The organism is Rhizobium sp. PEPV16 (assembly GCF_008919455.1).
Taxonomy (GTDB): Bacteria; Pseudomonadota; Alphaproteobacteria; order Rhizobiales; family Rhizobiaceae; genus Rhizobium; species Rhizobium leguminosarum_Q.
The window spans coordinates 280,501-335,865 of record NZ_VSZV01000356.1 but is presented as its reverse complement, the minus strand read 5'-3'; the positions used below and the strand labels follow the sequence as shown (position 1 = coordinate 335,865).

The window sequence follows — 55,365 nt, the reverse complement described above, 5'->3', positions numbered from 1 at the left end:
TGCCGCGCGTATCCGTCAGCAGCTCCGACTGGTAGCCGATCAGGCCACGGGTCGGTGCGTAGAAACGCAGGCGAAGGCGGTTGCCGCCCGACGGACGCAGCTCGACCATTTCGGCCTTGCGCTCGGACATCTTCTGCACGACGACACCGGAATGTTCTTCGTCGACGTCGATGACGACTTCTTCGACCGGCTCAAGAAGCTGGCCGCTTTCATCCTTGTGCATCACGACGCGCGGACGCGACACGGCAAGCTCGAAGCCTTCGCGACGCATGGTTTCGATGAGAACGGCGAGCTGAAGTTCGCCGCGGCCGGACACGTAGAACGAATCCTTGCCTTCGGCTTCTTCGATCTTCAGGGCGACGTTGCCTTCTGCTTCCTTGAAGAGACGGTCGCGGATGACGCGTGAGGTCACCTTGTCGCCTTCGGTGCCGGCCAGCGGGCTATCGTTGACGATGAAGGACATGGTGACGGTCGGCGGATCGATCGGCTGCGCCGGCAACGGTATTGTGATCGAAGGATCGCAGAAGGTATCGGCGACCGTGCCCTTGGAAAGGCCGGCAATCGCGATAATATCGCCCTGATGCGCTTCGTCGATCGCCGTGCGCTCGATGCCGCGGAAAGCGAGAATTTTCGAAATACGGCCGGTTTCGATCGTCTTGCCGTCGGCGTGGAGAACCTTCACCGCCTGGTTCGGCTTGATGGAACCGGAATTGATACGACCGGTGATGATGCGGCCGAGGAAGGGGTTGGCTTCGAGGATCGTGCCGATCATCGTGAACGGACCTTCGTGGACGGTCGGCTCCGGAACATGCTTGAGCACCAGGTCGAGAAGCGGCGTAAGACCCTGATCCTTCGGACCTTCCGGATTGACGTTCATCCAGCCGTCGCGGCCGGAACCGTAGAGGATCGGGAAGTCGAGCTGCTCGTCGGTCGCGTCGAGATTGGCGAAAAGATCGAAGACTTCGTTGATGACTTCTTCGTGGCGGCCATCAGGACGGTCGATCTTGTTGATCGCGACGATCGGACGAAGACCGACCTTCAACGCCTTGGAGACAACGAACTTGGTCTGCGGCATCGGGCCTTCAGAGGAGTCGACGAGAACGATCGCGCCATCCACCATCGAGAGAATGCGCTCGACTTCACCGCCAAAGTCGGCGTGGCCGGGGGTGTCGACGATGTTGATGCGGACACCCTTCCATTCCACCGAGGTCGCCTTGGCGAGAATGGTGATGCCGCGTTCTTTTTCGAGATCGTTCGAGTCCATCACGCGTTCAGCGACACGCTGATTTTCGCGGAACGAGCCGGACTGCTTGAGAAGCTCATCCACCAGGGTCGTTTTGCCATGGTCAACGTGCGCGATGATCGCGATATTGCGAAGTGACATATGTGAAATCTCTGAGGCTGGGGCGCACGCTCTAGAGGGCGCGCCTATTAGTTTGGGGCGTCCATACAGTTTTTTTTGCGTTTGCGAAAGGGGGGAACGCGCAAAAGCTGCGGCAAGGCTGTCGCCCCGCCGCATCATAGCGTGTCATCAAATTGTCTTAGGCGTCGCTGCCTGTCAATTCCTCGAAGGTCGAAAGTCCCTTTTTGACGAGCATCGCATCCGGGCTCGGCAGCTTGCCGCGGAAGGCCTTGTAAGCGTCTTCCGGATCGACCGAACCGCCGACGGAATAGATATTCTCCTTGAGCTTGCGGGCCATTTCGCCGTTGAAGGCGTCTCCCGTCTCCTCGAAGGCGGCAAAGGCGTCGGCGTCGAGCACCTCCGACCACATGTAGGAGTAATAGCCGGCCGAATAGCCGCCGGAGAAGATGTGCTGGAAGTGCGGCGTCGCATGGCGCATGACGATCGACTTCGGCATGCCGATCTCGGCCAGCACCTCGCCCTGCACCGCCATCGGGTCCTCGACGGCCTTTCTCGTGTGAAACGCCATATCGACCAGCGCCGACGAGGTGAACTCGACGGTATTGAAGCCGGCATTGAAGGTGCGGGCGGCAAGCACCTTATCGAGCAGGGCCTGCGGCATCGGATCGCCGGTTTCGACATGCAGGGCATAGCGCTTCAGAATATCGGGCACCGTCAGCCAGTGCTCATAGAGCTGCGAGGGCAGCTCGACGAAATCGCGCGAGACGCCGGTGCCCGCAACCGAGGGATAGGTGACGTTCGAAAGCATGCCGTGCAGCGCATGGCCGAATTCGTGGAACAGCGTGCGGGCATCGTCGAGCGACAGCAGCGCCGGCTTGTCTTCCGCCGGCTTGGCGAAGTTGCAGACATTATAGATGATCGGCAATTCGCCGTGGCGGCCGTTCTTCAGCTGCAGCTTGTGCTGCGATTGCAACGAGCTCATCCAGGCGCCTGATCGTTTCGAACTGCGGGCGAAATAATCGCCGAGGAAGAGGGCGACGAGCTTGTCCTCGCGGTCCCTGATTTCGAACACCCTGACGTCAGGGTGATAGGCGGCCACGCCCTTCTTCTCGACGGCCCGGATGTCGAACAGCCGGCCGGCCACGTCGAAGCAGGCTTCGATGATCTTCTCGAGCTGTAGATAAGGCTTGAGCTCGGCTTCGGAGAAATCGAACTTCCGTGCGCGGATCTTTTCGGCATAGTGGCGCCAGTCCCAGGGCATCACCTCGTGGTTCCGGCCTTCCTCGGCGATCAGTGCCGCGATATCGATCTCCTCCTCGCCGGCGCGTTTCACCGCCCGCGCCCAGACAGCCCTCAGCAGGCCGTTCACCGCATCCGCCGTCTTCGCCATCGTGTTGTCGAGCTTCAGCTCGGCGAAATTGTCGTAGCCAAGCAGCGTCGCCACCTGATGGCGCAGCGCCAGCGTTTCCTTGATGACGGCGCGGTTATCCGTCTCTCCGGCATTTTCGCCGCGCGCCACCCACGCCTTGAAAGCCTGCTCGCGCAGATCGCGGCGCTCCGAAAAGGTGAGGAACGGCTCGATGATCGAGCGTGACAGCGTCACGGCATACTTGCCCTCCTCGCCGCGTTCGCGCGCTGCTGCCGCCATCGCGTCGCGAAGGAATTCCGGCAGGCCCTCCAGCTCGGGTCCATCAGAAAGCACCAGAGCCCAGGCCTTCTCGTCGGCCAGCACGTTCTGGCCGAATTGCGTCCCGAGGCCGGCAAGCTTTTCATTGATCGCGGCGAGTTTTTCCTGCTCGGCCTTTTCGAGCTTGGCGCCCGATTTGACGAAGCCTTTCCAGTGGCGCTCCAGCACGCGTGTCTGTTCGAGCGTCAGACCAAGCGTCTCGCGGCTCTCCCAGAGCGCGTCGATGCGGGCAAAAAGCGCTGCATTCATCCCGATCTTCGAATAGTGGCGCGACATCTTCGGCGAGATCTCCCGCTCCAGCGCCTGGATCACATCATTAGTATGGGCGCCCGCCTTGTTCCAGAACAGCGACGAAACGCGCGACAGCGCGTCGCCGGCAATCTCCAGCGCCACGACCGTATTGTCGAATGTCGGCGCATCGCCGTTTCCGGCGATCTCGTCGATCTCCTTTTCATGCGCGGCAAGCGCGGCTTCGAAGGCGGCGGCAAAATCACCGTCATCAACAGCATCGAAACGCGGCAGACCGTGAAGACCGTCCCAGGTCACCAGCGCCGGATTGAAATCATGTGGAGAAGGCATCGGAGAATTCCTTTTGGCATGCAGATGGATCGTCAATATAGGAGAGCCGTCATAGAATTGGTATGTTGCCGGGAAGGACCTTTTGCCTCGCCTGGCAAATCTGGCGGGGGCCTGCCAAATCCGGTGGACAACAATTGATACGTGAAAATTAACCAATCGTTAACGATTGACGCGAATCACGCGCAAGCGCTAGTTTTCCGATGTTCTTCTTGTAAGGGGACATGCGCCATGGAAATTTTTTCTGTGCGGTCTTCTCAGAGTTTGCTTTTTAAAAACAATCCTAATAACGCAAAAAGTTCGAAGACCTCTGATATTCAAATCGAGACCAGAGCTCCGGCCTTGGCCTCGTTCCAGATCGAAGACGAAGTTGGCGAAGGCCCGGATTTCACCGCGGTCAGCCCTGGAGAACTGCGCAACTACGCACGCCAGGGTTTCGACAGTGGCCTGATCGATCAAAACACCTACGCCGCGATCTCCGAACCGCTGCCGATGCATGCGATCGATCCGCTCGGCAACATCATCGATCTCTCCAGCGTCACCGACGGCACCAGCTTCAATTTCCTCGATTACTACCAGAACCAGCTGCAGATCGCCATGTCGATCGGCGATTCTGAAGAGGTCCAGACGCTGAAATCGATCGTCAGCTTCCTGAATGCCTGACCTCACGCATGCATAAATCAAAGACAAGCGCGTCGCATGTCTCGGGCACGACGCGCTTTAATCAGGCCTTGCGCCAGCCGAGCAGGCCGGGCGTTGCGTGCCAGAGCGCCTGAGCGGCAAATCCCATGAAAAGCACGCCGGAGCAGCGCACGATCAGCCGCTCATGGGCGCGATAGAAGCGCCGCACCGTGCCGGCGCCGATGATGCCGATCAGGATGATGTCGGCCGTCACGAAACCGACGAACGACACGACGAGCAGCACCGGCAGCGCCTCGAAATCGAGAGCGCCGGCCGAGCCTGCAACGAGTGCGGTGAAGGTGGCGAGCGCCACCGGATAACCCTTTGGATTGGTGACGCCGAAGATCAGTCCGCGGCGAAACGGCCGCTCGACCACAACAAGCGCCTGCCCTTCCGCTTTCGGCTTGGCATTGACGGCGCTCCAGCCGATCCAGGCGAGGTAGAAACCGCAGGCAAGGCCAAGCAGGTCGAAGACGAAGGTTCCGATCGTCTTTGCCCCGACGATCGCGATCAGCGCCAGCGACGACCAGATGAGATCCCCGACCAGATGCCCCATCATGAAGAAGGCGCCGGCCTTGCGGCCCTGCCCGGCACCGATACCGAGCAGCTGCAAGAAGGCGGGGCCTGGAATGAGCACGTAAAAGAGCGCCGCCAGAAAAGCGCCAAAGAGCAAAGGCTGCGTCATGGAAATGCTCCGGAGGATGATGACGGCAGACTAAGCGATCACGGCCATCCGTCAAGGGTGGTGCACTGCCACGAAGAGTGGGATCAGGTAGCAAACGCTACCGGAGGCGGACATCTGTTCGTTGTTGAAGGATGCGGCTGCTTTGCGCCCGCAATTCGGTCATCCAAGAGCCAGATCGTCTACGCCGAAAGCTGCTGCCCGCGGCGGCTCAGATTCAAACCGGCCTAAATGACCGGGGGTCAGGGAATTTGCTGCCCGGCCGTTTTGGGGTCACGGCTGTCAAGACGCGGACCGGCTTCTGCAGGAGTGCGTGCCAATTTTCCGGCTGGGGTGACGGGTCTTCGTTGCTGGGCTGTATCCGTCAGAACCACTCGCCTTCGATGGTTCAAGCCCTCATCCGGGGGGGTTTGGCAAACACACTAAGACCGAGCCATTCCTGCATGTCGCGCGCGAGGACCCTGTCCCCTTCAAGTTTCAGCGTTTCTGCATCGGTTTCCTGACGTATGGTCGTGAGGCCCATCCAAATTGCGGTCATCGAACGGAGCGACCCTTCAACGAGAGGGTCTACATCATAGCCCGGATCGAAGTTGCAGAGATCGACTTTTCCGTTTTCGACCACAAGCCACCAGCTCTTTTGCGCAGCCGAAAGTTCCGGGTACAGAAACTGTATCGTACAACGGCGGGTCGGAAGTCTTCTTGTATCGAGGCTCCGCCGCATGTCCCACATGAGCAGAGAAGGGTCGAGATTCTTCAAGGAAAGTCGCGATTCCATCCACCGTTGAGCCCAATTTCCGAGACCTATGATCAGAGGTCTCAATTCTTCGCCCGCTGCCGTGAGTTGGTAATCGGTAATGCCGCTCGCACTCCTTGTCACCGTGATGACGCCCGATTGTTCCAGTTCTTTCAGTCGTTTTGATAGGAGTGCCGGAGACATTTTTGGTAGACCGCGACGCAACTCATTAAAGCGCGTCGATCCGCAAAGGAATTCCCGGACGACCAAGGTCGTCCACCGCGAGCAGAGGATTTCCGACGCCATTGATACTGGACAGAATTGCCCGTAGCCGTCACGCTCTACCATAAGGACCTCCAACGGTCTGGATCAGGCACAATATTGCAAAACAACCGGTCCGCCAAATGCTCCTCGCCCAGCCATACGGAGGCGCAGTTCAGTACAGTTCGTGTACTAGCCACAATTGTGAAACGAGCGCAGAGTTTCATCCTCACGAGATAGGAGGCATTGATATGCTCGGGCCTGCAGAACCAAAACAGAACCTTGCCAGCGGTCGGACCATTGTCGAACTAATCAATTCGGTCCTGCCCACCATCGCGCAACGCGCCGCATCGATCGACGAGAGCGACACCTTCGTCGGCGAGAATTACGCGCTTCTAAAGGAATCTGGACTTGTGCGGGCAGGCGTTCCAATCGAATTGGGCGGGCTGGGCGCGGAAGTGCCCGAACTTTCTGAGATGCTCAAATCCATTGCTCGTGCATGTGGGTCCACTGCGCTTGCCTTTTCCATGCATACCCATCAAGTCGCCATCCCCGCCTGGCGCTGGCGGCATCAAAAGGTGGCCGCGGTGGAACCGCTCCTGAGACGTGTTGCATCGGAGCAAATCATATTGCTCTCGAGCGGCGGATCGGACTGGATCGGCGGATCGGGCAAGGCCATGAAAGTTGATGGCGGATACCGGATCACCGCGCGTAAACGCTTCACGTCCGGCGCGGCGGCAGGAAACATCCTGATGACCGGTGCCGTTTATGAAGAACAGGACGGCGCGCGCTCCGTCATTCATTTCGGCGTTCCGATGGCATCGCCAGAGGTTTCGATAGAGGATACGTGGCGAACACTTGGAATGAGGGGAACCGGGTCAAACGATATCATCATCGAAAACCTCTTCGTGCCGGATGCGAGTGTCGCATTTTCCAGAAGCGCGGGGCAATGGCATCCAGTATTTCAAGTCATCGCCATGATCGCGTTTCCTCTGATCTACGCGGTCTATCTTGGCGTCGCCGAGAGCGCCCGCGACATCGCAGTCAAGATGGTCCGTAGCAAGGCCAACAGCGATCATGTGATCGGGTTGGTCGGGCGCATGGAAACCTCTCTGAGGGCCGCACAGATCGCGCATCGCTGGATGTTAGAGGTAGTTGCTCGAAACGAACCGTCCGCGGAAACCGTCAACGAGGTTATGATCGGCCGCTCCATGGTCGCACGGCATGCTATCGAGGTGACGGAGCTTGCAATGGAGGTCGCAGGCGGCGCGGCATTCTATCGAGAGAACGGGCTGGAGCGCTGCTTCCGTGACATACAGGGCGCTCGCTATCATCCGATGCAGCCTGGAGCCCAGGCGCAATACGCGGGTTCATTCGCGCTCGGACTTCCCACCGAGAAGATTTTCTAGCGCCCGGCGCAACGACGAACTCCGCGGAATCATAGGCTAGGTGGGTAGTTTGACGTCCAGAATTCGAATCCAGAAATTTCCGGCTATCGGCGTTGGCTTGAACAGACCGGCGGTCTTAGTCCACTGTACACCGATAGGCATGGCGGCCTTGTAGCGATGCCAAAATAACAACGCTGCCACCGGTGGTGGGCCGAACTACTCATCGAGAAACATTGCGATATCGGAATGTTCGTTCAAGCTAACAATGAGCAAAGGCACACGGAGAGCCAGCGCCGCACGATAGGTCGCAAGCACGGACCGTTCCTGATGTTCAGCTAGCTCCTCTGACGATCGGAAGGGTCTCGTCCTCCGCGTATCCGACAAACGTCGCAACGCGATCTTTTCAACGTCATCGACCAAGACAACGAAGCGGGAAACACCGATAGCCGAAAAAATTGAAGGCGAAATTTCCACCAGTCCATCAGGGGTATCTATGATGGTATGACCGTCGAGAACGATCAATCCTTCTTTCGGCGCGTGTCTCATGAAACCGGATAGCAGAAGGGTCTGGTTGTCGTCGATATTTCCCTCGCGCAGAAGATCGTGGGCTACAGGCTTGCCTTGGCGCTCCTGCCTCTCCGACTTGATGAGATCACTGGCCTGCAAGTGCTCAAAAACAAGTCTTCGTCGCGCATCTTCGAGAAGTGTCGACTTCCCGATGCCTGACAGACCTGCCAAGGCAACAACCTTCCGCCTGCTCATGCTTGAAATCCGAGGTCTATCTGCGAAAGCAGGTTATCCAGACGAGGGCGCGGTATGCGAAAGATCGATTGAGGCGGATGCTCCGCAATAACCTTACTTTCTCTAAGCTGCTTCAGCCCGATAGCCGGATCAATATACGCGGCGAGCAGGTAGTTTATGACTTTGACGGGCGATTCGGCAGATGCCTGCCAACCCTCAAGGTCTTTTTCACTATATACTGACCGCCCGCCTGTCATCTGGAGCAGCTCTCTCGTGGATCGCGCAAGACGAACGTCCTCGAGTATTCCAATTGCCGACAGTGCCTGCGACGGTGATAACAACGATTTGCCCTTGTAGAAGAATAGGATTGAACCTGCCGGGCCCAAATTAGATGGTGCCCGGCACAGATACACCTTTCGGATTGTGTTTCCTGGTCGCCGCGGGCCTCCTCCTCCGAGTGCTCCGAAGAGATCCAACTGGTTCTGCTGCCTGAGATCTGGATAGAGGATATCGTGGTACCCCTCTTTGATCGGGATGCCAAACGCCGCAGTGTCCGGCATGATGGCGAAGCGCGGATAATTCACCCGATGGACATCAAAGTGATTGTCGCCATCTCCCGGCGTGGGTGCGCGCGTGCCCATGCGTTTTTCATAGATCCTCTCATCGTCCTCTTTTGTCGCAGTGTGGGTGAACCCGAAATACTCAAGAAGATCGATGAGGGAGGTCTGGCCCTCGTACGTGGTGACATAGACGAGGTCATATTTGTTCTTTTGAGCGAACCAGAAGACCTTCTTCAAAAGCAATTCACCGAGTTTAAGGCCACGCCTCTCTGGCCGAACCTTGAACGTGCAGATCTTCAGTATCTTGTTGGCTTTTTCAGTTGCGTCAGTATCCGAGCCGGTCTCATCCTTTCTGACGAGAAGGCCGGCAATTCCGTCGTCCTCGATGATCCAGCAAAGGCGCCGCTGCTTTACGCATTTTTCCGACCACCATTTATCAAAACCAGGATAGTCCTCCCGGAGACTGTCAAAGATAGTGTCCGTCAGGGGTATCGCGTGAGCGACGACCTCATCGATGAAACGTACCGGCGCTTCGATCGGCTCATAAGTCGTTCGAAGGAGCTGAACAGCGTCTGCTACATAGAGCACGCGGCGACCGAGTTCTGGAGAATGGCGCCTGGCCCGCTCGTGGAGACCTCTGTCCTGGCTTACAAGAAAGTCCACGGCGCCGATGTGAAGAGCATGCAGCAGGGTCGCATCGACTATGTCGTTGTGCTTCGGAAGAGGCCCGAATGCGTTCGAAAGCTCTGTCACGCTCAAGCCGCGGACTTTTGATAGGGATTGAAATTTACCGAGCTTACTCAGAGATATCGCTCGACGGGCTGTATCCTTGTCGCGACCAACATCGTCGCGTGCCGCCTCATGCACGAAAATATCGACCTTGTGCTTGGCGGCGAGGCTTGTAAGTGCGGAAAAGGCCGGCTCTACGGTTTTATTGTCTTCCAGATGAATAATTACATTTGTATCAATCAGATATGTTTGTGTGCTCATTCCGCAGTGCCTTTTGAAGGTCGGGCTTCGCGTAGAGGAAAGACTGCGGAGCCTTAAATCCAAATCGCTCCTTCAGTTCAGGCAAGGTCAGCGGCCTCGTAAATCGGCGCGGTGCCGACAGTTTTAGTGCAAAGCCTTCTTCCAGGCCACTAAAGTACTCGTCAAAATCGGCTTTCGTGATCGATGCAGATCGGCCGTGCTTTTTCCACAGGACAGAGAGTTCGAGACGTTCAACGGTCTCAATTTTAATAGCGCCCACCAAAGCCATTTCTGGAGAAGTAGAATAGATATAGGCCGTAGCGCCGGGAGATACGGACAAAGGGAAACGTCTTCTCAGCTCGATGGTCTTCACGCCATCGAAAATCTTGCCCGAATAGTTCGGCTTTATGCTGATAACGATGTCCCGTTTTGCAGGGCGGGCATCGTCGCGATCGCCAAAAATCGGAAGGATATACTGATCGTCGTCGGCATCGGCTCCGCCAAGCTCGGCTTGGATCCGCACTCCGAACTCCGAATGAACTGGAAATGCTGCATCGATGCGCAAGCTGGCACCGAGAGCCTCGACGTAGCGCTGCAACGAGGAGATCTGGACATCGCCTCGTTGTTCGATCTTGGAGATCGCTGCTTGCCCGACGCCCAAACGCTTGGCCATCTCGAGTTGAGTAAAGCCCGCAGCCTGCCTCAACGCCCTGAGAGATCGACCCACAACGCGTCCCGCGTCGCCATCGGCAACCCGGACGGCGTCAACAAATTCGAGTTCAACCGACATTGTTCGACACCACTGCTTTCCGAATCATATTCCCGAATATTCCTTCAAGGGAATAGCACCGCTCGGAGATCCCATGCAACTGCGGAAGTGGCGAACGGATTACCGACTAGATAGCGTCAGTCGAGGGGCCGGTTTGCAGAATAGCCACCCGTTTATTTGATGTCCGAATGCTATTGGCAGCTTCCGCGAGGAAAGCTAGGCATGGCTGCTTTTTAACGGTTTCGGTGCAAAGCTGCCGGTCATCAATCGGTCCCCTAGCGGTCGTCTATCCAAGCCGAGCCGATGTCCATTGTTGGTGCAATCCGGCCATCCAGAACGCTCCAAGAGGTTGGTGGCATTTGCTACCTCACTCCACGAAAAAGCCCGCGCGGCGATGCCGGCGGGCTGATATCCGGTTCGACGGCGAACCGTGATTATTTCACGAGGTTGCGCTTGGCGAGCGTGCGCAGGCGCAACGCATTCAGCTTGATGAAGCCGGCCGCATCCTTCTGGTCGTAGGCGCCCTGGTCATCTTCAAAGGTGACGAGCTTGTCGGAATAGAGCGACTTTTCGCTTTCGCGGCCGATGACCATGACGTTGCCCTTGTAGAGCTTCAGCGTCACTTCGCCTTCGACATGCTCCTGGCTCTTGTCGATCAGCGCCTGCAGCATCTCGCGCTCCGGCGAGAACCAGAAGCCGTAATAGATCAGCTCGGCGTAACGCGGCATGATGTCGTCCTTGAGATGGGCAGCACCGCGGTCAAGCGTGATCGATTCGATGGCGCGGTGCGCCGAAAGCAGGATGGTGCCGCCGGGGGTCTCATAGACGCCGCGCGACTTCATGCCGACAAAGCGGTTCTCGACGAGGTCGAGACGGCCGATACCGTTGTCGCGGCCATAATTGTTGAGCGCGGCCAGCAGCGTCGCCGGGCTCATGCGCACGCCGTTGATCGAAACCGCATCACCCTTTTCGAAGCCGACCTTGATGGTCGTTGCCTTGTCGGGGGCTGCCTCAGGCGAAATGGTGCGCATATGCACATATTCAGGCGCCTCCTGGGAGGGGTCTTCGAGAACCTTGCCTTCGGAAGAGGAATGCAGAAGGTTGGCATCGACAGAGAATGGCGCCTCGCCCATTTTGTCCTTGGCAACAGGGATCTGATGCTGTTCGGCAAAGGCCAGCAGATCGGTGCGGCTCTTGAACGCCCAGTCGCGCCACGGCGCGATGATCTTGATGTCGGGGTTCAGGGCATAGGCGGACAGTTCGAAACGGACCTGGTCGTTGCCCTTGCCGGTCGCGCCGTGGGCGATCGCATCCGCACCCGTCTTGCGGGCGATATCGATCAGATGTTTGGAAATCAACGGACGGGCGATCGAGGTGCCGAGCAGGTAGACGCCCTCATAGACGGCATTGGCACGGAACATCGGGAAGACGAAATCGCGCACGAATTCTTCGCGCACATCCTCAATATAGATCTCCTTGATGCCGAGCATCTCGGCCTTCTTGCGCGCCGGCTCCAGCTCTTCGCCCTGGCCGAGATCGGCGGTGAAGGTAACGACTTCGGCGCCGAGCTCCGTCTGCAGCCACTTCAGGATGATCGAGGTGTCGAGGCCGCCGGAATAGGCGAGAACGACTTTCTTCACGTCTTTGTATGATGCCATGATGATGAGGTCCGTTGCATAAAAGGCCGGCAAAACCCGGTGTCGCGGCACTTTTAGCGAGATTGGCGCGTGACGCAAGGGCAAGCCGGTCGACAGCGGCTGGCGAAAGAACAAGCGCTTTCATTGGCGGCCGCGTCGCGCTCGCTTTCCCTCGATAAAAGCATCGAATCTGATGGACACGACCTTGGCCACGCGCGGGTAACTCGCAGGTTTGACTTGCACTGCGAAACTACCATATTCGGCATCGTCCGAACAATGCTCCGAAGAGAGGCCAGTCCCGTGACGAATATTCAAGACATTTTCAAAAAATCCAATGTTGCCGTCATCACCGGCGGCGCCTCCGGCATCGGCCTTGCCGCGGCGAAATATTTCGCCGGACGCGGCATGAGCGTCGCCATCGCCGATCTCGGCGGCGATCGGCTGGCCGACGCCGCCAACGAACTCAAGGCCATTGCCGGCGAGGAAAATGTGATGGCGGTCGAGACCGACGTCGCAGTCAAGGAGTCCCTGGAGGCGCTCGAGCGCGCCGTGCTCCAGCGTTTCGGCCGTGTGCACGTGCTGATGAACAACGCCGGCATCGGCCCGGAAACCTCGATCTTCAGCCCGCAGGCGAACTGGGACCATATCTTCGCCGTCAACCTGATGGGTGTGATCAACGGCACGCGCACCTTCGGCCCGAAGATGCTGTCGCATGGCGAGCCGGGCCTGATCATCAACACCGGCTCCAAACAGGGCATCACCACGCCGCCCGGCAACCCCGCCTACAATATCTCCAAAGCTGGCGTGAAAGTCTTCACCGAAGCGCTGCAGCATGAGCTTCGCAACGTCGAAGGCGGAAAGATCTCCGCCCATCTTCTGATCCCCGGCTTCGTTTTCACCGGCCTCACCAAGGGCGACCGCGTGGAAAAACCGGCCGCGGCCTGGACGCCGGAACAGACCGTCGATTTCATGGTCGAGAGCCTCGAACGCGGCGACTTCTATATCCTCTGCCCCGACAATGACGTGGCGCGTCCGGTCGACGAGCGACGCATGCTTTGGGCAGCCGGCGATATTGTCGAGAACCGCCCGCCGCTGTCGCGCTGGCACAAGGACTACGCCGACAAGTTCAAGGCCTTCCTCGACCAGAAGTAATCGGCACCATCAGAAGGTTTGATTGGTAATTTTCTGAAAGCCGGGTAAGAGATCCCCAGATCCTTTCCGGCTTTCAGAGTGTGTCATGGATTTCCTGCCCAGCCTGCCGACCCTTCTCGCCTTTGCCGCCGCGACGCTGCTGCTCGCGGCGACCCCAGGCCCCGATATGACGCTGTCGATCAGCCGCGCGCTCGCCCAGGGCAAGAAGGCGGCGCTCTTCGTTGTCGTCGGCACCAGCCTCGGCATCGTCGTCCACACCATGCTGGTCGCTTTCGGCATTTCGGCGCTGATCACCGCCTCGCCGACCGCCTTCCTGATCCTGAAGACTGGCGGTGCCGCCTATCTGCTCTGGCTGGCGGTGCAGGCGATCCGTTTCGGCTCGAAGCTCACCGTCGCCAAGGTCGAGGAGCAGAAAGGCACCGCCCTTTCGAACATCTCGTCAGGTTTCTGGGTCAATCTTCTGAACCCCAAGGTCATCATCTTCTTCATGACCTTCCTGCCGCAATTCGTCAGCGCCGGCGATCCCGCCGTCACCCAAAAGCTGCTTTTCCTCGGCTTCTGCTTCATCCTGATCGGCATGCCGGTCAACGCCAGCATCGTCTTTGCTGCCGACTGGCTGGCCTCCTGGCTGCAGAACAACAAGAAAGTGCTGCGCGGCATGGATTACACCTTCGCCGGCGTCTTCTCGATCTTCGCCGCAAAGATCCTGCTCACCCAGGCGAGATAGGCCAAAATCAGCCGATCAACCCGCTGTCTCGGTCATCTCTACGCCTCGGATGAAATAATAATATTATGTATTCCCATATATAGGCGCGACAAATACACAGGAGATCTTCCTTTATACGCATCGTTTATGAAATTTCGCAGATTTATGTAATCATCCGGCACAATTATGCTAGCCGCCCTTTCTTGGTCACTTAAGCTGTAATCTTTCGGCGCCTTGGAAAGCTGCAGGGCAGCGATTTTGTAATTTTCAATTAATTTTGGTGCGTTTTGTTTTATGTATGAAAACGCTTCATTGATTTCATTTGGTGTGGGAAGTACAATTTTGGAGTTGCCCATATTTCCGCTCAAATTCGAAGAAGCAATTATATTGTTGCAGTTACTTCGCGATCAGATCATAACCATCTGCTTTCAGCACGACATCCTAAGCTAGGCGTCAGGACTGAATACTACTCCGCTCGTCGTTAGGCGCAACAACCACACTATATCGACATGCCTATCTAACGCCCAAAAAGATCGGAGATACTGACGTCCTTGGCCGATCAACACGCTGTCGGCCCTAACCGATCAGCAACGCATCGTCATCCAGCGTCTGGCCGCGCATCTTGCGGAACATTGCGATCAGATCCTCGACCTGCAACGTCTTGCGGCTGTCGCCGGCGACATCAAGCACGATCTCGCCGCCATGCAGCATCACCGTGCGGTGGCCATAATCGAGCGCCTGGCGCATCGAATGCGTCACCATCAGCGTCGTCAGCTTGCGCTCGGAAACGATCTTCTGGGTCAGGCCCATGATGAATTCCGCCATGCCGGGGTCAAGCGCCGCTGTATGTTCGTCGAGCAGCAACACTTCCGAGCCCGCCAGCGTCGCCATGACGAGCGAGACCGCCTGGCGCTGGCCGCCGGAAAGCAGGTCCATGCGGTCCTTCATGCGGTTCTCCAGCCCGAGATTGAGTTCGGCGATCCTCTCGCGAAAATGGTCGCGCCGTTTTGCGCCAAGCGCCGAAACAAGTCCGCGCCGTTCGCCACGCCGTGCCGCAAGCGCCAGATTCTCCTCGATCGACAAGGCACCGCAACTTCCGGTCAGCGGGTCCTGGAAAACACGGGCAACGAGCCCGGCGCGCGCCGCCGTCGTCTTGCGCGTGACGTCGGCATTGCCGATCAGCACCTGCCCCTCGCTGGCCAGCACATCGCCGGCGAGCACGCCGAGCAGCGTCGATTTGCCGGCACCGTTCGAGCCGATGACGGTAACGAAGGAGCCTTCCTCGATCGTCAGGCTGACACCCGAGAGCGCCTGCTTCTGCAGCGGCGTGCCGCGCCCGAAAACGACCTTGATGTTCTTGAGGTTGATCACGACGCGGCACCTCCGCGCAAACGGGGAAGGATGAGCGCCACGGTCACCAGCACGGCCGTGACGAAATTGAGGTCGGACGCCTGCAGACCGATGACGTCGCTCGAAAGCGCCAGCTGGATCGCGATGCGATAGAGGATCGAGCCGAGCACGCATCCAACAAGCGCGATCAGCAGACCGCGGCGCCCGAGCAGCGTCTCGCCGATGATGACGGCCGCAAGCCCCACGACGATCGTGCCGACGCCCGAGGTGACGTCGGCAAAGCCGTTCGTCTGGGCAAACAGCGCGCCGCCGAGCGCCACCAGCGCATTGGAGATAGCCATGCCGAGATAGATCTGCCGGCTGGTATCGACGCCCTGGGCCCGCGCCATCCTTGCATTGGCGCCGGTCGCCCGCATTGCCAGCCCGGCATCGCTTTCCAGGAAACGCCAGACCAGGATGAGGGCGATGACGACGAGAACACCGACGAAGAGCGGCCGCACGTAGAAATCGCGAAGGCCATGGCCGAAGAACGGGCTGATCATCGTGTCGGCATTGATGAGGGCGACATTGGGTTTGCCCATTACGCGCAGATTGACGGAAAACAGAGCAATCATCGTCAGGATCGAGGCGAGCAGATTGAGGATCTTGAAGCGCACGTTGAGCAGTGCTGTCACCATGCCCGCAGCGGCACCGGCGGCCATGGCGATCAGAGCCGCAAGCCAGGCATTGACGCCGGCAATGATCAGCACGGCCGTCACCGCCGCGCCAAGTGGAAAGGAGCCGTCGACCGTCAGGTCGGGGAAGTCGAGAACTCGAAAGGCGAGATAGACGCCGAGAGCGACGAACGAATAGACCAGACCGAGCTCGACGCCCCCCCAGAATGCGATTTGGCTCAAGGCTTTCAGCCCCTTTTTGTGTCCGTTCCGCCCGTCGCGAAACGGAGTCTTTTAATACAAACAACCGCTCCCGTGCAAACGAGAGCGGCTGAATACGATGAAGGCGTTACAGCATGTCGCGCGAAAGTGTGCAGCGGTTTTGCGCCAAAGACATGCGGAAACATCCAAAGCGCGGCAAGCGAATCTGAAAGATCGCGACGCGCTTTAGAAATACCGACCGACTATTCGACGACTTTGTTAGCGCGGGAAAGCACGCTCTGCGGCAGCGTGACCCCCATCTTCTCGGCCGCCGCCTTGTTGACGACCAGGTCGCTGCCGGCGGCCGTCTTGACCGCGATGTTGCCCGGGTTCTCGCCCTTCAGCACACGCACGACGATCTCCCCGGTCTGCTTGCCGACATCATAATAGTTGAAGCCGAGGGCGGCGATCGAGCCGCGCGAAACCGAATCCGTATCGGCGGTAAAGAGCGGCAGTTTGCTCTCCTCGGCAACCGCGACGGCGCCTTCGAGCGCGGAGATGATCGTGTTGTCGGTCGGAATGTAGATCGCATCGGCGCGGCCAACGAGCGCGCGTGCCGCACCCTGGACCTCGGCCGACTTGGTGGCGGCCGATTCGACCACCTTCAGGCCAGCCTTTTCGGCTTCAGCCTTCAAGACGGCGAGCAGCGAAACGGAATTCGCCTCGCCGGAATTGTAGAGATAGCCGATGCTTTTCACATCGGGCAGGATTTCCTTGATCAGCGCAAGGTGCTCGGCGACCGGCGACATGTCGGAGAGGCCGGTGACGTTGCCGCCGGGCTTGTCCATATCCTTGACGAGCTGGGCGCCGAGCGGATCGGACACGGCTGTGAAGACGACAGGAATGTCACGCGTCGAGGAAACGACGGCTTGGGCCGAGGGCGTCGAGATCGGCACGATGACATTGGGCTCGTCGCCGGCGAACTGGCGGGCGATCTGGGCCGCCGTCGCCGGATTACCCTGCGCCGATTCGAAGACGAATTTCAGGTTCTCGCCCTCTTTATAGCCAGCCGCCGTCAGCGCATCCAGAACACCCTTGCGCGCCGCATCCAGCGCCGGATGTTCGACGATCGCCGTCACGGCGACGGTGACGTCATCGGCCTTTGCGGGCAGGGAAAGGGCCAAAGTGGCGGCAAGAGCGAGTAAAATCGGGCGCATGGGGATCCTCCTGAATGATTTTGGGGGCACTTTTAGGAAAAGCGCCCCCTGAAATCAATCGCGGAGAATTGTAGCGAGGATCAAACTTGCTGATCAGTCGTCGGCGCCGTGATTGGCGATCATCATCGCCTCGAAGGCCAGACGCTCGGTCTTGCGCATGCGTTCGGATTCCGATTTCAGCTGGCCGCAGGCGGCAAGAATATCGCGGCCGCGCGGCGTGCGGATCGGCGAGGCATAACCTGCCGAATTGATAAAATCGGCGAACTTCTCGATCTGCTCCCAGTCGGAACACTGATAATTGGTGCCGGGCCAGGGATTGAATGGAATGAGGTTGATCTTCGCCGGCACGCCCTTCAGGAGCTTGATCAGCCCCTTGGCGTCTTCCAGGCTGTCGTTGACATCCTTCAGCATCACATATTCGAAGGTGATGCGCCGTGCGTTCGAAAGGCCCGGATAGGTCCGGCAGGCTTCGATCAGTTCCTTCAGCGGGTACTTCTTGTTGATCGGTACCAGAATGTCGCGCAGATCGTCGCGCACCGCATGCAACGAAATCGCCAGCATGACGCCGATTTCCTCGCCGGTGCGGAAGATCTCCGGCACGACGCCGGAGGTGGAAAGCGTCACACGGCGCCTGGACAGTGACAGGCCGTCACCATCCGTTGCGATCAGCAATGCCTGCTTGACGGCATCGAAGTTATAGAGCGGCTCGCCCATGCCCATCATGACGATGTTGCTGACCTTGCGGCCCTCGGCAGGCATGATCGTACCCTGCGGCGCTTCACGGTCCGGGAAATCCCCGAGGCGGTCGCGGGCAAGCAGCAGCTGCGAAAGAATTTCCTCCGCCGTCAGATTGCGCACCAGTCGCTGTGTCCCGGTATGACAGAAGGAACAGGTGAGCGTGCAGCCGACCTGGCTGGAGATACAGAGCGTGCCGCGGCCCTCTTCCGGAATGTAGACGGCCTCGATCTCGACGGGACGCCCGGCGCCGCGCGGGGGAAAGCGCAGCAGCCACTTGCGCGTGCCGTCGTTGGAGACCTGCTCCTCGATGATCTCGGGACGTTCGATGGTGAAATGCTGCTTCAGCATCTCCCGCATGTCCTTGGCGACATTCGTCATATGGTCGAAGTCGGAGACCCCGCGCACATAGATCCAGTTCCAGAGCTGCGAGACGCGCATCTTGATCTGCTTCTCGGCCACACCCTTTTCCCGCAGTGCCGCCCCCATCTCCTCGCGCGAGATGCCGATCAACGACGGCTTCTCGAGGCTGGCGGACGTGCGCGCCTGCGGCTTGGTGACAACGATCGCATCCATGACGGACATAGGCATTCATCCCGATTTCAAACATGTGGCTGCTCCTCGCAACCCCGCGGACTTCAGCGGTAAGCCGGAAGACCTGCGGGCGCATGACAGCACATCGGCAGAAGTTGAATGGCGGAACGGCGACTGAAATCGCGATCTGTCCGCTGTTGGCGCCGGCTTTAGCATCATTTTGCCCGCGCGTCACCATCAAGCATGTCGCGCAAAAGTGTGCAGCGGTTTTACGATAACGACATGCTAAAAACAAAGACCTAAAGCGCGATCAGCGTATCTGAAAGATCGCGACGCGCTTTAGATGGAAACGGCATGGGCCGGCGCAAGGCCGGCCCATGAAACTCTTCGGCCTAAAGGACCGCTTACTTGCAGGTTTCGATCTGCTTCAGCGCAGCTGAGATACCCGAGAGCGAATAGCTGTAGGAGGTGCCGGTGCCCTTGCGCGAAACGGCATTGACCGTCATCGAATGACCGGTCTTCATCGCGGCGACGAGAGCCGGCTCCTGCGCCGCGTTCTCGACCCAGCCGGCCTTGTCCTTGGTGAACATGACGAAGGTCTTGTTGTCGATGACGACGTTGATCTTCGAATTTTCCTTGACCGTGTAGCCCATCATCGCCTGCGGCTCGTAGGAGATGTTCTGGCCCGGACGCTGGGAGACGATGAAGAAATTGTCGCCGTGGTCGACGCTTGCCGGCTGCTTTGCCGTCGGAACGGACAGCACGTAGCAGACGGTGCTGTTGCCCGACTTGTAGGAGTAGGCACCCCATGCCTGGAACTGCTGGATGCGGTTGGGCGCGGCCTGCTGCGCTGTCGCAACTCCGGCCATAACAAGGGTGAGTGCGAGAGCGGATACGATACTTTTTACAAACATGGATTCCTGCCGGTTCTTGCGATTCAAGGCCCGAAGCGATCATAGCGGGCGCCGCATAATCACGATCTGCTTTATTTTGACTTAATTCAGGTTACCAAATGGTCAACAATAGCTGCGATTTGTATCTGCCTGTGTCATTTCAGCTCGAGTGTCAATTTTCGCCCCTTTGACGGTATCGACCGCGACACCGTGCCCCGATGGCACCGGCCGTCCGTTCGGCTGAATTTAAGACACAAAGATTCAGGCAAGAGTTTGACCTTTCCCAAATCCGTTGTACCTCAGTAAGACTTGGAAATCCGGGACGAAATTGTTGCCGCAGGGGGCTGGTGAGGAGATATGGATGCCGAGGAAAGACAGCGTTTCGCTGCCCTCGCGAAGGCCGTCGCGGACGATCGCGACCAGCAGGCCTTTTCCATCCTGTTCGACTATTTCGCACCCCGCCTGAAGGCCTGGCTGATGCGCCAGAGGATGACATCAGGCGAGGCCGAGGAACTGGTCCAGGAGATCATGATCGTGCTCTGGCACAAGGCAGAGCTCTACGACGCCACGCGATCTTCCCTCTCGACCTGGCTTTTCCGCATTGCCCGCAACCGCCGCATCGACATGCAGCGCCGCGCCAACACCCGTATCTTCGATGAGACTGATCCGGCCCTGCAGCCGCCGGCCGATATCGGCGCGGAAGAAATCATCGCCAATGACGATCGCGACGCCAAGATACGCGCCGCCGTCGGGACGCTGCCGGAGGAGCAGCGTGAGATGCTGCGCGCCGCCTTCTTCCTCGGTCAATCGCATTCTGAGATCGCCGAAGCGACCGGGCTGCCGCTCGGTACGGTGAAGTCGCGTATCCGGCTTGCCTTCGGCAAGCTCCGCAAGGTGCTGGAACGCGAAATCGCCTGATGCAATGTTGCCCAAAAGGACGCAGCGCTTTGGGGATGACGACACGCATGAAACAAGCTGTCGCATCCCGGTTGGATGGGACACGCGTTAAATCGTCTTCATCGCTTCTTCCGGTCGATCGGCGAGAACGCGGTCGGCTGCTTCGTAGTGGCCCGGCCGGATGTGACCGCGCACCATGGCGAAGGCCGCCGAAAGCACGGCGATGTCGTCGGAAAAGCCGATGACGGCAAAAATATCCGGGATCATGTCGACCGGCATGACGAAATAGGCGAGTGCTGCAAGCAGCACGCCGCGCACCTTCGTCGGCGTCTGCGGATCGAGCGCGCAATAGAAACCGGCGACGACATCGCGCGAGAACGGGATCTGCCGAACCGCCCGCCGGAATGTCGGCCAGAATTTCTGCCTTACGGTTTTCTCGCGCCGGCTCTGGGTGTCCTCGTCGCCCGGCAACAGGATTTCCCCGAATTTGACCTCGTCCATCCCTGCATCCCTTTCGTCCAAGCGAACATATGGTGATGGCGCCCAGTCTTTCAATCGGCCCCTTTCAATCGACCCCGCTTTCAAACAACACCACGCGCCGCCGCCTTCTCCATGGCTTTGGCGAGCTTGAAATCCAACTCCGTCAGGCCGCCGGCATCATGCGTGTTCAGCGTCACATCCACCCTGGAATAGACGTTGAACCATTCGGGATGGTGGTTGAGCTTCTCGGCCGCGAGCGCTGCCTGCGTCATGAAGCCGAAAGCCTCGACGAAATTTGCGAACTTGAACGTCTTCGATATCGAGGAGGCCGCATCATTGAGCGCCCAGCCCGAAAGCTCGGTCAGTTCAGCCTCAACCGCCGTCCGTTCCAGTCTTTCCATTTTCATGCCATGGTCCTCTTCTCTGTCGACAGGTTACCGATGAAACGCATCAGCATCCTCTTCGTTTGCATGGGCAATATATGCCGTTCTCCACTCGCGGAGGGAATTTTTGGCCATCTCGTGGCCGAGGCAGGCTTGACCCGCGATTATACGATCGATTCCGCCGGCACCGGCGGCTGGCATGAGGGCGAGCCGCCAGACCGGCGTTCGATCGCCACCGCGACAAGCCACGGCATCGACATATCGGGACAGCGCGCCCGGCGCATCAGGTCGAGTGACTTTAGGGATTTCGATCTGATCCTTGCCATGGACCGCGACAATCTGGCCGCACTCGAAGAGAGCGCACTGCCTGGGGCGAATATCCGTCTGTTTGGTGATATCGCGCTGGGAACCGGAGAGGATATCCCGATCCCTATTATGGCGTCCCTGAAGGTTTCGAGCTGGTCTACACCAGGCTCTTGACCGGCTGCTGCAGGCTGCTCGAAACGCTGGGCGCCGAGCGCACCTCGTGCAGCGGGAATACTTCCTCGGTGAGGTAAGGCCCGCCGCCGACCGATTCGCGCGACGAAAGCAGCACGAAGCGCGGTGCGGTGAAGGTTGCGGTGTGGAAGTTGCCGCGTCCCGCCAGATATTGCACGACATCGTCGAGCCGCGAAGATTTGAGCCGCGCCAGCGTCACATGCGGCATGAATTTGCGGGGATCCGGCGGCAGGCCGATGCGCTGGCAGATGCGCTCGATCTCGCCCTGCAGGGCATACATCTCAGGCGATTGCGAGACGCCGGCCCAGACCGAATGCGGTTTCTTCGAGCCGAAGGAACCGATGCCTTCCAGCCGGAACTGGAATTCCGGCCGGTCGATGCGGTCGAGGCGTTCAACGATTTCATCGGCCGTCCGGCCGTCGACATCACCGATGAAGCGCAGAGTGATGTGGTAATTCTCCACATCGATCCATCGTGCTCCGGGGAGGCCACCGCGCAGCAATGAAAGACTCATCGCCGCATTGCGCGGAATTTCGAGGGCGGTAAACAGTCTCGGCATCACGAGCACTCCCCGAATCTTTTGCAGGTGCTCACACGGAATCATGCAATCAACAACCGCGCAAGCCCCTAATTCTTCACAGAAGAAATCGCTTCGACGAAATTTGTGACAGCAGGCTCCATCTTTTCGACCATGACGTCGATACCTCTCGCATTTGGATGCATGCCGTCGTCGAGCTTCAACCCCGCCTCCAGCGCAACGCCGTCGAGGAAGAAGGCATAGAGGGGAAGCCCATGTTTTTCCGAAAGTTTCTGGTAGATCGGGTTGAATCGTGCGGCATAATCCGCCCCCATGTTCGGCGGCGCCATCATGCCGGCGAGCAGCACGGCAATGCCACGCTCCTTTAGCCGGATAATCATCTGATCGAGATTTTTCTCGCTCTCCTCCGGCGGGATACCGCGCAGCGCATCATTGGCGCCTAGCTCGAGAATGACCCCATCGGTGCCGTCAGGTACCGACCAGTCGATGCGCGCAAGGCCGCCTGTCGTCGTGTCGCCGGAGACCCCGGCATTGGCGATGGTGACATCGAGCCCCTTCGCCTTCAGGGCCGCCTGCAGCTTTTCGGGAAAGCCGTCGCCGGGCGGTAGCTGATAGCCCGCCATCAAACTATCCCCAAAACCGACGAGATTGATCGTCCGGGCATCGGCTGCGGCGGCAAAGATCAGCGAGACGGCGATGACGGTGAATTGAAGGGCGGCAACTTTAAATCTCATCCTGGTTTCCCTAGATTGGCGAGGTGCCGTTATGCGGCCTTTCGATTACCGACTTATATAGGGCGATTTCTGTTGGCAAAAACCATTATCGAGTTGAAGGGCGCCGATCTGACCCTTGGCAGCGCAGCCGCCTCCGTCCACGTTCTGAAGGGCATCGATCTCGATATCGCGGCCGGCGAATCCGTCGGCATCGTCGGCCCTTCCGGTTCCGGCAAATCCACCCTGCTGATGGTGCTTGCCGGGCTGGAGAAACTCGACAGCGGCGAGATCAACATCAACGATACGCCGCTCCACGCCCTGAGCGAGGATCAGGTCGCCGATTTCCGCGGCCGCAACATCGGCATCGTCTTCCAATCCTTCCACTTGATCGCCAACATGACGGCGCTGGAAAACGTCGCAGTGCCGCTCGAGCTCGCCAATGTCGGCAACGCCTTCGAGATCGCCCATCGCGAGCTGAAATCGGTCGGCCTCGGCGAACGGCTGAACCACTATCCCGGCCAGCTTTCCGGCGGCGAACAGCAGCGCGTGGCGATCGCCAGGGCGCTCGCCCCCTCCCCCGCCCTGCTGATCGCCGACGAGCCGACCGGCAATCTCGACACCGAGACAGGCCGCCAGATCGCCGACCTTCTGTTCTCCAAGCAGGCCGAACGCGGCACGACCCTGCTTCTCGTCACCCACGACGTCTCGCTCGCAAACCGATGCTCGCGCCAGATTCGCGTCCGCTCCGGCCGGATCGAAGGCGACAGCGCCGCCCGCCGCAGCGAAGCGGCGATCGCATGAGGATCATCACCCCACGCGTCTCGCTCGCTTTTCGCCTGGCGCTGCGCGAGCTGCGCGGCGGCATCCGCGGCTTCTACATCTTCCTTGCCTGCATCGCGCTCGGCACGGGCGCGATTGCCGCCGTCAATTCCGTTTCGCAATCGATCACCGACACGATCGCCTCGCAGGGACAGGAACTGCTGGCCGGCGACGTCCGCTTCGAACTCAACAACCGCGAAGCCACGCCTCAGGAAATCGGTTTCCTCGAAGGCCTCGGGACCGTTTCGGTGTCGACAGGCCTGCGCTCGATGGCGCGCAAGCCTGACGGTTCCGATCAGGCGCTGGTAGAGGTCAAGGCCGTCGACGACGCCTACCCGCTCTACGGCAAGTTCGTCGCCGAGCCGGACTATCCGCTTGCAGCACTGCTTTCGGGCCAAGGCGGCACCTATGGTGCGGTCGCAGCGCCCCTGCTTCTCGATCGGCTCGGGCTTGCGATCGGCGACGAATTGCTGCTCGGCAACGTCAAGCTCAGCATCACCGGCACGGTGAAAACCGAGCCGGATGCACTGTCGGAAGGTTTCGGCTTTGCGCCTCGTCTGCTCGTCAGCCGCCAGGCGCTCCAAGCCTCCGGGCTGATCCAGACCGGAAGCCTGGTCGAACACGCCTATAAGATCCGGCTGGACGACAAGGGCTCGATGTCGGGCATCCAGGCACGCGCCTCCAAGGAGTTCCCCTCCGCCGGCTGGGCGATCCGCACAAGCGACCGCGCCGCGCCCTCGCTCACCGAAAACATCACCCGCTTCTCGCAGTTCCTGACGCTGGTCGGCCTCACAGCGCTGATCGTCGGTGGCGTTGGCGTCGCCAATGCCGTGCGCGCCTTCTTGGATGCCAAACGCACGACCATCGCCACCTTCAAATGTCTCGGTGCGCCGGCACAGGTCGTCGTTCTGATCTATCTTTTCCAGATCGCCATCATCGCTCTCGGCGGTATCCTGATCGGCCTCGTCATCGGCGCCCTATCGCCGATGCTTGCCGCGCAGTTCCTGGCGCAATTCCTGCCGGTCTCGACCTCGCCCACCCTCTATCCCGGCGCCCTGCTGCTCGCGACACTCTTCGGCATCCTGACGACGCTCGCCTTCGCGATCCTGCCACTCGGCCACGCCCGCGAAGTGCCGGCGACGGCACTCTTCCGCGAGCAGGGCTTCGAGGCCCGCCGCCTGCCCTCCTGGCCCTACATCCTGCTTGCCGCCCTGTTCATGGCCGGCCTTGCCGGCCTTGCCATCCTCACCGCCTATGACCGCTTTATCGCCGTCGTCTTCGTCGGCGCGATCGTCTTTGCCTTCGTCGTGCTTCGCCTCGTCGCCGCGCTGATCGCCTGGCTTGCGCGCCGCAGCCCGCGCGTCAGTTCGCCGGCATTGCGGCTTGCGATCGGCAACATCCACCGCCCCGGCGCCCTAACCCCCTCGGTCGTCCTCTCGCTCGGCCTCGGCCTGGCATTGCTGGTGACGCTGACCCTGATCGACGGGAACCTGCGCCAGCAGCTGACCGGCCGCATGAACGAGGGTGCGCCGAACTTCTTCTTCGTCGATATCCAGAGCGCCGAGGTCGGCGCCTTCCGCGATCTCGTCCAAGGCCAGGCACCGAAGGGCAAACTCGTCGAAGTGCCGATGCTGCGCGGCCGGATCATTGCCTTCAACGGCGAGGACGTCACCAAGATGAACGTGCCGGCCGCTGGCCGCTGGGTGCTGAACGGCGATCGCGGCATCACCTATGCCGAAACCCTGCCGGAGAACGCTGCTCTCACCGAAGGCAAATGGTGGGACACGGATTACAGCGGCGAGCCGCTCGTCTCCTTCTCCTCGGAAGAGGCGCATGAACTCGGCCTCAAGATCGGCGATAAGGTGACCGTCAACGTGCTCGGCCGCAACATCACGGCGAAGATCGCCAATCTGCGCCGCGTCGAGTGGGAATCGCTGTCGATCAATTTCGTCATGGTTTTCTCGCCGAATACCTTCCGCGGCGCCCCGCATGCGTGGCTGGCGACGCTGACCGATCCCTCCTCGACACCGGCCGAAGAGGCGGCGATCCTGAAATCGGTCACCAACACCTATCCGACGATCACCAGCGTGCGCGTCAAGGACGCGATCGATATCGTCAACCAGCTGGTCGCACAGCTGGCGACCGCAATCCGCGCTGCGGCCTCGGTCGCCCTGATCGCCTCGATCCTCGTCCTTGCCGGCGCGCTTGCCGCCGGAAACCGGGCGCGCACCCACGACGCGGTGGTGCTGAAGACGCTCGGTGCCACGCGCGCCATGCTGATCCGCGCCTTCAGCTACGAATATCTGATCCTCGGCCTCGCGACTGCGATCTTCGCGCTGATCGCCGGCAGCGCCGCCGCCTGGTTCATCGTCGCCCGCATCATGCGTCTGCCCTCGGCCTTTCTGCCCGACGTGGCGGGACTGACGCTTGTGACCGCGCTCGTCCTGACCGTCGGCATCGGCCTCATCGGCACCTGGCGCATCCTTGGGCAGAAGGCAGCCCCCGTCTTGCGCGAGCTTTGACCGGGCAGCGGCACCCAAACCCTTCACCTTACGGCGATTTAACCGACCGAGCCTTTGCAAGCCTCTTGTTTGCAAAGGACGAAAGCCTCATATTATCCGCAGGCATGCTGGAGCTCCGCAGCGGCGCCCGGGTCGAAAACCCCGACACCGTATTTCCATCGGAGCTTGTAAGAGGAAACTATGGCTGATCTTCGTAACTATCAAAGCCGCGCTCAGACCGGCGAGATGATTGATCAAGGCCTGCGCGCTTATATGCTCAAGGTCTACAACCTGATGGCGCTGGGTCTGGCGATCACCGGTGTGGCCGCATATCTGTCGTTCCAATTCGCCTTCGCCAATGGTGAGCTGACCGCTTTCGGTCAGGCGATCTATGTGAGCCCGCTGAAGTGGGTGGTCATTCTGGCACCGCTGGCTCTGGTGTTCTTCCTGAGCTTCCGGATCAATACGATGACGGTGGCCGCCGCCCAGACGACCTTTGCGGTCTACGCCGCTCTCGTCGGCCTGTCGCTCTCGTCGATCTTCCTGATCTATACGGGTCAGAGCGTCGTTCAGACCTTCTTCGTCACCGCCGCCTCCTTCGGCGCGCTGTCGCTTTACGGCTACACGACGAAGCGTAACCTGTCGGCGATGGGCTCGTTCCTGATGATGGGTCTTTTCGGCCTGATCATCGCCTCGATCGTCAACATCTTCCTGGCGTCGTCTGCCGTGCAGTTCGCGATCTCGGTGCTCGGCGTGCTGATCTTCGCAGGCCTCACCGCCTACGATACGCAGCGGATCAAGGAATTGTACCTGGAAGCCGATGACGTCGCCGTGGCCGGCCGCAAGGCGATCATGGGTGCGCTGACGCTCTATCTCGACTTCATCAACCTCTTCATGTTCCTGCTGCAGTTCATGGGCAACCGTAAATAAGCAGGGCAGACTGGGATCGAAAAGGCGGCTTCGGCCGCCTTTTTTGTTGCGCAGGCTTTCACGGAATGGTTTTAGAAAGCCCTTGCCGCCCTTATGGATATGCTGCTGAAATGTCCTTCCTCCTGCGCGATGCTTCGAATGCCGATATTCCCGCCATTGCGGATATCTATCGCGAATCGGTCCTGAACGGCGTAGCGAGCTATGAGATCGTCCCGCCCTCCGAGGCCGAGATGGCACTGCGTTTTTCGGCGATCGTCGGCCAGCAATATCCCTATATCGCAGCCATCGGCGCGGACGGGACGCTTCTCGGCTACGCCTATGCCTCGGCCTTCCGCACGCGTCCCGCCTATCGCTGGCTGGTCGAGGATTCGATCTATCTGGCGCCGCAAGCCCGCGGCCGCGGCATCGGCAAGGCGCTGCTCGCCGAACTGGTCATCCGCTGCACCACCCTCGGCTTTCGTCAGATGGCGGCCGTCATCGGTGGTGCCAGTCCCGCATCGATCGCGCTCCATCGCACGGCCGGCTTCGAGGAGGTCGGACTGATGAAGGGCACCGGCTACAAGCACGGCCGCTGGCTGGATACGATGTTCATGCAGCGCGCCTTAGGCGAGGGCATGAGCACCGATCCGGACCCGTCGACCTATCCCGGCGTGCTGTTTAACGGCTGATATGGCTTATTTGTCGACGAGCTTCAGGGCCTTGTCGAAGACCTTCAGCACCTGGTTCAGCTCGTGACCGCGCTTCAGGATGGTGCCGTTTACGCTGATCACGGAATAGGCGCCTTGCTTGGCGGCAAGCTTCGGGTTTTTCTCGATGCGGAAGAGCGGCATTTCGCCGGAACGCTTGAAAACGGAAAAGACCGCCCTGTCTTTCAAGTGATCTATGGCGTAGTCGCGCCACTCACCGTCACCGACCATCCGGCCGTAGATCCAGAGGATCGCGTCCAGTTCGCGCCGGTGGAAGGTCACCGGAAGCGGGTCCTTGCTTTGCTTGTATTCTCTGAGATCGACGACGACTGAGGAACTGTGGTCGACGGAACGGCTTTCGCCGTGTCGCAAATCCGGCTGATCTGTCATCAGTCTCACAAGGCCTCCACATGTGACAGGAGGGTGACAGTTTGCCCGAGCCGCCGCAAATTGCAAGAGTGCCGGCCGTCACATTCCGCCGCACGTCTCTCGCGCAAGGACGCTTTAGCACTTCGAGTCAACGCATCATGCCTTGCGAAAGTTGGGTTCGATTTTCGGAAAGCATGATGCGCTGGACAGGTCAACGCTTTCTCCGCAGCGCCGCATTTCAGTCAAAACAGCGCCTCATTTGCAGGAGATTTATGAATTCGGGTTTGGCGCCAGCGCGCCAAAAGGCCCGGCGGAGCGTATCGACCTTAACCCCAGCCCCGAATACGCTCAGCCGGGCCGCCCGGCACTTCCTCCGAAACCGGATGGAATCTCAGATATTTTTGCCAGCCATCACCACGGTCGCGCCAAGGATCGCAGCCGGATCGCCGTCTGCGGTCGCCGATTGCAGCAGGATGGCGCAGCCCTCGAGCTGCGGCCGCTGCAGGACGCTGGCCGGAAGCGTCAGACTGGTTGCCTTGCCGTCCCACATGCCGACGGTTTCGACATTGGTGACGCTGTGCAGATAGGAGAGCTTCTGGCCGCTGTTCTCGCCTTTTTCGACGTCGATCGTCTTTTCCTTATCGAAATAGACCATCACGACATTGGCTTTGCCCTGTCCCGCGCCGATCTTGATCTCCAGCTCGTCGCCGCGCATCGCGGCGCTGATCGGAACGGTCAGCCCATTGCCTTCGCTGCTATAGGTGTCGATCTTGGTGTTGATGCCATTCAGATCGGCGCCGGCCAAATGGTCGCGTCCGTTGACGATGGCTTGCGGCGTGTAGACGTTGCTGCGGCCCATCGTCTTGGCATAGCCATACTGTCGCTCGGTATTTTCCTTGGAGCTCAACGTATCGGCCCAGCCGAGATAGTTCCAGTAATCGACATGATAGGCGAGCGCGATGACATCGCCCTGGTTCACCAGCTTGCGAAAAGCGGCATCAGCGGGAGGACAGGAGGAGCAGCCCTGCGACGTGAAGAGTTCGACGACACCTTTCGGCGTGCCGTCTTCGGCCTGCAGCGGGCCCGACAGAACAACGCCGGCGATTAGCGGAAGCAAAAAACGGGGGGACATTCACCTGCACCTCTTTTTCAGCGCCGACGGCATGTTTGAACCGGCGGCCCTGACATATGAACGTACGAATAATCCTTCCGGGTCCAAACGAAAAGTCACGAACGGGTGAGACGCAGCTCGACCGGAACTTGCGTAAAACAAATCATCGTGAGCCCGTCCAAATACTATCGTCGCACCAAAGAAAAGCCGCCGGAGATTGCTCTCCGCCGGCTATTATCAAACAAGTCTCTTAAAAATCAGGCAGCGAGATCGCGCAGAACCGTCTGCAGGATACCGCCATTGTTGAGGTAGATCACCTCGTCGAGCGTATCGACGCGCGACAGCAGCGGAACCTCCTTCATGGTGCCGTCGCCATAGGTGATCCTGGCGATCTTCTTCTCGCGCGGCTTGATCTTTTCCAGACCTTCGATGGTGACGAGTTCGTCGCCCTTGAGGCCGAGGCTCTGCCAGGTCGTGCCCTCCTCGAAGACGAAGGGGATGATGCCCATGCCGACCAGGTTCGAACGATGGATGCGCTCGAAGGACTGAGCGATCACTGCCTTGACGCCGAGCAGGTTGGTGCCCTTGGCAGCCCAGTCGCGCGAGGAGCCGTTGCCGTATTCGACACCGGCGAAGATGACGAGCGGCACGCCTTCCTGCTTGTACTGCATCGCGGCGTCGTAGATCGAGGTCTCTTCCTTCGACGGGTAATGGATGGTGTAGCCGCCTTCCTTACCGTTGGGGCCGAGCATGTGGTTGCGGATGCGGATATTGGCGAAGGTGCCGCGCATCATCACTTCATGGTTGCCGCGGCGCGTGCCGTACTGGTTGAAGTCGGCAACGGCGACGTCATGGCCGATGAGGTAGGCACCGGCCGGCGATGCCGCCTTGATCGAACCGGCCGGCGAGATGTGGTCGGTGGTGATCTTGTCGCCGAACAGGCCGAGAACGCGGGCGCCCTTGATGTCGGAGACGCCGGTGCCCTTCTTGCCCATGCCGACGAAGTAGGGCGGGTTCTGCACATAGGTCGAATTGTCGTCCCAGGCATAGGTCTGACCCGGCGGGACCTGGACGGCCTGCCAGTTGACGTCGCCCTTGAAGACATCGGCATATTTGCTTTCGTAGAGTTCGCGGGTCACGTATTTCAGGATGAATTCCTGGACTTCCTTGGAGGTCGGCCAGATGTCCTTGAGATAGACCGGATTGCCGCTCTGGTCCTCGCCGATCGGCTCCTTGGTCAGATCCATCTGCACCGTGCCGGCAAGCGCATAAGCGACGACAAGCGGCGGAGATGCGAGGTAGTTCGCCTGCACGTCGGGCGAGATGCGGCCTTCGAAGTTACGGTTGCCGGAGAGAACGCCGGAAACGATAAGGCCCTTGTCGTTGATCGTCTTCGAGATCGGCGCCGGCAGCGGGCCGGAATTGCCGATGCAGGTGGTGCAGCCGAAGCCGACGAGGTTGAAGCCAAGCTTGTCGAGATCGGCCTGCAGGCCCGACTTGGCGAGATATTCGCCGACGACTTGGCTTCCCGGTGCCAGCGAGGTCTTCACCCACGGCTTCGTCTTCAGGCCCTTGGCAACGGCGTTGCGGGCAAGAAGGCCGGCGGCGATCAGCACTGACGGGTTGGAAGTGTTGGTGCACGACGTGATGGCAGCGATCGCCACGTCGCCGTGGCCGAGATCGAAGTCGGTGCCTTCAACCGCATAGCGGTTATTCAACTGGCCGGGCTTCTTGTAGTCGGCATCCATGGAGCCGGCAAAACCGGTCGCGATGTTCTCAAGCGAAATGCGGCCTTCCGGACGCTTCGGGCCGGCCATCGACGGCACGACGTCGCTAAGATCGAGTTCCAGCGTATCGGTGAAGACGAGCTCGGAGCCGTCGCCTTCGCGCCACATCCCTTGCGCCTTCGAATAGGCTTCGACGAGGGCGATCCGGTCATGTGTGCGGCCGGACATGGTAAGGTAGTTGATGGTTTCGCCGTCGACCGGGAAGAAGCCGCAGGTGGCGCCATATTCCGGGCCCATGTTGCCGATCGTCGCGCGGTCGGCGAGCGGCATGTTGTCCATGCCCGGACCGAAAAATTCGACGAACTTCGAAACGACGCCCTTCTTGCGCAGCATCTGCACGACGGTGAGAACGAGGTCGGTCGCCGTGACGCCTTCCTTGAGCTTGCCGGTCAGCTTGAAGCCGATGACTTCGGGCAGCAGCATCGAGACCGGCTGGCCGAGCATCGCAGCTTCCGCTTCGATACCGCCCACACCCCAGCCGAGAACGCCGAGACCGTTGATCATCGTCGTGTGGCTGTCGGTGCCGACGCAGGTATCCGGATAGGCGATCGTCTCGCCGTCCTCTTCCTTAGTCCAGACGGTCTGGCCGAGATATTCGAGATTGACCTGATGACAGATACCGGTGCCGGGAGGCACGACGCGGAAATTCTTGAAGGCCTGCTGGCCCCACTTCAGGAAGCGGTAGCGCTCGCCGTTGCGCTGGTATTCGAGTTCCACATTCCTGGCGAAAGCCTGCGGCGTGCCGAATTCGTCGACGATGACGGAGTGGTCGATGACGAGATCGACGGGAACGAGCGGGTTGATCTTCTCAGGATCGCCGCCGAGCGACACCATCGCGTCGCGCATCGCGGCAAGATCGACGACGGCCGGAACGCCGGTGAAGTCCTGCATCAGCACGCGCGCCGGGCGATAGGCGATTTCGTTTTCGACCGCACCCTTGTTGTTCAGCCATTCGGCAACGGCCAGGATGTGCTCCTTGGTGACCGACTGGCCGTCTTCGAAGCGCAGCAGGTTTTCGAGCAGCACCTTCATCGAATAGGGAAGCTTCGACACGCCGGCCAGACCGTTTGCCTCAGCCTTGGGCAGGCTGTAATAGACATAGTCCTTCCCGTTGACGGAAAGCGTGGAACGACAATTGAAACTGTCAAGAGATTTAGACACGAGATACCCCGTTTCTGATAGCCAACACAGTCGTGCGAACGCCTATGCACTTAATGCACATCAGGATGCGGGTACGGCCATTTCCGCTGTCCGCACGTGGAACAGACGCTCCAAGTTCGGCGCAAGGATGAAATTCACGCCGACCGCTGGCGTGGTTGCAGGTCTTATAGATAATTTCCTAAAAACTTGCCATACCCGAGCACAGTCAAAATCGGACATTTTTTGACCCCGCCGCTAGCCGAAACCAAGAAAGAGCCGACGCATGCATCTCACCGCCGAAAATCTGGCTGCAAGGCGCGGTGAGGATCTCATTTTCGTTAACATTTCCTTTCACTTGGCAGCCGGCGCGGCGCTTGTGCTGACAGGAAAAAATGGATCGGGAAAGTCCACTTTGCTGCGTGTCGTCGCCGGTCTGCTGAGGCCGGAGAAAGGCACTGTCATATTTCACGGCGAAGAGAGTCCGGGAGGCAGGCACCCTGGGGAAGTCAGCCACTACCTCGGTCATCGAAATGCGATGAAGAATGAACTTACGGTTGCAGAAAACCTCGATTTCTGGCGCGCCTTTCTCGGCAATGCAGGCTCCGCCGCCGGCCTTTCCGTCGAGGACGCCACTGATGCCGTCGATCTCTCCGGCATCACCCACCTTCCCTTCGGTTATCTCTCCGCCGGCCAGCAGCGCCGGATAGCCTTCGCCAAGCTGCTGGTCGCCCACCGCCCCGTCTGGATCCTCGACGAACCGACCGCCGCACTCGATGCCAGCGCCGACCGGCTGTTTGCCGATTTGATTGGAGCGCATCTGGAAAAGGGCGGCATCGTGCTGGCGGCGACGCATCAGCCGCTGGGGTTGAGGAATGCGCAGGAACTGAAGATGACGGGCTTTGCCGGCGTGGATGCGGGGGTGTGGGGATGATGGTCTGCAGGAGCTTGTCAGCGCATGACGTCAAGACCCCTCCCCAACCCCTCCCCACAAGGGGGAGGGGCTATTGTGCCGCGCTGTCCCATACCAACCGCATCGTCGCAATTTGCGAAACGGTAACAGCGTGCACACCAGTTGCTTTTGGCCACCGTCGCGCACTGCAGCTTAGCCCCTCCCCCTTGTGGGGAGGGGTTGGGGAGGGGTCTTCCTCACATCCCCGCAACGGGCACTCCGCATGACCGCCCTCTTCCTCCGCGACCTGAAGCTCTCGATTCGCGCCGGCGGCGGCGCGCTGATCGGCGTGCTGTTCTTCCTGACCATCGTCGCCGTCATTCCCTTCGGCGTCGGTCCCGATCTCAAGCTGCTGTCACGCATCGGCCCCGCCATCGTCTGGATCGGCGCCCTGCTCGCCGCCCTTCTCGGCCTCGACCGGCTGTTCCAGGCCGAGCGCGACGACGGATCGCTCGACTTGATGCTGATACAGGAATCGCCGCTCGTCCTCACCGTGCTGGTCAAATGCTTCGCCCATTGGACAGCCACCAGCCTGCCGCTGGTCATCGCCTCGCCGCTGCTCGGCCTCTTCATGAACATGGACGAGACGGCGATCGGCGCGACCATGCTGACGCTGCTGGTCGGCTCGCCCGCCATCACCTTCATCGGCGCCGTGGGTGCTGCCGTTGCCGTGGCGCTGCCCCGCGGCGGCCTGCTGGTCTCGATCCTCGTGCTGCCGCTGACCATTCCGGTGCTGATCTTCGGCGTCAGCGCCACCTATGCCGCAGTCGAGAATCCTGCCCCCTTCCTGCCGCCCTTCCTGATCCTCATTGCGCTGACACTCTTCTTCGCGGTCATCGGCCCGGCAGCCGCCGCCCTGGCGCTGCGAAACACAGCGGATTGATGGGCCATTCGATTGCGGGAAAAGCCGGATCAAGGTAAGGAAGCGGACATGAGCGAAACGAGCCTTGCCATCAGCAAATTCAGTGATCTCGCCAATCCGACGCGGTTTCTGGCGCTGGCGGCGCGCGCCATTCCGTGGCTGGCCGGCATCACCGCCCTCTGTTTCGCGGTCGGCCTCTATCTGAGCTTCGCCACCGAAGGCGATTACCAGCAGGGCGAGACCGTGCGCATCATGTATGTCCATGTCCCCTCGGCCTGGCTTTCGATGATGTGCTATACGATTATGAGCCTCTCGGCGATCGGTACGCTGGTCTGGCGCCATCCGCTGGCCGATGTCTCCGCCAAGGCCGCAGCCCCGCTCGGCGCCGCCTTCACCCTGCTCGCGCTCGTCACCGGTTCGCTCTGGGGCAAGCCGATGTGGGGCACCTGGTGGGTCTGGGATGCGCGGCTGACCTCCGTCTTCGTTCTCTTCCTGATGTATCTCGGGCTGATTGCGCTCGGCCGCGCCATCGACGATCCGTCGAAGGCCGCGCGTGTCAGCGCCGTGCTCATCCTCGTCGGCTTCGTCAACATCCCGATCATCAAATTTTCTGTGGAGTGGTGGAACACGCTGCACCAGTCGGCAAGCGTGCTGCGCCTCGACGGCCCGGCGATCGATCCGGAATTCCTGCGGCCGCTCTTCGTCATGGCGATCGCCTTCACCCTGCTCTTCTTCACGCTGCACATCATGGCAATGAGGAACGAGATCTGGCGCCGCCGCATCGCCGCCCAGCGCCGTCTTGCCGCCCGCATGGCGAGCCGGGAGGATTAATCGTGACGCATGCCTTCTACGTCTACGCTTCCTATGGCTTTGCAGCCCTGGTGACGATCGCCGTCACAGCCTGGACCTGGGCCGACGGCCGCGCCCGCCGCACGGAACTCGCCGCCCTTGAGGCTGCCGGCATCCGCCGCCGTTCGGCGCGCCCCAAGGACAGTGTGGGGGATGGCGAATGAACGACACGCCGGAAAACGCCGCCGCCAAGCCGCGCGGGATTAGCCGTTACGCATTGGCGCTGCTGCCGCTCGTCGTCTTCGGCGGCATTGCGGCCACGGCGGCAAAGATGCTCTACGACCAGGATTTCCATGGCAAGAACATCGCCGAAATTCCCTCCGCCCTGATCGGCACCAAGGCACCGGCGCTCAACCTGCCGCCGCTCGACGGCGCCAACGTGCCGGCGCTGACCGATGCGGCAATCAAGGGCAGGCTGACCCTCGTCAACGTCTTCGCCTCATGGTGCCTCCCCTGCCGGGACGAACATCCGCTATTGAAAGAACTGGCAAAAGACGGACGGCTGAACATCGTCGCCATCAATTACAAGGACCAGAACGACAACGCCCTGCGTTTCCTCGGCGAGCTCGGCAACCCTTTTCGGGCGATCGGCGTCGATCCGAACGGCAAGGCAGCGATCGACTGGGGTGTCTACGGCATTCCGGAAAGCTATCTGGTCGGGCCTGACGGCACGATCCTCTACAAGCGCGTCGGGCCCTTCGACGATATCAGCCTGAAGGAAGGGCTGTTTCCTGCGATGGAAAAGGCGCTCGGGAAGCCGGCTTCCTGAGTGAGTGATCCACAAAAGATCCCTCCCCAACCCCTCCCTACAAGGAGGAGGGACTTAACGTGCGGCTCTTGCCGTGCGTCCTATCGAACGTCCAGTGTGCAGTTGGTCTGGTTTGCGAGGCGGTGCCACGAGTTAGTCCCTCCCCCTTGTGGGGAGGGGTTGGGGAGGGGTCTTGTTAGAACAAAGAAGCCCTACACCCCACCCTGCCAGACCTTGATCGCCTCCACCGGCCAGATCAGCATGATAACGTTGAGCGTCAGGTTATCGCGGATCACGTAGCCGGTGAAAATCTCGAAGAAGATGGCGATCGCCACCGTCAGCGCCACCGGCGCGCGCCGCGCGAAGAAGAAGCCGACGCACATGAAGACGGTGTCCATCGCCGAATTCAGGATGCTGTCGCCGTAATAATCGAGCGCGATCGTCGCCGTGCGGTAGCGGTCGATGATGAGAGGCGAATTCTCGAGCAGTTCCCAGCCGGATTCGATGACCAGCGCCAGCAGCAGCCTCGCCGCCAGCGGCTTGCCGCGCAGGATGAGATGCGCGAGCCCGTAGAACAGGAAGCCGTGGATGATGTGCGACGGCGTGTACCAATCCGACAGATGCTGCGAATTGCCGCTGGTATTGACCCCGCCCTCCCACAGCTTGACAGTGCCGCAGGTGCAGATCGGCACGCGGCCCATCATATATTCGGCGACGATCTGAATGATCAGCACCGCAAGGCAGGCGATAAACCATAAGTTCTGATGTCTTACGCGAGTTTCTACGTCGACAGCGCTCACTTCTCGCCTTCCGTTTCCAGGTTGACGCTATGTTTCAGCACCAGCGGCATCTGCGCCAGCGTGAAGATGATGGTGATCGGCATCGTGCCCCAGACCTTGAAGGCGACCCAGGTACTGTCTGAAAAATTGCGCCAGACGACTTCGTTCAGCACCGCGAGGAAGAGAAAGAAGATGCCCCAGCGGATGGTGAGCTTGCGCCAGCCCTCGGCATCGAGCTGGAACGCGGCGTTGAAGACATAGCCGAGCAGCGACTTGCCGAAGGCCAGCCCGCCGAGCAGCGCTACCCCGAAGAGCGCGTTGACGATGGTCGGCTTCATCTTGATGAAGGTCTCGTTCTGCAGCCAGATCGACAGCGAGCCGAAGATGACGACGACGATGCCCGATACAAAAGGCATGATCGGCAGATGGCCGAGCACGATCTTCGAAACGATCAGCGAGATGATCGTCGCCGCCATGAAGAGGCCGGTCGCGACGAACAGCGGTCCGCCCAATTCGGAAAGAGCAGGAAACGTCTCCACCAGCCACTGACCGCGCAGATTGGCGAAGAAGAAGATCATCAGCGGCCCGAGTTCCAGCGCCAGTTTCAACAGCGGGTGATGCCGGTCGGCAGCAGACGGGGTGATATCGCTCTCGGTGCTCATGCGTTCTTCAAACCTGTTTTCCTGGAAACTGTTTCCGGCCGTGCCCTGCAGGCTTTCGGCGGCATATCTGTGGCATCATTGCCCAAGTCCGGCAATGGCATGGGCAAAATCCTCGGCCTCGAACGGCTCCAGATCCTCGACGCCCTCGCCGACGCCGATGAAATAGACCGGCAGCTTATGCTTGGCGGAGATGGCGACGAGAATGCCGCCGCGGGCCGTGCCATCGAGCTTGGTCATGATCAGCCCGTTGACGCCGGCGACGTTGCGGAAGATCTCTACCTGGCTGAGCGCGTTCTGCCCCGTCGTGGCATCAAGCGTCTGCAGCACGGTATGCGGCGCATCGGGATCGAGTTTGCCGAGCACGCGGACGATCTTTTCGAGCTCGGCCATCAGCTCTGCCTTGTTCTGCAGGCGGCCGGCGGTATCGACGATCAGCACGTCGCATTTTTTCGCCTTCGCCTGTTCGAAGGCATCATAGGCAAGGCCGGCGGCATCGGCGCCGAGCTTGGTGCCGATGAATTCGGATTTCGTCCGGTCGGCCCAGATTTTCAGCTGCTCGATCGCCGCCGCCCGGAACGTATCGCCGGCAGCCAGCATCACCTTCAGCCCGGCGCCGGAAAGCTTTGCCGCAAGCTTGCCGATCGTCGTCGTCTTGCCGGTGCCGTTGACGCCGACGACGAGGATGACATGCGGCTTGTGCGAGAGGTCGAGCTGCAGCGGCTTGGCGACCGGCTTCAGCACCTTGGCGATTTCCGACGCCATGATCCGGCTGACATCCTCGCCGGTGACATCCTTGCCATAGCGCTCGGAAGCAAGCGTGTCGGTGACGCGCATGGCGGTCTCGACGCCGAGATCGGCCTGGATCAGCAGGTCCTCGAGATCCTGCAGCGTCTCGTCATCGAGCTTGCGCTTGGTGAAGAGCGCGGTGATCTGGCTGGTCAACTGCGAGGACGTGCGTGCAAGGCCGTTGCGCAGACGCTGGAACCAGCTGAGTCTCGGCTGCAGGACGACCGGCTCCGGCTCGACGACCTTCGGGCCGGTGGCAAATCCTCTGGGGAGGATCGGAGAACCGGTCTCCGGTTCTGCCGCGGGGTTACCCCCCTCTGCCCCGCCGGGCATCTCCCCCACAGGTGGGGAGATTGGCTGGGAGGGCGAATCCAGTCCTGCATCATCCCCAGTTGGAATCTCTCCCGGCTCGGTCGGAATCTCTTCCGGAAGCTTTTCGACGATCTCTTCGAGGTTAGCCGGCTGTTCTAGCGCTCCGGTCTCCAGAGGATCTCCTGCCTCGTCGGGGAAATGTTCCGGAGGGACAGAAGCGGGTATTTCCACAACGGGCTCGGCGACCGTCCGGCTTTCAGCCTCCACCTCCGCTGCCGCCTCGGCCTCCAGCAATGAAAGCGGTACGACACCCATATCGCTCAGCTGGTCGGCGGCGGGCAGCATTGAGGATTCGACATCGTCGTCAGCAACCGGCGCCTCTACCCCGCCCTCGTCAATATCGGCAGCCGGCCCGCCGGCCGTATCCATTTCCTCGGCCAGCACCGGATCGTCAGCAACCGGCAGATCTTCGTCGCGCGAACGCGGCTCCAGCTCCCTTTCCACGGCCGCAGGCACAGGTTCTTCAGCCGGCTTGCCGAAGGTGAAGACCTTTTTGATGAAACTGAGCGCCATGAGGATTCCGTGAAAGTCAGGCCGCTGCTGCGGCCGTCAATTGCATGTCGAGATGCTTGCCATTGTGGCCGGTGATCGTGACCGGCACAAGTTCGCCGGGACGAAGGCCGGGAGCTGCGACCAGCGTGAAGTTCTCCGTATGCGCCAGGCCGTTGTTTTCAACAAGCAGCCATTGCCGGGTTCCGATCATCCCATCGAGATGGGATTGATGCAGCATATGTCCAGCGGCGCGCAGTCTCGCGGCGCGGTCCTTGACCAGCGACCGGTCGAGCTGCGGCATGCGGGCGGCCGGCGTGCCGGGACGCGGACTGTAGGGGAAGACATGCAGATGGGCGATGCCAGCCTCTTCGGCCAGCCTCACGGCATTCTCGAACATCTCTTCGGTTTCGGTAGGAAAGCCGGCAATCATATCGGCGCCGAAGCTCATCTCGGGGCGGAGGCGGCGCGCATCCTCGATGAAACGCAACGCATCGGCGCGTAAATGCCGGCGCTTCATGCGCTTCAGGATCATGTCGTCGCCATGCTGCAGCGACAGATGCAGATGCGGCATGAAACGTGGCTCGTCGGCAATCAGATCCATCAGGTGGGCGTCGGCCTCGATGCTGTCGATCGAGGAAAGCCTGAGCCGGCGGATATCGGGGATCTGTTTCAGCAGCGTCTTCGCCAAAAGCCCGAGCGTCGGGGCGCCCGGCAGATCGCCGCCATAGCTGGTGGCATCGACCCCGGTCAGCACGATCTCGCGATAACCGCCGTCGACGAGATTGCGGGCCTGATCGACGACGGCTCCCATCGGCACCGAGCGGGAATTGCCGCGGCCATAGGGAATGATGCAGAAGGTGCAGCGATGGTCGCAACCATTCTGCACCTGGATGAACGCACGCACATGGCCGTCGATATGCCTGACCATCTGCGGCGCCGTCGCCTTGACGCTCATGATGTCGTTGACCCGCAGCTTCTCTTCGGCCGAAACGCCGAAATCCGGCAGGCTGCGATAGGAGGCGCTCGTCAGCTTCTCCTCATTGCCGAGCACGGCATCGACCTCCGCCATCGCGGCGAAAGTCTGCTTTTCCGTCTGCGCGGCGCAGCCGGTGACGATGATGCGGGCATGCGGATTGTCGCGCCGTGCCCGGCGGATCGCCTGGCGGGCCTGGCGCACGGCCTCGCCGGTCACGGCACAGGTGTTGACCAGGATGGCGTTGTTGAGCCCGGCCTTCTCAGCCTGCGCCTTCATCACTTCGGATTCATATGTGTTGAGGCGGCAGCCGAAGGTAATGACCTCGATGCCGCTCACTGCGCCTCCGCCTCTCGGGTATCATCGCGCGACCAGAGACCGGTCGAAGGATCGAGCCTGCCCGACCATTCCCATTCGGCCGGGCCGGTCATGATGACATGATCGTCGCGCTCGCGCCATTCGATGGAAAGCGTGGCCGGCGGCTTGGCGCTTGCCACATTGATCGTCACCTTGCGGCCGGTGCGGCCGGTGCGCGCAGCACTGACGGCAGCAGAACAGGCAGCCGAGCCGCAGGCAAGCGTCAGCCCCGCGCCGCGCTCCCAGGTGCGCGTCGTCACCGATGTCGGCGACGTCACCTGCGCCAGCGTGATATTGGCGCGCTCGGGAAACATCGGATGGTTTTCGAGCAGCGGTCCGAAGCGGGCGAGATCATAGGACATCACGTCCCTGTCCACCCAGAAGATCGCATGCGGATTGCCCATCGACATCGCCGACGGCGAATGCAGCACCGGCTTGTCGATCGGGCCGATCTGCAACTCGATGCGGCTGGTGTCGTGGAATTCTTCCGCCAGCGGGATCCTGTCCCAATCGAAGACCGGCCGGCCCATATCGACCGAGATCGTCCCGTCCTCGTGCTCGACGGCGTTGAGGATGCCGGCGACCGTCTGGAAGGTAAAGACCTTCCGGCCGGTCTCGGCGGCAAGCGCCTGCACGACGCAGCGCGTGCCGTTGCCGCAGGCCTGCGCCTTCGAGCCATCGGAATTCAGGATATCGATGAAGGCATCGGTGCCGTCGGCCTTCGGATCATGGATCGCCATGATCTGATCGAACTCAGTCTGCGGATCGGCATTGAGCGCGACCGCCGCAGCCGGCGTCACCTTGTCCGGCCGACCGCGCATGTCGACGACCAGGATCTTGTTGCCAAGCCCGTTCATCCTCGCAAATTCGACCGTTGCGCTCATGGGTATCATTCCGTCTGTCTTTCCGGTGTATATGGCGGAAATGCGAAGGAATTACCAGTGGGTGAGTGCCGGGCAGACGTTGCGGCCCGCTGACCCCTTCGAGGCAGCAGTTCGACTTTTACCGCTGTGCACCGTCAGGATCGAAAGACGCAGCATGGGCTTCGACAATGGCTGCGGTGATGACCTTTCTCAGCTCGTAGACCAGCGAGCGGGACCGCTTGCGATCCAGATCCTGTGCCGCCTTCGCCAGATTCAGGCCTTCATTCAGGACAATATGATGGGCCCGCGCCAGCGCCCAGCTCTCAATATCAGCATTTAGCATTCGATATCTCCGCCGATTCATTCGGCATCAAGGATATTCACGAATCATTTTACAGGACGCACTTAAGTAGAAAGTAGAATCATAAGCAGAATAATTTGCAACTGGCGTTGACAGCGAATTCGGCCGCCGAAGTGGCAATATTTATCGGCAAAACCTGAAACGCTGGCGGATTGCGCAAGCCAATACGTCACTTTGTTTGAGTATGTACTTTTGCTGCAACCGTTGGATGAGGCGCTATCGGCCTCGTCACACGGCTTCTAAGAAGTCGGTCATGCGGTCATTTGTCCGCATTGCCTTGACTTTCGCGCGGCTTTCCTGTTTATCGCGCCCAATCCGCGACGAGCCACATGACTCCGAGCCGCCGACCGGGACTTAGAGATCCCGGAGGTCAACACCCGACAGCGCGATGCGCCCTCGGGTGCTTTTTGGCTTTGCGTCTTGTTTTCGTCAAGGAAAAGCACGACGTTTCCGGGCATATCCCAACCTGCCCGAAACGTATCAAGGAAGAGCCGATGTTTGAAAACCTCCAGGACCGTCTTGGATCCATTCTGAATGGACTGACAGGCCGTGGCGCGCTTTCGGAAGCCGATGTTTCCGCAGCGCTGCGCGAGGTTCGCCGTGCGTTGCTCGAGGCCGACGTCGCGCTCGACGTCGTGCGTTCCTTCACCGACCGCGTGCGTGAAAAGGCCGTCGGCGCCGAGATTTTGAAGTCGATCAAGCCCGGCCAGATGGTCGTCAAGATCGTGCATGACGAACTGATCGAGATGCTGGGCGGCGAAGGCGTTGGCGTCGACCTTCATGCCGCTGCCCCTGTCGTCATCATGATGGTCGGCCTGCAGGGCTCCGGCAAGACGACGACGCGGCGAAGATCGACCATCGCCTGTCGACGCGCGAGAAGAAGAAGGTGCTGATGGCGTCACTCGACACGCGCCGTCCGGCAGCCCAGGAGCAGCTTCGCCAGCTCGGCGCGCAGGCCAATATCGACACGCTGCCTGTTATATCAGGCCAGTCGCCGACCGACATCGCCGTCCGCGCCGTGCAGGCAGCCAAGCTTGGCGGCCATGACGTCGTCATCCTCGACACCGCCGGCCGCACGCATATCGACGAGCCCTTGATGGTCGAGATGGCCGACATCAAGAAGCGGTCGAACCCGCATGAAATCCTGCTGGTCGCCGACAGCCTCACCGGCCAGGACGCCGTCAACCTCGCCCGCAGTTTCGACGAACGCGTCGGCATCACCGGTCTGGTGCTGACCCGCATGGACGGCGATGGCCGCGGCGGTGCCGCCCTTTCGATGCGCGCCGTCACCGGCAAGCCGATCAAGCTGATCGGCGTCGGCGAGAAGATGAGCGAGCTGGAGGAATTCCATCCCCGCCGCATCGCCGACCGCATCCTCGGCATGGGCGACATCGTCTCGCTCGTCGAGCGCGCGTCCGAAAACATCGACGCCGAGAAGGCGGCCGCCATGGCCGCCAAGATGGCCAAGGGCAAGTTCGACCTCGACGACCTGGCCGACCAGCTGCGCCAGATGCAGAAGATGGGCGGCATGGGCGGCATCATGGGCATGATGCCCGGCATGGCCGGCATGAAGGACAAGATGGCCGCAGCCGGCCTCGACGACAAACTTTTCGGCCGCCAGATCGCCATCATCCAGTCGATGACCAAGGCCGAGCGCACCAATCCCGATCTGCTCAAGCATTCGCGCAAGAAGCGCATCGCCGCCGGCTCCGGCTCCGATGCCGCCGCCATCAACAAGCTTCTGAAGATGCACCGCCAGATGGCGGACATGATGAAGATGATGGGCGGCAAGGGCAAAGGCGGCATGATGAAGCAGATGATGGGCGGCCTTGCCGGCAAGATGGGGCTCGGCGGCGGCATGGGTCGCGGCATGCCCGATCTTTCGAATATCGATCCCCGGCAGCTCGAGGCCTTGCAGAAGCAGGCGGAAGCGGCGGGGCTTGGAAAGCCGGGTGGGGGTATGCCCGGTCTCGGCGGTCTGCCGGGTGGTTTGTCGGGCCTCGGCGGTGCCAAGCTGCCGGGCCTTGGCGGTGGTTTCCCGGGATTGCCCGGATTGCCCAAGAAGAAGTGAAAGGATCGCTTGCCCCATGATTGATCCAGACGTCAAAACCCAGCTCGCGAGCTATCGTCAGTCGATCGACAATATCGATGCCGCTCTCGTGCACATGCTGGCCGAACGCTTCCGCTGCACCAAAGAGGTCGGCGTGCTGAAGGCCAAATACAATTTGCCGCCGGCCGACCCGGCGCGCGAGGAATACCAGATCGAACGCCTTCGCCAACTGGCGAAAGCCGCCAATCTGGACCCGGATTTCGCCGAGAAGTTCCTGAACTTCGTCATCAAGGAAGTCATCCGGCATCATGAGCAGATCGCTGCGGATCACGCTGAACAAAGCGCTGCAGCCCGATAACCGTACCGCTCAAGAAAGCGGTCAAGAAAAGCCTAAGGAGTAAAGAACATGGCACTGAAAATTCGTCTCGCCCGCGGTGGTTCCAAGAAGCGTCCTTATTACCACGTCGTTCTCGCCGATGCGCGCAGCCCGCGTGACGGCCGCTTCCTCGAAAACCTCGGTTCCTGGAACCCGATGCTTGCCAAGGACGATGAGAAGCGCGTTCAGCTGAACGCCGAGCGCATCAAGCATTGGATGGAACACGGCGCTCAGCCGACCGACCGCGTTCTGCGCTTCCTCGATGAGGCCGGCGTTGCCAAGCGCGAAGTCAAGAACAACCCGGTCAAGGCAAAGCCTGGCAAGCGCGCCCAGGAACGCGCCGCCGAAAGGGCTCAGAAGGTCGCCGACGCTGCGGCTGCTGCCGCCGACGCCGCGGAATAATCGGGACATTCCCTTCGAGCGGGCGGCATGGCGACATGCCGCCCGTTTTCGTTTCCAATCGCCCGCACTTCGTTTATGAGAAACCTGTCTTTCGGCTTCACATGAAGGAACCCATGACCAAGCTTGAAAACCCCGTTCTGATGGCGACGATCGGTGGCGCGCAGGGCCTCCGGGGCGAGGTGCGCGCCAAGGCCTATACGGCCGATCCCGGCGCGCTTGGCGACTACGGCCATCTGCACAGCATGGACGGCCGCAGCTTCGAAGTCCTCGAAATCCGCGAGATGAAGAATGTCGTCGTCGTCCGTTTCCGCGGCGTCAACGACCGCAATGCCGCCGAGGCCCTGAACGGGCTTGAGCTCTATATCGAGCGGGACAACCTGCCGGACGAGGAGCTGGACGAAGACGAGTTCTACTATGCCGATCTCGAAGGGCTCGAGGCGCGCGACGACAAGGGTGTCAGCTATGGCACCGTCACCGGCGTCTTCGATTTCGGCGCCGGCGACCTGCTGGAACTCAAAGGTCCGGGCAAGCGCCCGGTGCTGATCCCCTTCTCCGAAGCCTCGGTGCTGGAGATCGACCTCGAGGCCGGCACGCTGCTGATCGATCCGCTGGCGGCGGGTCTGGTCGACGATTCGGAAGAGCTGTCGAAATTCACTCCCGACAAGCCGAAAAAGAAGAAGTAATGGCTTTCCGGGCGAGCGTGCTGACACTTTATCCGGAAATGTTTCCGGGGCATCTGGGCTTCTCGCTCGCCGGCAAGGCGATGGAGCGGGGGCAATGGTCGCTGGACACGGTGCAGATCCGCGACTTCGCCACCGACAGACACCGCACCGTCGACGACACCCCGGCCGGCGGCGGCGCCGGGATGGTGCTGAAGGCCGACGTTCTCGCCCGCGCGATCGACAGCGCCTCAGAAAACGATACCCGCCCGCGGCTGCTGATGAGCCCGCGCGGCCGGCCGCTGACACAGGAGCGTGTGCGCGAGCTCGCGGCGGGCGACGGCGTCATCATCGTCTGCGGCCGCTTCGAAGGCGTCGACCAGCGGGTGATCGAGGCGCGCGGACTGGAAGAGGTCTCGATCGGCGACTACGTGCTGTCAGGCGGCGAGCCGGCGGCGCTGATCGTGCTCGATGCCATCATCCGCATCCTGCCTGGCGTCATGGGCAACGATCTTTCCGGCCTGCACGAAAGCTTCGAAGGCGGACTGCTGGAACATCCGCATTATACCCGGCCGCAGGAATGGGAAGGCCGGGAAATCCCCGCGATCCTCACCTCGGGCAACCACGGCGCCATCGAGAAATGGCGGCATCAGGAAGCGGTGCGGCTGACGCGGGAGCGGCGGCCGGATCTGCTGGAAAAGGCTGACGCATCGCCCGGAAAATCGGGATCGAATTTCGGAAAGCACGATGCATAGATTCAAAGTGTCACAGCGTCCTTTGCGCGTCTGAAAAGGTGCGCGGCGCTGTAAAGTGAGAAAAACGGCTGATTTCGCAGCCCTTTTCACAAAAATGCCGCCCAAGGGATGACAAGCCCTGGCCTTTCGTGTATTGGCGCACGCGGAAATGGGGTTTATCCCCGTCTGCCAGCAAACAAAGAATGGCGAATCCGCTCCCGCCCTTGACGGGCAAAGTCCTGAGGCCAGTTTCCGAAGGATCAGTGTTGAGCGCTCTGGCTGTTTCAGAAGAACCAAAGGTTAAGACGATGAACATCATTCAGCAGCTTGAGGCCGAACAGGCCGCCAAGATCGAAGCCAAGCGCACGCTTCCCGAATTTTCCCCGGGCGACACCGTCCGCGTCAACGTCAAGGTCACGGAAGGCACCCGTACCCGCGTTCAGGCCTATGAAGGCGTCTGCATCGCCCGCTCCGGCGGCGGCTTGCAGGAAAACTTCACGGTCCGCAAGATCTCCTACGGCGAAGGCGTCGAGCGCGTATTCCCGATCTACTCGCCGATGATCGAAAGCGTCGACGTCGTTCGCCGCGGTAAGGTCCGTCGCGCCAAGCTCTATTACCTGCGCGACCGTCGTGGCAAGTCTGCCCGTATCGTTGAAGACACCGGCGTCCGCGCCCGCAAGCTCAACGACGCCGAGCGCGCCGCCATTGCCGAGGAAAAGGCACGCATCGAAGCTGAAAAGGTTGCAGCAGCCCAGGCGCTCGCCGCCGAGAAGGCAGCAGCAGAAGCTGCGGAAGCCAAAGCCGCTGCTGAAAAGGCCGCCGCAGAAGCAGCCGCCGCTGCAGCGGAACCGGCAGCAGAATAAGATCTGCGCCACGCAAAATTCTTTGCTTGGAAAGGCGGCCTTCGGGTCGCCTTTTCTATTTTTTGCTACGGCACGCAGCCGGCGGCCTTGCCTCGGGCCTATCTTCCGTGACAGTTTTTGCCGTTCAATTTGGGGAACCGTTCAAATGTTGTTTCGTCGTACCGTTCTTGCGAGCTTCGCCGCCCTTGCTCTTGCACCCCTCGCCGCATCGGCCGCCGAGCTGCCTGATCTCGGCGGCAAGAGCGTCGTCGTCGTCACCGAGAATGCCTATCCGCCGCTGCAATTCGTCGATCCGAAATCCGGCAAGGCGATCGGCTGGGAATATGATGCGATGAACGAGATCGCCAAGCGGCTGAACTTCAAGGTCGAATACCAGAACACCAGCTGGGACGCGATGATCCAGGCCGTGTCCGACGGACAGTACAACATCGGCATGACCGGCATCACCATCAAGGAAGACCGCAAGCAGAAGGTGGACTTCTCCGATCCCTATATGCGCTCGCAGCAGTTCATGCTGGTGCGCGGTGACGAGAAGCGCTTCACCGATGCCAAGTCCTTCGGCGAATTCAAGGATGGCCTGGTCGGCGCACAGCCCGGCACCACGCCCTTCTACACCGCCGTCTACGAAGTGCTTGATGGCAACGAACAGAACCCGCGCATCAAGCTCTTCGAAACCTTCGGTGCCACCGTCCAGGCCCTGAAGGCCGGCGATGTCGACGTCGTGCTGACCGACGGCACCGCCGGCAAAGGCTATGTCGATGCCTCGAACGGCGCTCTCAAGCTGATCGGCGAACCGCTCGGCACCGAGGATTTCGGCTTCATCTTCCCGAAGGGCTCCGACCTCGTCGCCCCGGTCAATGCCGCCATCGCCGCACTCAAGGCCGATGGTACGCTCGATGGGCTGAACAAGAAGTGGTTCCTCGACTACAAGATGGGCGAATGACGCCGAGCAGCCGCTAATGGCCCTGCGACCATCTCCCGACAGACACGTCAAGGACGACTATCCCTGGTGGCTGGTCGCCCTCGTCACGATCGGCATCGTGCTTGCCGCCGTCATCGTCGCCAACGATATCTATGCCCAGGTCTTCCGCACCGTCGTCAACGGTGTCGGCGTCACCGTCTTCGTCACGCTGGTCGCCTTCGTGCTCGCCACCGTGCTCGGCCTCGGCATCTGCCTGCTCGGCATGGCCGACAGCCAGGTGTTGCGTCAGATCGCGCGATTCTACATCGAGATCATCCGCGGCATCCCGATCCTCGTGCTGCTGTTCTACGTCGCCTTCGTCGGCGCGCCGGCTCTGGTCGCAGCCTACAACTTCCTGATTTCGCCGCTGGTGACATCAGGTATGGCCGAGCCCATCCTGGTGCGCGACCTCTCGCTGATGTGGAGAGCGATCATCGCGCTGACGGTCGGCTATTCCTCCTTCATCGCCGAAATCTTCCGGGCTGGTTTCCAGTCGGTCGATCTAGGCCAGATCGAGGCGGCCAAGGCGCTTGGCCTGTCGCGCTACCGGCGCTTTCGCTCCGTCGTCTTCCCGCAGGCAATCCGGGTGATCTTCCCGCCGCTCTCCAACGATTTCGTCTCGATGGTGAAGGACAGCTCGCTCGTCTCGGTCCTCGGCGTCGCCGACATTACCCAGATGGGCAAGGTCTATGCCGCCGGCTCCTTCCGCTTCTTCGAGACCTATTCGATCGTCACCTATATCTATCTGATCCTGACGATCGGCCTATCGCTGGCGCTGCGGCGGACGGAGAAATGGATGAAGTCGCGGTGACGGCACCAATAGCCGCACCACTGAGGGGTCGCAGAGCGTCCACTGATGATTCAAATTGAAGCCGCCGCGAAAAATCGCTATATGCAGGGCCATGGAATCCAAGTTCAGATGCATTGGTGCGCACATTTTCGTGCTGCAGGACCATTATCGCCTGCCGGCGCGGTTTTTTGCGTGCGTGTCAGGTGCGCTCAACAGCCGACTTCGTTGATCGAATGACGGCCGGCGGAGCTTGATCTGCCATTTCTCGATTTTCCAAAAGCTTCAGAAAAACGGACTTAACGCCATGAGCGCACCGCGTACCCTCTACGACAAGATCTGGGACGATCATCTGGTCGACGAACAGGCAGACGGCACCTGTCTTCTTTACATCGACCGCCACCTGGTCCACGAAGTCACCTCGCCGCAGGCGTTCGAAGGCCTGCGCATGACCGGCCGCAAGGTTCGCGCGCCGGAAAAGACGCTCGCCGTCGTCGACCATAACGTTCCGACCTCGCCCGACCGCCATCTCGGCATCAAGAACGAGGAAAGCCGCATCCAGGTGGAAGCGCTGGCGACCAATGCCGCCGAATTCGGCGTCGAATATTATTCGGCAAGCGACAAGCGCCAGGGCATCGTCCACATTGTCGGTCCGGAACAGGGCTTCACCCTGCCCGGCATGACCATCGTCTGCGGCGACAGCCATACCTCGACGCACGGCGCCTTCGGCGCGCTGGCGCACGGCATCGGCACTTCGGAGGTCGAGCATGTGCTGGCGACCCAGACGCTGATCCAGAAGAAGGCGAAGAACATGCTGGTGCGGGTCGACGGCGTGCTTCCGCCGCATGTCACCGCCAAGGACATCATCCTTGCCATCATCGGCGAAATCGGCACAGCCGGCGGCACCGGCCACGTCATCGAATTTGCCGGCGAAGCGATCCGCGCGCTGTCGATGGAAGGCCGCATGACGATCTGCAACATGACGATCGAGGGCGGCGCCCGCGCCGGTCTGATCGCCCCGGACGAAAAGACCTTCGAGTATATCAAAGGCAAGCCGCGCGCGCCGAAGGGCGAGGCGCTGGAACAGGCGATCGCCTATTGGAAGACCCTGCAGACCGACGAGGGCGCTCATTACGACCGCGTCGTCGTGCTCGATGCCGCCAGCCTGCCGCCGATCGTTTCCTGGGGCTCCTCGCCCGAGGATGTCATCTCCGTCCAGGGCATCGTCCCGAACCCGGACGACATTCCGGACGAAACCAAGCGCACCTCCAAGTGGCGCGCGCTTGACTATATGGGCCTGAAGCCGGGCACGAAGATGACCGACATCACGCTCGACCGCGTCTTCATCGGCTCCTGCACCAACGGCCGCATCGAGGATCTGCGCGAAGTTGCCAAGGTCGTCGAAGGCAAGACGGTTGCCCCAACCGTCGACGCGATGATCGTGCCGGGCTCCGGTCTCGTCAAGGAACAGGCGGAAGCCGAGGGCCTCGACAAGATCTTCAAGGCCGCCGGTTTCGACTGGCGCGAGCCGGGCTGCTCCATGTGCCTTGCGATGAACGACGACCGCCTGAAGCCGGGCGAACGCTGCGCTTCGACCTCGAACCGCAACTTCGAAGGCCGTCAGGGCTTCAAGGGCCGCACGCACCTCGTCTCGCCGGCAATGGCCGCCGCAGCCGCGATCGCCGGGCACTTCGTCGATATCCGAGAGTGGAACTGATCCGTCAAAACGGATAACAATCAAAAGCCCACCGATGCCGCTGCGCATCGGTGGGCTTCACATTTTATACCGCCCCGCCTCGGTCGCCTTATAAAACGGCTACCGCATGCGGTCTTTTGCGGGACGACCCTTGATTGGCTTGGCGATAATCGCGACGACGATCAGAAGGTTGCCGTCATCGGATCCGGTCCCATGCGGGCACCGGCGCTGTCGAGCTTGGCGATCGCGGCCATATCGTCGGCATCGAGCTTGAAGTCGAACACCTGGAAATTCTCCTCGATACGCGACGGCGTCACCGATTTCGGGATGACGACGAGGCCGGTGTCGATGTGCCAGCGAATGATGACTTGAGCCGGCGTCTTCTGATGCTTTTTGGCGATCTCACCGATATCGGCGTTCGAGATGAACTTGCCCTGGCCGAGCGGGCTCCAGGATTCGGTGACGATACCAAGCTTCTTGTGAACCTCCTGCGCCGCCTTCTGCTGGAAATCGGGATGCAGTTCGATCTGGTTGATGACGGGAACGACACCGGTTTCGCCGATGATGCGTTCGAGATGTTCAGGATTGAAGTTCGACACGCCGATCGAGCGGGCGCGGCCCTCTTCCCGGATGCGGGCGAAAGCCTTCCAGGTTTCCGTATAAAGGCCGCGATGCGGCGACGGCCAGTGAATGAGATAGAGGTCGACATATTCGGAACCAAGCTTCTTCAGGCTGCCGTCGAAGGCCCGCAGCGTATTGTCATAGCCTTGATCGGTATTCCTGAGCTTGGTGGTGACGAAGATGTCCTTGCGGTCGAGGCCAGAAGAGCGGATGCCTTCGCCGACGCCCTCTTCGTTGTCGTAGCCGGAAGCGGTATCGATGTGACGATAGCCGGCGGCGATCGCCGTGCGCACGGTGGGAGCGGCAATGTCCTGCGGCGTCTGCCAGACGCCGAGGCCGACTTGCGGAATAGAATGTCCGTCATGGAAAGTGATGATGGGTTGAGCGGTCACAATATATCTCCGGGAGTTTGAAGAATTGGACGAGGCATGAATTGCGCCCGCGCTTGCGGACGTCCCAGAACGCATTTCAGCCGGAGCGTTCGGTCACCGCAAGCATATAGGCGACCGCATCCGGAAGACAATCAGACGACGCGGACAATCGTTCCCTTCCGAAGGTGAGGCAGCAGTCGGCGCATGTCGCGCAGGCTCACTGCCACGCAACCCGCCGTCGGCTCGTAGCCTGGCCTGATGAGGTGGAAGAAGATCGCCGAGCCGCGATTGCGTGCACGCGAGGAGATGTTCCAGTCCATCACCAGGCAGATGTCGTAGAGCCCGTCTTTGCGCCGCATCTCCTCGTGACTTGCGCGAAACGGCGCCCTGACAAGGCGGTTGTAGCTGGCGCTATCGGACTGATCGCACCAGAGCATGTCGGGGCGGATGCGGCGGATGGGAAGTGGAGTGACGAGCCGGCCGTTCCGCTCGCCGCGCCGGAAGCCGGAGACCAGCTTCATCGAGGCGATCGGCGTGGCGCCGTCGCCCTCGCGTTTCATCACGGTGCGGCCGGAGCGGCCGATCGCAGCAGGCACGGTGATGGCGCCAAACCGGATTATCGCCCGGCTGTTGCGCCCCGGCGCAGGACGCACCACGATCGTCGACGGCTTTATCCCTCGCCTCTGCCTTGCTTTTTCCATTTTTCTCGCATGTCGTGCCTTGTCTGGGGCTTCGATTGAAATCATATCGAAACCGACCCGGCAACAGCCCGCTGCCCGATCCTTGCCAAACCAGGAATTTGGCGTAGGACTAGGGGACTTAACATGAGGACGCAAACGGCATGACCGCACGCACCATTCTTCTGGTGGATGACGACGATGACCTTCGGCAGACGCTGACGGAGCAATTGTCGCTGTATGAGGAATTCACGGTTCTGCAGGAAGCCAACGCCGGCAAAGGTGTCGCGACCGCCCGCGCGACGCCGATCGACCTGCTGATCATGGATGTCGGCCTGCCCGATATGGACGGCCGCGAGGCAGTGAAGCTGCTGCGCAAGGGCGGTTTCAAGGCGCCGATCATCATGCTGACCGGCCACGATACCGATTCGGACACGATCCTCGGCCTCGAAGCCGGCGCCAACGATTATGTCACCAAGCCCTTCCGCTTCGCCGTGCTGCTCGCGCGCATCCGCGTGCAGCTGCGCCAGCATGAGCAGAGCGAGGACGCGACCTTCACCGTCGGCCCCTACCTCTTCAAGCCGAGCCAGAAGCTCCTGACCACCGATAACGGCCAGAAGATCCGGCTGACGGAAAAGGAAGCGGCGATCATCCGCTATCTCTACCGCGCCGAACAGAAGGTCGTTACCCGCGACATACTGCTCGAAGAGGTCTGGGGTTATAATTCCGGCGTGACGACGCATACGCTGGAAACCCACGTCTATCGCCTGCGCCAGAAGATCGAGCGCGATCCCTCCAATGCCGAAATCCTCGTCACGGAAAACGGCGGCTACAAGATCATACCCTAGAGTATTTCCGTTTTTCTCTGAATGACGGAAATGCCCTATCTCTTTGTTTTCACGTAATTCCGGACGCAGAACCGCGACGCGGTTTGCTGGAATTGCTCTAAGGCGAAAAGCCCGCATGGCGCTGACCGACGACATCCATATGCTCGCGCAGCTTCCTCTGTTCAAGGACATGAGTGAGGATCAGCTGCGGTTGATTGCCTTCGGCGCCGACCGGCGCATGATCGCTGCCGGCCAGATGCTGTTTCGCCAGGGCTCGCCCGCCGAGAGCGCCTATGTCATCCTCAGCGGCAGCCTGGAGCTGAGCGCGACGAGCAGCGACGGCATGCAGAGGACAGAGGGGATCGCCGGTCCCGGAACCCTGGTTTCCGAGCTGGCGCTGGTGACGCTGGTGGAGCGCAAATTCACCGCGGTAGCGCGCGAGGACACCAGCATCATCCGCATCACGCGCGCCCTCTTCCACCGGCTGATCGAGGAATATCCGGACGCAGCCCGGCTGATCGAGAACCGGATCCGCGATAATCTTGCGGAGCTTGCGGCAAAGGCCGCAAGCCAGTTCTACCGCTTCAGCTGATTCCAGATAGCGATAAGGATCCCTGCGCTTCCACGAAGCTGTACCGCTTAGAAATCGAAATGCGCCGTGACTGGTACGTGGTCGGAGGGCCGGTCCCAGCCGCGCGCCTCCTTGAGGATTTCTATCCGCTTGAGATGCGGCCCGAGATCCGACGACGACCAGATATGGTCGAGACGGCGGCCGCGATCGGCGGCCTTCCAGTCCTTGGCGCGGTAGCTCCACCAGGTGTAGAGTTTCTCGTTTTCAGGCACATGCTGGCGCATCAGATCGAGCCAGGCGCCGCGCTTCATCACCTCGAGCAGCCCCTCGGTTTCGACAGGCGTATGGCTGACGATCTTCAGAAGCTGCTTATGCGACCAGACGTCATGCTCCAGCGGCGCGATGTTGAGGTCACCGACGAGGATGGCTGAGGTATTGGCCTCGCCATCGGCTTTCAGCAGCTTCATCTCCTCGATGAAATCGAGCTTGTGGCCGAATTTCGGATTGATCGTGCGATCCGGCTCGTCGCCGCCGGCCGGGACATAGAAATTGTGCAGCCGAACGCGGCGATTGCCGTACTCGAAGATCGCCGAGATGTGACGCGCATCGCCGACGCCGCAATAATCCTGCCGGTGATCCTCGGTCAACGGTATGCGCGAGGCGATCGCCACGCCGTGATAGCCCTTTTGGCCGTGGATGATGATGTGATTGTAGCCCATCGCCCTGAGCGGTGCCGCAGGGAACAGATCGTTCGTCACCTTGGTTTCCTGCAGGCAGAGGATATCGGGCCTGTGCTTGAGAACGAGCTGCTCGACGATGGGCATGCGCAGCCGCACCGAATTGATGTTCCAGGTGGTGATCGAAAAACCCATGCCCCGTGCCCTCTCGCGCCCAATGCCCGCCGAACCCCGGTTCGACGCGACGCGCTTTCATGAAAGGGCTTTAAAACAAAGGCGGACGCGAGGGAACCGGCCATGAGCATGATGCCGAAAAGTGTGAGCGGTTTTCGGACGACATCATGCTCAAATCTTTGATAGAGATCCGGATGTTTTCAAGCCAACCCGGCCTGAAAACATCCGGATCTGGTAAAAGGAGCGGCCGATCAACCGAAAAGGTTCAATCGCGCGACTGAGGCGTGCCTGGAATGGTCTCATAGGGCACACGGAAGACGCGATCCTCGAACTGCATGCCGGTTTTGACGTTGAAGATCATCACCGAGGTGTCCTTGCCCTGATTGTCGGTGATCGTCCACTGACGCAGGTCGTAGGTCTTCGGGTCGAACATCATGGTGATGGTCGAGTTTCCGAACACCGTATTGTTGCCGAGTGCGATCGTCGTCAGGTCAGACTCTTCCTTCACGCCCTTCACCATGCCGGCCGACAGATCGATGCGCTGCGCCAGGAGCAGGCTGAGCGGGGTCTTGGACAGCGGATAGAGATCCCAGGTCTTGAGCTTCATATTGCCGATGGCGACGTTCCTGCCGTCGGCGATCACCCGCATTGGCGACGGATCGTCATAGTTGAAGCGCAGCTTGCCGGGGCGCTGGATGAAGAACTTGCCGCCGGTCTGTTCGCCGCGCGGGCCGAACTGCACGAATTCGCCCTGCATCGTCGTGACGCCGGAAAAATGATCGGCGATCGCCTGCGCCGTGCCGGAGGCGGGAGCTGCCGCCTGCGCATAAGCGCCAAGGGGAATGGCGCTCGCTATCGCAGCGACGGCAAAGGCGCCGAGAAGGTCGCGGCGCGTTACCGTCAGGCCGGAGAGGAAGGTATCGGAGTGACTCATCTAAATCTCCTTTATGCGATCTGCATGCTGCCGAAAGGCGGCGTCTTCAAGGCGTTGCGATCGGCCTGCGAAAGTAACGGCTTCGATGCTATCAGGTTTCCGCAAAAGCGGCTGCATCGGAAATATATGCCTGTTATGTCAGCGGTCGAGGATGTCGCCTTCGGTCGGAACCAAAATTTCGCGTTTGCCGGCATGGTTGGCCGGTCCGATGATGCCCTCCTTCTCCATGCGCTCGACGAGCGAGGCGGCACGGTTGTAGCCGATGCCGAGTCGGCGCTGCACGTAGGAGGTCGACGCCTTGCCGTCGCGCAGCACGATGGCGACCGCCTGGTCGTAGGGATCTTCCGATTCGGAAAGATTGGACGTGCCTGCCGGACCACCGCCACCGCCGCCGTAATCACCGTCTTCGTCGTCATCGGCAGTGATCGCGTCGAGATATTGCGGCGAGCCCTGGGTCTTCAGGTAGGAGACGATCTCTTCCACCTCGACATCCGAAACAAACGGGCCGTGCACGCGCTGGATACGCCCGCCGCCCGCCATGTAGAGCATGTCGCCCATGCCGAGCAGCTGTTCGGCGCCCTGTTCGCCGAGG

At 60.5% G+C, this 55,365-nt stretch carries 57 protein-coding genes and 2 pseudogenes (1 of these 59 only partly in view); 26 read left to right on the top strand and 33 right to left on the bottom strand.

Annotation, left to right across the window (positions count from 1 at the left end):
* Together typA and FY112_RS36015 are read right to left on the bottom strand one after the other, a co-directional pair.
* Positions 1–1,384, bottom strand: partial view of a translational GTPase TypA gene (typA, locus tag FY112_RS36020; protein ID WP_062941305.1) — the 5' portion only. It extends 437 nt beyond the left edge of the window; 1,384 of the gene's 1,821 nt are visible here — the first part of the coding sequence; it begins with the start codon at positions 1,382–1,384; its stop codon lies beyond the left edge, outside the window.
* Positions 1,385–1,541: 157 nt separating this feature from the next.
* On the bottom strand, positions 1,542–3,629 hold the full coding sequence (locus FY112_RS36015) for a M3 family metallopeptidase (protein WP_151520454.1): 2,088 nt from the start codon (positions 3,627–3,629) through the stop codon (positions 1,542–1,544).
* 228 nt (positions 3,630–3,857) lie between these two features.
* Between FY112_RS36015 and FY112_RS36010 the strand changes: the two genes are divergently transcribed.
* On the top strand, positions 3,858–4,289 hold the full coding sequence (locus tag FY112_RS36010) for a hypothetical protein (RefSeq protein WP_151520453.1): 432 nt from the start codon (positions 3,858–3,860) through the stop codon (positions 4,287–4,289).
* A 61-nt stretch (positions 4,290–4,350) separates the two neighbouring features.
* Here FY112_RS36010 and FY112_RS36005 read toward each other — a convergent pair whose 3' ends face one another.
* Positions 4,351–4,992, bottom strand: coding sequence for a LysE family translocator (locus FY112_RS36005; protein ID WP_151520452.1), 642 nt, complete (start codon positions 4,990–4,992; stop codon positions 4,351–4,353).
* Between the two features lie 385 nt (positions 4,993–5,377).
* The gene (locus FY112_RS36000; RefSeq protein ID WP_151520451.1) at positions 5,378–6,070 is read right to left on the bottom strand and encodes a helix-turn-helix domain-containing protein; all 693 of its coding nucleotides are present in this window, start codon (positions 6,068–6,070) and stop codon (positions 5,378–5,380) included.
* Positions 6,071–6,234: 164 nt separating this feature from the next.
* On the opposite strand from FY112_RS36000, the gene FY112_RS35995 reads away from it, so the two are divergent.
* Positions 6,235–7,392: an acyl-CoA dehydrogenase family protein gene (locus FY112_RS35995; protein WP_151520450.1), complete on the top strand. Its 1,158-nt coding sequence runs from the start codon at positions 6,235–6,237 to the stop codon at positions 7,390–7,392.
* Between the two features lie 195 nt (positions 7,393–7,587).
* Here FY112_RS35995 and FY112_RS35990 read toward each other — a convergent pair whose 3' ends face one another.
* The 4 genes from FY112_RS35990 to FY112_RS35975 form a co-directional block, all read right to left on the bottom strand.
* Positions 7,588–8,133, bottom strand: a complete 546-nt coding sequence (locus FY112_RS35990) for an AAA family ATPase (RefSeq protein WP_151520449.1) — start codon at positions 8,131–8,133, stop codon at positions 7,588–7,590.
* A complete protein-coding gene (locus FY112_RS35985) occupies positions 8,130–9,662 on the bottom strand; it encodes a GNAT family N-acetyltransferase (protein WP_151520448.1) in 1,533 nt (510 codons plus the stop codon). Before FY112_RS35985 ends, FY112_RS35990 begins: the two co-directional genes overlap by 4 nt.
* Positions 9,637–10,431 carry a helix-turn-helix domain-containing protein gene (locus FY112_RS35980; protein WP_151520447.1) on the bottom strand — a complete coding sequence of 265 codons (795 nt, stop codon included), beginning with the start codon at positions 10,429–10,431 and terminating at the stop codon, positions 9,637–9,639. Before FY112_RS35980 ends, FY112_RS35985 begins: the two co-directional genes overlap by 26 nt.
* A gap of 413 nt (positions 10,432–10,844) precedes the next feature.
* A complete protein-coding gene (locus FY112_RS35975; RefSeq protein WP_151520446.1) occupies positions 10,845–12,068 on the bottom strand; it encodes an argininosuccinate synthase in 1,224 nt (407 codons plus the stop codon).
* A gap of 279 nt (positions 12,069–12,347) precedes the next feature.
* Here FY112_RS35975 and FY112_RS35970 point away from each other — a divergent pair, with 279 nt between their 5' ends.
* On the top strand, positions 12,348–13,199 hold the full coding sequence (locus FY112_RS35970; RefSeq protein WP_151520445.1) for an SDR family NAD(P)-dependent oxidoreductase: 852 nt from the start codon (positions 12,348–12,350) through the stop codon (positions 13,197–13,199).
* 85 nt (positions 13,200–13,284) lie between these two features.
* Positions 13,285–13,926 (top strand): LysE family translocator, encoded by a 642-nt coding sequence (locus FY112_RS35965; RefSeq protein WP_131619990.1) that lies wholly within the window; start codon positions 13,285–13,287, stop codon positions 13,924–13,926.
* Between the two features lie 38 nt (positions 13,927–13,964).
* Here FY112_RS35965 and FY112_RS35960 read toward each other — a convergent pair whose 3' ends face one another.
* The 6 genes from FY112_RS35960 to FY112_RS35935 all read right to left on the bottom strand — a co-directional run bounded on the left by FY112_RS35960 (position 13,965) and on the right by FY112_RS35935 (position 19,509).
* A complete protein-coding gene (locus tag FY112_RS35960) occupies positions 13,965–14,261 on the bottom strand; it encodes a hypothetical protein (RefSeq protein WP_131619991.1) in 297 nt (98 codons plus the stop codon).
* Positions 14,262–14,481: 220 nt separating this feature from the next.
* Entirely contained in the window at positions 14,482–15,276 is a 795-nt protein-coding gene (locus tag FY112_RS35955) for an ABC transporter ATP-binding protein (RefSeq protein ID WP_003543634.1), read from the bottom strand.
* Positions 15,273–16,151 carry an ABC transporter permease gene (locus tag FY112_RS35950; protein ID WP_151520444.1) on the bottom strand — a complete coding sequence of 293 codons (879 nt, stop codon included), beginning with the start codon at positions 16,149–16,151 and terminating at the stop codon, positions 15,273–15,275. The genes FY112_RS35955 and FY112_RS35950 overlap by 4 nt, the downstream gene beginning before the upstream one ends.
* A 221-nt stretch (positions 16,152–16,372) precedes the next feature.
* The gene (locus FY112_RS35945) at positions 16,373–17,326 is read right to left on the bottom strand and encodes an ABC transporter substrate-binding protein (protein WP_151520443.1); all 954 of its coding nucleotides are present in this window, start codon (positions 17,324–17,326) and stop codon (positions 16,373–16,375) included.
* A 93-nt stretch (positions 17,327–17,419) separates the two neighbouring features.
* Positions 17,420–18,646 carry a 23S rRNA (adenine(2503)-C(2))-methyltransferase RlmN gene (gene rlmN, locus FY112_RS35940; RefSeq protein ID WP_151520442.1) on the bottom strand — a complete coding sequence of 409 codons (1,227 nt, stop codon included), beginning with the start codon at positions 18,644–18,646 and terminating at the stop codon, positions 17,420–17,422.
* Positions 18,647–18,999: 353 nt separating this feature from the next.
* Positions 19,000–19,509 carry an invasion associated locus B family protein gene (locus tag FY112_RS35935; protein ID WP_017962430.1) on the bottom strand — a complete coding sequence of 170 codons (510 nt, stop codon included), beginning with the start codon at positions 19,507–19,509 and terminating at the stop codon, positions 19,000–19,002.
* Between the two features lie 336 nt (positions 19,510–19,845).
* Between FY112_RS35935 and FY112_RS35930 the strand changes: the two genes are divergently transcribed.
* On the top strand, positions 19,846–20,406 hold the full coding sequence (locus FY112_RS35930) for a sigma-70 family RNA polymerase sigma factor (RefSeq protein WP_017962431.1): 561 nt from the start codon (positions 19,846–19,848) through the stop codon (positions 20,404–20,406).
* A gap of 87 nt (positions 20,407–20,493) precedes the next feature.
* Here the strand turns inward: FY112_RS35930 and FY112_RS35925 are convergent, their stop codons facing one another.
* Both FY112_RS35925 and FY112_RS35920 read right to left on the bottom strand, forming a co-directional pair.
* Positions 20,494–20,886, bottom strand: coding sequence for a YkvA family protein (locus FY112_RS35925; protein ID WP_003543641.1), 393 nt, complete (start codon positions 20,884–20,886; stop codon positions 20,494–20,496).
* A gap of 80 nt (positions 20,887–20,966) precedes the next feature.
* A complete protein-coding gene (locus tag FY112_RS35920) occupies positions 20,967–21,272 on the bottom strand; it encodes a 4a-hydroxytetrahydrobiopterin dehydratase (protein ID WP_017962433.1) in 306 nt (101 codons plus the stop codon).
* Positions 21,273–21,305: 33 nt separating this feature from the next.
* Here FY112_RS35920 and FY112_RS35915 point away from each other — a divergent pair.
* Positions 21,306–21,805 (top strand): annotated as a pseudogene (locus FY112_RS35915) (low molecular weight protein-tyrosine-phosphatase).
* Here the strand turns inward: FY112_RS35915 and thpR are convergent.
* Entirely contained in the window at positions 21,712–22,305 is a 594-nt protein-coding gene (gene thpR / locus FY112_RS35910) for an RNA 2',3'-cyclic phosphodiesterase (RefSeq protein WP_026158922.1), read from the bottom strand. The pseudogene FY112_RS35915 and the gene thpR sit on opposite strands and share 94 nt — an antisense overlap.
* Positions 22,306–22,373: 68 nt before the next feature.
* Positions 22,374–23,018: an arylesterase gene (locus FY112_RS35905; protein ID WP_131619997.1), complete on the bottom strand. Its 645-nt coding sequence runs from the start codon at positions 23,016–23,018 to the stop codon at positions 22,374–22,376.
* A gap of 72 nt (positions 23,019–23,090) precedes the next feature.
* On the opposite strand from FY112_RS35905, the gene FY112_RS35900 reads away from it, so the two are divergent.
* The 4 genes from FY112_RS35900 (at position 23,091) to FY112_RS35885 (ending at position 27,915) form a co-directional block, all read left to right on the top strand.
* Positions 23,091–23,798 (top strand): ABC transporter ATP-binding protein, encoded by a 708-nt coding sequence (locus FY112_RS35900; RefSeq protein WP_131619998.1) that lies wholly within the window; start codon positions 23,091–23,093, stop codon positions 23,796–23,798.
* A complete protein-coding gene (locus FY112_RS35895) occupies positions 23,795–26,338 on the top strand; it encodes an ABC transporter permease (protein WP_151520441.1) in 2,544 nt (847 codons plus the stop codon). Before FY112_RS35900 ends, FY112_RS35895 begins: the two co-directional genes overlap by 4 nt.
* Positions 26,339–26,518: 180 nt before the next feature.
* A complete protein-coding gene (locus tag FY112_RS35890; RefSeq protein ID WP_012759353.1) occupies positions 26,519–27,247 on the top strand; it encodes a Bax inhibitor-1/YccA family protein in 729 nt (242 codons plus the stop codon).
* 110 nt (positions 27,248–27,357) lie between these two features.
* A complete protein-coding gene (locus FY112_RS35885; protein ID WP_131708654.1) occupies positions 27,358–27,915 on the top strand; it encodes a GNAT family N-acetyltransferase in 558 nt (185 codons plus the stop codon).
* Positions 27,916–27,921: 6 nt separating this feature from the next.
* Here the strand turns inward: FY112_RS35885 and FY112_RS35880 are convergent, their stop codons facing one another.
* The 3 genes from FY112_RS35880 to acnA all read right to left on the bottom strand — a co-directional run bounded on the left by FY112_RS35880 (position 27,922) and on the right by acnA (position 32,361).
* Entirely contained in the window at positions 27,922–28,323 is a 402-nt protein-coding gene (locus tag FY112_RS35880) for a DUF2794 domain-containing protein (RefSeq protein WP_129422205.1), read from the bottom strand.
* A gap of 370 nt (positions 28,324–28,693) precedes the next feature.
* Positions 28,694–29,434, bottom strand: a complete 741-nt coding sequence (locus FY112_RS35875; RefSeq protein ID WP_027666934.1) for a thioredoxin family protein — start codon at positions 29,432–29,434, stop codon at positions 28,694–28,696.
* A 236-nt stretch (positions 29,435–29,670) separates the two neighbouring features.
* Positions 29,671–32,361, bottom strand: a complete 2,691-nt coding sequence (gene acnA, locus FY112_RS35870; RefSeq protein WP_131619999.1) for an aconitate hydratase AcnA — start codon at positions 32,359–32,361, stop codon at positions 29,671–29,673.
* Between the two features lie 262 nt (positions 32,362–32,623).
* Here acnA and ccmA point away from each other — a divergent pair, with 262 nt between their 5' ends.
* The 5 genes from ccmA (at position 32,624) to FY112_RS35845 (ending at position 35,769) form a co-directional block, all read left to right on the top strand.
* Positions 32,624–33,271 carry a heme ABC exporter ATP-binding protein CcmA gene (gene ccmA / locus FY112_RS35865; protein ID WP_151520440.1) on the top strand — a complete coding sequence of 216 codons (648 nt, stop codon included), beginning with the start codon at positions 32,624–32,626 and terminating at the stop codon, positions 33,269–33,271.
* Between the two features lie 241 nt (positions 33,272–33,512).
* Complete coding sequence (gene ccmB / locus FY112_RS35860; protein WP_151520439.1) at positions 33,513–34,172, top strand: heme exporter protein CcmB; 660 nt, start codon at positions 33,513–33,515, stop codon at positions 34,170–34,172.
* A 48-nt stretch (positions 34,173–34,220) separates the two neighbouring features.
* On the top strand, positions 34,221–34,982 hold the full coding sequence (locus FY112_RS35855; protein WP_020052040.1) for a heme ABC transporter permease: 762 nt from the start codon (positions 34,221–34,223) through the stop codon (positions 34,980–34,982).
* Between the two features lie 2 nt (positions 34,983–34,984).
* Positions 34,985–35,164 carry a heme exporter protein CcmD gene (gene ccmD, locus FY112_RS35850; protein WP_017962446.1) on the top strand — a complete coding sequence of 60 codons (180 nt, stop codon included), beginning with the start codon at positions 34,985–34,987 and terminating at the stop codon, positions 35,162–35,164.
* Positions 35,161–35,769, top strand: a complete 609-nt coding sequence (locus FY112_RS35845) for a DsbE family thiol:disulfide interchange protein (RefSeq protein WP_151520438.1) — start codon at positions 35,161–35,163, stop codon at positions 35,767–35,769. Before ccmD ends, FY112_RS35845 begins: the two co-directional genes overlap by 4 nt.
* 191 nt (positions 35,770–35,960) lie before the next feature.
* Here the strand turns inward: FY112_RS35845 and FY112_RS35840 are convergent, their stop codons facing one another.
* The 6 genes from FY112_RS35840 to FY112_RS35815 form a co-directional block, all read right to left on the bottom strand.
* Positions 35,961–36,548, bottom strand: a complete 588-nt coding sequence (locus tag FY112_RS35840; protein ID WP_151520437.1) for a DUF2585 domain-containing protein — start codon at positions 36,546–36,548, stop codon at positions 35,961–35,963.
* On the bottom strand, positions 36,545–37,189 hold the full coding sequence (locus tag FY112_RS35835; protein ID WP_065281557.1) for a septation protein A: 645 nt from the start codon (positions 37,187–37,189) through the stop codon (positions 36,545–36,547). Before FY112_RS35835 ends, FY112_RS35840 begins: the two co-directional genes overlap by 4 nt.
* A gap of 75 nt (positions 37,190–37,264) precedes the next feature.
* Entirely contained in the window at positions 37,265–38,860 is a 1,596-nt protein-coding gene (ftsY, locus tag FY112_RS35830; protein ID WP_151520436.1) for a signal recognition particle-docking protein FtsY, read from the bottom strand.
* A 16-nt stretch (positions 38,861–38,876) separates the two neighbouring features.
* On the bottom strand, positions 38,877–40,151 hold the full coding sequence (mtaB, locus tag FY112_RS35825; protein WP_017962451.1) for a tRNA (N(6)-L-threonylcarbamoyladenosine(37)-C(2))-methylthiotransferase MtaB: 1,275 nt from the start codon (positions 40,149–40,151) through the stop codon (positions 38,877–38,879).
* Complete coding sequence (dapF, locus tag FY112_RS35820; RefSeq protein ID WP_026158925.1) at positions 40,148–41,053, bottom strand: diaminopimelate epimerase; 906 nt, start codon at positions 41,051–41,053, stop codon at positions 40,148–40,150. Before dapF ends, mtaB begins: the two co-directional genes overlap by 4 nt.
* A gap of 118 nt (positions 41,054–41,171) precedes the next feature.
* On the bottom strand, positions 41,172–41,396 hold the full coding sequence (locus FY112_RS35815) for a hypothetical protein (RefSeq protein WP_017962453.1): 225 nt from the start codon (positions 41,394–41,396) through the stop codon (positions 41,172–41,174).
* A 491-nt stretch (positions 41,397–41,887) separates the two neighbouring features.
* Between FY112_RS35815 and ffh the strand changes: the two are divergent.
* From ffh to trmD, 5 genes and pseudogenes are all read left to right on the top strand, one after another.
* A pseudogene (ffh, locus tag FY112_RS35805) lies at positions 41,888–43,464 on the top strand (signal recognition particle protein).
* A 16-nt stretch (positions 43,465–43,480) separates the two neighbouring features.
* Positions 43,481–43,801, top strand: coding sequence for a chorismate mutase (locus FY112_RS35800; RefSeq protein WP_131720349.1), 321 nt, complete (start codon positions 43,481–43,483; stop codon positions 43,799–43,801).
* Positions 43,802–43,849: 48 nt separating this feature from the next.
* On the top strand, positions 43,850–44,221 hold the full coding sequence (gene rpsP, locus FY112_RS35795; protein WP_151520435.1) for a 30S ribosomal protein S16: 372 nt from the start codon (positions 43,850–43,852) through the stop codon (positions 44,219–44,221).
* Positions 44,222–44,334: 113 nt separating this feature from the next.
* Entirely contained in the window at positions 44,335–44,904 is a 570-nt protein-coding gene (gene rimM, locus FY112_RS35790; protein ID WP_131628280.1) for a ribosome maturation factor RimM, read from the top strand.
* Complete coding sequence (trmD, locus tag FY112_RS35785; RefSeq protein ID WP_151520434.1) at positions 44,904–45,635, top strand: tRNA (guanosine(37)-N1)-methyltransferase TrmD; 732 nt, start codon at positions 44,904–44,906, stop codon at positions 45,633–45,635. Before rimM ends, trmD begins: the two co-directional genes overlap by 1 nt.
* Positions 45,636–45,645: 10 nt before the next feature.
* On the opposite strand, the gene FY112_RS35780 is transcribed toward trmD, so the two are convergent.
* Positions 45,646–45,933: a hypothetical protein gene (locus FY112_RS35780; protein ID WP_131708647.1), complete on the bottom strand. Its 288-nt coding sequence runs from the start codon at positions 45,931–45,933 to the stop codon at positions 45,646–45,648.
* Here FY112_RS35780 and rplS point away from each other — a divergent pair.
* The 4 genes from rplS (at position 45,923) to leuC (ending at position 49,942) form a co-directional block, all read left to right on the top strand.
* A complete protein-coding gene (gene rplS / locus FY112_RS35775) occupies positions 45,923–46,477 on the top strand; it encodes a 50S ribosomal protein L19 (protein ID WP_033181895.1) in 555 nt (184 codons plus the stop codon). The genes FY112_RS35780 and rplS overlap by 11 nt on opposite strands.
* A 145-nt stretch (positions 46,478–46,622) precedes the next feature.
* Positions 46,623–47,420, top strand: coding sequence for a basic amino acid ABC transporter substrate-binding protein (locus tag FY112_RS35770; protein WP_027666948.1), 798 nt, complete (start codon positions 46,623–46,625; stop codon positions 47,418–47,420).
* Between the two features lie 16 nt (positions 47,421–47,436).
* A complete protein-coding gene (locus FY112_RS35765; RefSeq protein WP_029870889.1) occupies positions 47,437–48,249 on the top strand; it encodes an amino acid ABC transporter permease in 813 nt (270 codons plus the stop codon).
* Positions 48,250–48,532: 283 nt separating this feature from the next.
* Entirely contained in the window at positions 48,533–49,942 is a 1,410-nt protein-coding gene (gene leuC, locus FY112_RS35755; protein WP_020052055.1) for a 3-isopropylmalate dehydratase large subunit, read from the top strand.
* Positions 49,943–50,103: 161 nt separating this feature from the next.
* Here leuC and FY112_RS35750 read toward each other — a convergent pair whose 3' ends face one another.
* Positions 50,104–50,934 (bottom strand): aldo/keto reductase, encoded by an 831-nt coding sequence (locus tag FY112_RS35750; protein ID WP_017962460.1) that lies wholly within the window; start codon positions 50,932–50,934, stop codon positions 50,104–50,106.
* 131 nt (positions 50,935–51,065) lie between these two features.
* Positions 51,066–51,587: a L,D-transpeptidase family protein gene (locus tag FY112_RS35745; RefSeq protein ID WP_026158927.1), complete on the bottom strand. Its 522-nt coding sequence runs from the start codon at positions 51,585–51,587 to the stop codon at positions 51,066–51,068.
* Positions 51,588–51,754: 167 nt separating this feature from the next.
* On the opposite strand from FY112_RS35745, the gene FY112_RS35740 reads away from it, so the two are divergent.
* Both FY112_RS35740 and FY112_RS35735 read left to right on the top strand, forming a co-directional pair.
* Entirely contained in the window at positions 51,755–52,438 is a 684-nt protein-coding gene (locus tag FY112_RS35740; protein ID WP_017962462.1) for a response regulator transcription factor, read from the top strand.
* Positions 52,439–52,553: 115 nt separating this feature from the next.
* Positions 52,554–53,009: a cyclic nucleotide-binding domain-containing protein gene (locus tag FY112_RS35735; RefSeq protein ID WP_017962463.1), complete on the top strand. Its 456-nt coding sequence runs from the start codon at positions 52,554–52,556 to the stop codon at positions 53,007–53,009.
* Positions 53,010–53,056: 47 nt separating this feature from the next.
* Here FY112_RS35735 and FY112_RS35730 read toward each other — a convergent pair whose 3' ends face one another.
* The 3 genes from FY112_RS35730 to FY112_RS38415 all read right to left on the bottom strand — a co-directional run.
* Positions 53,057–53,860, bottom strand: a complete 804-nt coding sequence (locus tag FY112_RS35730; protein ID WP_151520433.1) for an exodeoxyribonuclease III — start codon at positions 53,858–53,860, stop codon at positions 53,057–53,059.
* Positions 53,861–54,104: 244 nt separating this feature from the next.
* Positions 54,105–54,773, bottom strand: a complete 669-nt coding sequence (locus FY112_RS35725) for an outer membrane lipoprotein carrier protein LolA (protein ID WP_017962465.1) — start codon at positions 54,771–54,773, stop codon at positions 54,105–54,107.
* 138 nt (positions 54,774–54,911) lie between these two features.
* On the bottom strand, positions 54,912–55,365 hold a 454-nt coding region (locus FY112_RS38415), incomplete at its 5' end, for a DNA translocase FtsK (protein WP_281408512.1).

What these genes read in the sequence shown, in the direction of transcription:
- FY112_RS36015 (WP_151520454.1), bottom strand. Translation starts at nt 3,629, where the DNA reads ATGCCTTCTCCACATGATTTCAATCCGGCGCTGGTGACCTGGGACGGT.
- FY112_RS36010 (WP_151520453.1), top strand. Translation starts at nt 3,858, where the DNA reads ATGGAAATTTTTTCTGTGCGGTCTTCTCAGAGTTTGCTTTTTAAAAAC.
- FY112_RS36005 (WP_151520452.1), bottom strand. Translation starts at nt 4,992, where the DNA reads ATGACGCAGCCTTTGCTCTTTGGCGCTTTTCTGGCGGCGCTCTTTTAC.
- FY112_RS36000 (WP_151520451.1), bottom strand. Translation starts at nt 6,070, where the DNA reads ATGGTAGAGCGTGACGGCTACGGGCAATTCTGTCCAGTATCAATGGCG.
- FY112_RS35995 (WP_151520450.1), top strand. Translation starts at nt 6,235, where the DNA reads ATGCTCGGGCCTGCAGAACCAAAACAGAACCTTGCCAGCGGTCGGACC.
- FY112_RS35990 (WP_151520449.1), bottom strand. Translation starts at nt 8,133, where the DNA reads ATGAGCAGGCGGAAGGTTGTTGCCTTGGCAGGTCTGTCAGGCATCGGG.
- FY112_RS35985 (WP_151520448.1), bottom strand. Translation starts at nt 9,662, where the DNA reads ATGAGCACACAAACATATCTGATTGATACAAATGTAATTATTCATCTG.
- FY112_RS35980 (WP_151520447.1), bottom strand. Translation starts at nt 10,431, where the DNA reads ATGTCGGTTGAACTCGAATTTGTTGACGCCGTCCGGGTTGCCGATGGC.
- FY112_RS35975 (WP_151520446.1), bottom strand. Translation starts at nt 12,068, where the DNA reads ATGGCATCATACAAAGACGTGAAGAAAGTCGTTCTCGCCTATTCCGGC.
- FY112_RS35965 (WP_131619990.1), top strand. Translation starts at nt 13,285, where the DNA reads ATGGATTTCCTGCCCAGCCTGCCGACCCTTCTCGCCTTTGCCGCCGCG.
- FY112_RS35960 (WP_131619991.1), bottom strand. Translation starts at nt 14,261, where the DNA reads ATGGGCAACTCCAAAATTGTACTTCCCACACCAAATGAAATCAATGAA.
- FY112_RS35945 (WP_151520443.1), bottom strand. Translation starts at nt 17,326, where the DNA reads ATGCGCCCGATTTTACTCGCTCTTGCCGCCACTTTGGCCCTTTCCCTG.
- rlmN (WP_151520442.1), bottom strand. Translation starts at nt 18,646, where the DNA reads ATGTCCGTCATGGATGCGATCGTTGTCACCAAGCCGCAGGCGCGCACG.
- FY112_RS35935 (WP_017962430.1), bottom strand. Translation starts at nt 19,509, where the DNA reads ATGTTTGTAAAAAGTATCGTATCCGCTCTCGCACTCACCCTTGTTATG.
- FY112_RS35930 (WP_017962431.1), top strand. Translation starts at nt 19,846, where the DNA reads ATGGATGCCGAGGAAAGACAGCGTTTCGCTGCCCTCGCGAAGGCCGTC.
- FY112_RS35925 (WP_003543641.1), bottom strand. Translation starts at nt 20,886, where the DNA reads ATGGACGAGGTCAAATTCGGGGAAATCCTGTTGCCGGGCGACGAGGAC.
- FY112_RS35920 (WP_017962433.1), bottom strand. Translation starts at nt 21,272, where the DNA reads ATGAAAATGGAAAGACTGGAACGGACGGCGGTTGAGGCTGAACTGACC.
- thpR (WP_026158922.1), bottom strand. Translation starts at nt 22,305, where the DNA reads ATGCCGAGACTGTTTACCGCCCTCGAAATTCCGCGCAATGCGGCGATG.
- FY112_RS35905 (WP_131619997.1), bottom strand. Translation starts at nt 23,018, where the DNA reads ATGAGATTTAAAGTTGCCGCCCTTCAATTCACCGTCATCGCCGTCTCG.
- FY112_RS35895 (WP_151520441.1), top strand. Translation starts at nt 23,795, where the DNA reads ATGAGGATCATCACCCCACGCGTCTCGCTCGCTTTTCGCCTGGCGCTG.
- FY112_RS35890 (WP_012759353.1), top strand. Translation starts at nt 26,519, where the DNA reads ATGGCTGATCTTCGTAACTATCAAAGCCGCGCTCAGACCGGCGAGATG.
- FY112_RS35885 (WP_131708654.1), top strand. Translation starts at nt 27,358, where the DNA reads ATGTCCTTCCTCCTGCGCGATGCTTCGAATGCCGATATTCCCGCCATT.
- FY112_RS35880 (WP_129422205.1), bottom strand. Translation starts at nt 28,323, where the DNA reads ATGACAGATCAGCCGGATTTGCGACACGGCGAAAGCCGTTCCGTCGAC.
- FY112_RS35875 (WP_027666934.1), bottom strand. Translation starts at nt 29,434, where the DNA reads ATGTCCCCCCGTTTTTTGCTTCCGCTAATCGCCGGCGTTGTTCTGTCG.
- ccmA (WP_151520440.1), top strand. Translation starts at nt 32,624, where the DNA reads ATGCATCTCACCGCCGAAAATCTGGCTGCAAGGCGCGGTGAGGATCTC.
- ccmB (WP_151520439.1), top strand. Translation starts at nt 33,513, where the DNA reads ATGACCGCCCTCTTCCTCCGCGACCTGAAGCTCTCGATTCGCGCCGGC.
- FY112_RS35855 (WP_020052040.1), top strand. Translation starts at nt 34,221, where the DNA reads ATGAGCGAAACGAGCCTTGCCATCAGCAAATTCAGTGATCTCGCCAAT.
- FY112_RS35845 (WP_151520438.1), top strand. Translation starts at nt 35,161, where the DNA reads ATGAACGACACGCCGGAAAACGCCGCCGCCAAGCCGCGCGGGATTAGC.
- FY112_RS35835 (WP_065281557.1), bottom strand. Translation starts at nt 37,189, where the DNA reads ATGAGCACCGAGAGCGATATCACCCCGTCTGCTGCCGACCGGCATCAC.
- ftsY (WP_151520436.1), bottom strand. Translation starts at nt 38,860, where the DNA reads ATGGCGCTCAGTTTCATCAAAAAGGTCTTCACCTTCGGCAAGCCGGCT.
- dapF (WP_026158925.1), bottom strand. Translation starts at nt 41,053, where the DNA reads ATGAGCGCAACGGTCGAATTTGCGAGGATGAACGGGCTTGGCAACAAG.
- FY112_RS35815 (WP_017962453.1), bottom strand. Translation starts at nt 41,396, where the DNA reads ATGAATCGGCGGAGATATCGAATGCTAAATGCTGATATTGAGAGCTGG.
- FY112_RS35800 (WP_131720349.1), top strand. Translation starts at nt 43,481, where the DNA reads ATGATTGATCCAGACGTCAAAACCCAGCTCGCGAGCTATCGTCAGTCG.
- rpsP (WP_151520435.1), top strand. Translation starts at nt 43,850, where the DNA reads ATGGCACTGAAAATTCGTCTCGCCCGCGGTGGTTCCAAGAAGCGTCCT.
- rimM (WP_131628280.1), top strand. Translation starts at nt 44,335, where the DNA reads ATGACCAAGCTTGAAAACCCCGTTCTGATGGCGACGATCGGTGGCGCG.
- trmD (WP_151520434.1), top strand. Translation starts at nt 44,904, where the DNA reads ATGGCTTTCCGGGCGAGCGTGCTGACACTTTATCCGGAAATGTTTCCG.
- rplS (WP_033181895.1), top strand. Translation starts at nt 45,923, where the DNA reads ATGAACATCATTCAGCAGCTTGAGGCCGAACAGGCCGCCAAGATCGAA.
- FY112_RS35780 (WP_131708647.1), bottom strand. Translation starts at nt 45,933, where the DNA reads ATGATGTTCATCGTCTTAACCTTTGGTTCTTCTGAAACAGCCAGAGCG.
- FY112_RS35770 (WP_027666948.1), top strand. Translation starts at nt 46,623, where the DNA reads ATGTTGTTTCGTCGTACCGTTCTTGCGAGCTTCGCCGCCCTTGCTCTT.
- FY112_RS35765 (WP_029870889.1), top strand. Translation starts at nt 47,437, where the DNA reads ATGGCCCTGCGACCATCTCCCGACAGACACGTCAAGGACGACTATCCC.
- leuC (WP_020052055.1), top strand. Translation starts at nt 48,533, where the DNA reads ATGAGCGCACCGCGTACCCTCTACGACAAGATCTGGGACGATCATCTG.
- FY112_RS35740 (WP_017962462.1), top strand. Translation starts at nt 51,755, where the DNA reads ATGACCGCACGCACCATTCTTCTGGTGGATGACGACGATGACCTTCGG.
- FY112_RS35735 (WP_017962463.1), top strand. Translation starts at nt 52,554, where the DNA reads ATGGCGCTGACCGACGACATCCATATGCTCGCGCAGCTTCCTCTGTTC.
- FY112_RS35730 (WP_151520433.1), bottom strand. Translation starts at nt 53,860, where the DNA reads ATGGGTTTTTCGATCACCACCTGGAACATCAATTCGGTGCGGCTGCGC.
- FY112_RS35725 (WP_017962465.1), bottom strand. Translation starts at nt 54,773, where the DNA reads ATGAGTCACTCCGATACCTTCCTCTCCGGCCTGACGGTAACGCGCCGC.